Annotated in this window: 41 protein-coding genes (1 of these 41 running past the window's edge); 31 read left to right on the top strand and 10 right to left on the bottom strand. The window is 44.3% G+C overall.

Translation table 11 applies throughout. The features are described from left to right. From F7D73_RS02230 to F7D73_RS16130, 3 genes are all read right to left on the bottom strand, one after another. Positions 1 to 2,283: the 5' portion of a DNA/RNA helicase domain-containing protein gene (locus tag F7D73_RS02230; RefSeq protein ID WP_153122088.1), read on the bottom strand. 390 nt of this gene lie to the left of the window's left edge; the window shows 2,283 of its 2,673 coding nt (coding positions 1-2,283); the start codon lies at positions 2,281 to 2,283; its stop codon lies beyond the left edge, outside the window. 113 nt (positions 2,284 to 2,396) lie between these two features. Beyond that, positions 2,397 to 3,239 carry a DUF6261 family protein gene (locus tag F7D73_RS02225; RefSeq protein ID WP_194256819.1) on the bottom strand — a complete coding sequence of 281 codons (843 nt, stop codon included), beginning with the start codon at positions 3,237 to 3,239 and terminating at the stop codon, positions 2,397 to 2,399. Between the two features lie 592 nt (positions 3,240 to 3,831). Then, positions 3,832 to 4,209, bottom strand: a complete 378-nt coding sequence (locus F7D73_RS16130) for a hypothetical protein (RefSeq protein ID WP_228117607.1) — start codon at positions 4,207 to 4,209, stop codon at positions 3,832 to 3,834. A gap of 229 nt (positions 4,210 to 4,438) precedes the next feature. Between F7D73_RS16130 and F7D73_RS02215 the strand changes: the two genes are divergently transcribed. From F7D73_RS02215 to F7D73_RS02190, 6 genes are all read left to right on the top strand, one after another. After that, the gene (locus tag F7D73_RS02215; RefSeq protein WP_153122087.1) at positions 4,439 to 7,633 is read left to right on the top strand and encodes a SusC/RagA family TonB-linked outer membrane protein; all 3,195 of its coding nucleotides are present in this window, start codon (positions 4,439 to 4,441) and stop codon (positions 7,631 to 7,633) included. A gap of 32 nt (positions 7,634 to 7,665) precedes the next feature. After that, entirely contained in the window at positions 7,666 to 9,423 is a 1,758-nt protein-coding gene (locus F7D73_RS02210; protein ID WP_194256818.1) for a RagB/SusD family nutrient uptake outer membrane protein, read from the top strand. Between the two features lie 23 nt (positions 9,424 to 9,446). After that, complete coding sequence (locus F7D73_RS02205; protein ID WP_153122085.1) at positions 9,447 to 10,427, top strand: hypothetical protein; 981 nt, start codon at positions 9,447 to 9,449, stop codon at positions 10,425 to 10,427. Between the two features lie 25 nt (positions 10,428 to 10,452). After that, the gene (locus F7D73_RS02200) at positions 10,453 to 12,192 is read left to right on the top strand and encodes a C10 family peptidase (RefSeq protein WP_153122084.1); all 1,740 of its coding nucleotides are present in this window, start codon (positions 10,453 to 10,455) and stop codon (positions 12,190 to 12,192) included. A gap of 149 nt (positions 12,193 to 12,341) precedes the next feature. Further along, complete coding sequence (locus F7D73_RS02195) at positions 12,342 to 12,947, top strand: carboxypeptidase-like regulatory domain-containing protein (RefSeq protein WP_194256817.1); 606 nt, start codon at positions 12,342 to 12,344, stop codon at positions 12,945 to 12,947. A gap of 295 nt (positions 12,948 to 13,242) precedes the next feature. After that, the gene (locus tag F7D73_RS02190) at positions 13,243 to 13,560 is read left to right on the top strand and encodes a helix-turn-helix domain-containing protein (protein WP_089543833.1); all 318 of its coding nucleotides are present in this window, start codon (positions 13,243 to 13,245) and stop codon (positions 13,558 to 13,560) included. Positions 13,561 to 13,721: 161 nt separating this feature from the next. On the opposite strand, the gene F7D73_RS02185 is transcribed toward F7D73_RS02190, so the two are convergent. After that, entirely contained in the window at positions 13,722 to 14,855 is a 1,134-nt protein-coding gene (locus F7D73_RS02185; protein WP_153122082.1) for an AAA family ATPase, read from the bottom strand. A 124-nt stretch (positions 14,856 to 14,979) separates the two neighbouring features. Further along, entirely contained in the window at positions 14,980 to 15,897 is a 918-nt protein-coding gene (locus F7D73_RS02180; RefSeq protein ID WP_153122081.1) for a hypothetical protein, read from the bottom strand. Between the two features lie 238 nt (positions 15,898 to 16,135). Here F7D73_RS02180 and nhaD point away from each other — a divergent pair, with 238 nt between their 5' ends. Further along, positions 16,136 to 17,506, top strand: a complete 1,371-nt coding sequence (gene nhaD, locus F7D73_RS02175; protein ID WP_153122080.1) for a sodium:proton antiporter NhaD — start codon at positions 16,136 to 16,138, stop codon at positions 17,504 to 17,506. A gap of 175 nt (positions 17,507 to 17,681) precedes the next feature. Here the strand turns inward: nhaD and F7D73_RS02170 are convergent, their stop codons facing one another. Then, positions 17,682 to 19,568: a VapE domain-containing protein gene (locus F7D73_RS02170; RefSeq protein WP_153122079.1), complete on the bottom strand. Its 1,887-nt coding sequence runs from the start codon at positions 19,566 to 19,568 to the stop codon at positions 17,682 to 17,684. 260 nt (positions 19,569 to 19,828) lie between these two features. Further along, on the bottom strand, positions 19,829 to 20,284 hold the full coding sequence (locus tag F7D73_RS02165; RefSeq protein ID WP_153122078.1) for a DUF6078 family protein: 456 nt from the start codon (positions 20,282 to 20,284) through the stop codon (positions 19,829 to 19,831). A 1,046-nt stretch (positions 20,285 to 21,330) separates the two neighbouring features. Between F7D73_RS02165 and F7D73_RS02160 the strand changes: the two genes are divergently transcribed. The 13 genes from F7D73_RS02160 to F7D73_RS02105 all read left to right on the top strand — a co-directional run bounded on the left by F7D73_RS02160 (position 21,331) and on the right by F7D73_RS02105 (position 37,587). Next, on the top strand, positions 21,331 to 22,770 hold the full coding sequence (locus F7D73_RS02160; protein ID WP_153122077.1) for a hypothetical protein: 1,440 nt from the start codon (positions 21,331 to 21,333) through the stop codon (positions 22,768 to 22,770). 31 nt (positions 22,771 to 22,801) lie between these two features. After that, on the top strand, positions 22,802 to 23,143 hold the full coding sequence (locus F7D73_RS02155) for a hypothetical protein (protein WP_044080479.1): 342 nt from the start codon (positions 22,802 to 22,804) through the stop codon (positions 23,141 to 23,143). 15 nt (positions 23,144 to 23,158) lie between these two features. Continuing rightward, a complete protein-coding gene (locus F7D73_RS02150) occupies positions 23,159 to 24,832 on the top strand; it encodes a hypothetical protein (protein ID WP_153122076.1) in 1,674 nt (557 codons plus the stop codon). Positions 24,833 to 24,852: 20 nt separating this feature from the next. After that, entirely contained in the window at positions 24,853 to 28,722 is a 3,870-nt protein-coding gene (locus tag F7D73_RS02145; protein WP_153122075.1) for a hypothetical protein, read from the top strand. 82 nt (positions 28,723 to 28,804) lie between these two features. Then, positions 28,805 to 30,718 carry a hypothetical protein gene (locus F7D73_RS02140; RefSeq protein ID WP_153122074.1) on the top strand — a complete coding sequence of 638 codons (1,914 nt, stop codon included), beginning with the start codon at positions 28,805 to 28,807 and terminating at the stop codon, positions 30,716 to 30,718. 23 nt (positions 30,719 to 30,741) lie between these two features. Beyond that, complete coding sequence (locus tag F7D73_RS02135; protein ID WP_153122073.1) at positions 30,742 to 31,389, top strand: TerD family protein; 648 nt, start codon at positions 30,742 to 30,744, stop codon at positions 31,387 to 31,389. Between the two features lie 23 nt (positions 31,390 to 31,412). Further along, positions 31,413 to 32,018, top strand: coding sequence for a TerD family protein (locus F7D73_RS02130; RefSeq protein ID WP_006848411.1), 606 nt, complete (start codon positions 31,413 to 31,415; stop codon positions 32,016 to 32,018). A gap of 20 nt (positions 32,019 to 32,038) precedes the next feature. Further along, on the top strand, positions 32,039 to 32,644 hold the full coding sequence (locus F7D73_RS02125; RefSeq protein WP_153122072.1) for a hypothetical protein: 606 nt from the start codon (positions 32,039 to 32,041) through the stop codon (positions 32,642 to 32,644). Positions 32,645 to 32,662: 18 nt separating this feature from the next. Continuing rightward, positions 32,663 to 33,136, top strand: a complete 474-nt coding sequence (locus F7D73_RS02120) for a hypothetical protein (RefSeq protein WP_194256816.1) — start codon at positions 32,663 to 32,665, stop codon at positions 33,134 to 33,136. Between the two features lies 1 nt (position 33,137). Continuing rightward, the gene (locus F7D73_RS02115; protein ID WP_153122070.1) at positions 33,138 to 35,987 is read left to right on the top strand and encodes a cation-translocating P-type ATPase; all 2,850 of its coding nucleotides are present in this window, start codon (positions 33,138 to 33,140) and stop codon (positions 35,985 to 35,987) included. Positions 35,988 to 36,067: 80 nt separating this feature from the next. Further along, positions 36,068 to 36,232: a hypothetical protein gene (locus F7D73_RS16005; RefSeq protein ID WP_167639501.1), complete on the top strand. Its 165-nt coding sequence runs from the start codon at positions 36,068 to 36,070 to the stop codon at positions 36,230 to 36,232. Between the two features lies 1 nt (position 36,233). Further along, positions 36,234 to 36,782 carry a phosphatidylglycerophosphatase A family protein gene (locus F7D73_RS02110; RefSeq protein WP_153122069.1) on the top strand — a complete coding sequence of 183 codons (549 nt, stop codon included), beginning with the start codon at positions 36,234 to 36,236 and terminating at the stop codon, positions 36,780 to 36,782. Further along, positions 36,763 to 37,587 carry an ADP-ribosylglycohydrolase family protein gene (locus F7D73_RS02105; RefSeq protein ID WP_153122068.1) on the top strand — a complete coding sequence of 275 codons (825 nt, stop codon included), beginning with the start codon at positions 36,763 to 36,765 and terminating at the stop codon, positions 37,585 to 37,587. Before F7D73_RS02110 ends, F7D73_RS02105 begins: the two co-directional genes overlap by 20 nt. Positions 37,588 to 37,764: 177 nt before the next feature. Here the strand turns inward: F7D73_RS02105 and F7D73_RS02100 are convergent, their stop codons facing one another. Further along, complete coding sequence (locus F7D73_RS02100; protein WP_153122067.1) at positions 37,765 to 38,019, bottom strand: hypothetical protein; 255 nt, start codon at positions 38,017 to 38,019, stop codon at positions 37,765 to 37,767. Between the two features lie 334 nt (positions 38,020 to 38,353). Here F7D73_RS02100 and F7D73_RS02095 point away from each other — a divergent pair, with 334 nt between their 5' ends. Then, entirely contained in the window at positions 38,354 to 39,916 is a 1,563-nt protein-coding gene (locus F7D73_RS02095) for an ATP-binding protein (RefSeq protein WP_153122066.1), read from the top strand. Between the two features lie 78 nt (positions 39,917 to 39,994). On the opposite strand, the gene ftsZ is transcribed toward F7D73_RS02095, so the two are convergent. After that, positions 39,995 to 41,326 (bottom strand): cell division protein FtsZ, encoded by a 1,332-nt coding sequence (ftsZ, locus tag F7D73_RS02090; RefSeq protein ID WP_153122065.1) that lies wholly within the window; start codon positions 41,324 to 41,326, stop codon positions 39,995 to 39,997. A gap of 144 nt (positions 41,327 to 41,470) precedes the next feature. On the opposite strand from ftsZ, the gene F7D73_RS02085 reads away from it, so the two are divergent. The 3 genes from F7D73_RS02085 to F7D73_RS02075 all read left to right on the top strand — a co-directional run bounded on the left by F7D73_RS02085 (position 41,471) and on the right by F7D73_RS02075 (position 43,138). Continuing rightward, a complete protein-coding gene (locus F7D73_RS02085; protein ID WP_153122064.1) occupies positions 41,471 to 42,064 on the top strand; it encodes a hypothetical protein in 594 nt (197 codons plus the stop codon). A gap of 141 nt (positions 42,065 to 42,205) precedes the next feature. Continuing rightward, positions 42,206 to 42,700, top strand: coding sequence for a flavodoxin FldA (gene fldA, locus F7D73_RS02080; RefSeq protein ID WP_153122063.1), 495 nt, complete (start codon positions 42,206 to 42,208; stop codon positions 42,698 to 42,700). A gap of 84 nt (positions 42,701 to 42,784) precedes the next feature. Then, positions 42,785 to 43,138, top strand: a complete 354-nt coding sequence (locus F7D73_RS02075) for a DUF2023 family protein (RefSeq protein ID WP_153122062.1) — start codon at positions 42,785 to 42,787, stop codon at positions 43,136 to 43,138. Positions 43,139 to 43,301: 163 nt separating this feature from the next. On the opposite strand, the gene F7D73_RS02070 is transcribed toward F7D73_RS02075, so the two are convergent. Beyond that, complete coding sequence (locus F7D73_RS02070; protein WP_153122061.1) at positions 43,302 to 46,535, bottom strand: S41 family peptidase; 3,234 nt, start codon at positions 46,533 to 46,535, stop codon at positions 43,302 to 43,304. Between the two features lie 262 nt (positions 46,536 to 46,797). Here F7D73_RS02070 and F7D73_RS02065 point away from each other — a divergent pair, with 262 nt between their 5' ends. The 7 genes from F7D73_RS02065 (at position 46,798) to F7D73_RS02035 (ending at position 57,557) form a co-directional block, all read left to right on the top strand. Beyond that, positions 46,798 to 51,150, top strand: coding sequence for a cobaltochelatase subunit CobN (locus tag F7D73_RS02065; protein ID WP_437182283.1), 4,353 nt, complete (start codon positions 46,798 to 46,800; stop codon positions 51,148 to 51,150). Between the two features lie 126 nt (positions 51,151 to 51,276). Further along, positions 51,277 to 51,966, top strand: coding sequence for a hypothetical protein (locus F7D73_RS02060; protein WP_181976491.1), 690 nt, complete (start codon positions 51,277 to 51,279; stop codon positions 51,964 to 51,966). Beyond that, positions 51,966 to 52,556 (top strand): MotA/TolQ/ExbB proton channel family protein, encoded by a 591-nt coding sequence (locus tag F7D73_RS02055; RefSeq protein ID WP_153122059.1) that lies wholly within the window; start codon positions 51,966 to 51,968, stop codon positions 52,554 to 52,556. The genes F7D73_RS02060 and F7D73_RS02055 overlap by 1 nt, the downstream gene beginning before the upstream one ends. Positions 52,557 to 52,591: 35 nt before the next feature. Further along, a complete protein-coding gene (locus tag F7D73_RS02050; RefSeq protein ID WP_119228865.1) occupies positions 52,592 to 52,936 on the top strand; it encodes a DUF2149 domain-containing protein in 345 nt (114 codons plus the stop codon). A gap of 159 nt (positions 52,937 to 53,095) precedes the next feature. After that, positions 53,096 to 53,578 carry a calycin-like domain-containing protein gene (locus F7D73_RS02045; RefSeq protein ID WP_153122058.1) on the top strand — a complete coding sequence of 161 codons (483 nt, stop codon included), beginning with the start codon at positions 53,096 to 53,098 and terminating at the stop codon, positions 53,576 to 53,578. A 35-nt stretch (positions 53,579 to 53,613) separates the two neighbouring features. Further along, positions 53,614 to 55,788 (top strand): TonB-dependent receptor, encoded by a 2,175-nt coding sequence (locus F7D73_RS02040; RefSeq protein ID WP_153122057.1) that lies wholly within the window; start codon positions 53,614 to 53,616, stop codon positions 55,786 to 55,788. A 137-nt stretch (positions 55,789 to 55,925) separates the two neighbouring features. Further along, positions 55,926 to 57,557: a beta-N-acetylhexosaminidase gene (locus tag F7D73_RS02035; RefSeq protein WP_153122056.1), complete on the top strand. Its 1,632-nt coding sequence runs from the start codon at positions 55,926 to 55,928 to the stop codon at positions 57,555 to 57,557. The last annotated feature ends 114 nt before the right edge of the window (positions 57,558 to 57,671 follow it).

Below are 57,671 nucleotides of genomic sequence, written 5' to 3'. Positions count from 1 at the left end.
CACCTTATTTAGTAATCCTTGTTTTTCTTTGACCGTACAATCAATGATTGTTAGGTAGCCTGGAAGTTGTGTCTCTAAAGAACGTATAGAACTCGGTTCCTTAAATAGGATAGTATCATTTTTATCAATAAAGACATCCTTACTATCTGTTTTCTTATTGTATTTCATAAAATCACCTCCAGGAAAAAGAAACATCATATTTTCATAGTTACTACATCCATAGTCTTTGCCTCGTAGATAAAGCGTTTCTATTATATCTGCAGGTATTTCTCCTTTAGGAACATCACGGACATCAATTATAACATGACCTTGATTCTTTATAGAATCCGAAGCCTTTAATGATGTGCTAAGATTAAATTCTTTTGCAAATTCGTTTATGAAACTAACTATATTTGCTTTTTGCCTATGCACATAAGTCAAAGGTATTTTTTGGAAATCAAGTTGCTTACCAAATTGTACTGTCCAATTTGTTTCATGGGAAGTTCTTATCAATTGATCTTTTCCACCTGTAGCTACCACAAAATTATCAGAGCCATGCATTTCTAAGAGCAGGGCTTTTTCGTATGGGGTACAATCTTGTGCCTCATCTACCAGTATCAAGTCCGACCAATTTACTTTTCTTAAAATCTTCTTTATTTGCTCTTGAAATACTGTTCCAGCAGTTTCTTTTCCTTCGGCAATTTTTGCTTCCACAATATCTTGAATAGCGCGAGATTCTTCTTCAAAGAAATTGCCGATGTCATCGTCACTTATAAGATTATTCTCTTCAATGAACTTAGTTCTTGCGAAGTTCAAAAAGGTGTCGTATATTTTTTCGTATTTATTTTTAAACTCTTGTGTATTTCGTATTTCATACTCTGAATATACAGTGCGCATTCCATATTTCTCAATAAATTCATCTTTATTGTGAAACATAAAGTATAGTTCTTCCAAAATCTGATTATACCCATTGAGAAATTCATTATTTGCATAGAATTTATCAAACAGTTCTCTCTTGTCGGCTTCGTAGACCTTGGCATTTTCTTCCAAATTATCAAACTCAACCGTTTTGCTGAGTCTGTTGAGATAACGGCAAAATTCCTCGCATTCTTTTTGGTCTTCAATGCGAATTTGTCCATTCTTAACAAAATGGTTGAAGATGAACATGGCATCAATATTTTTATCCGTATTAATGGACTTATGGAAATATTCCATTAATACGACCATAATGCTTACTCTCAAATGACATTTTGAGAAAAGTCGATGAATTTGTGCTGCATCCATATGAAGAACACGGACGGGCGAATGTCTGTATATGTCTTGAAAAAACTTGTGTAAAGTAGAAATTGATGCATTGCAAGGCGTGAAATCTCCCATGCCTTTGATGGTTTGCTTAATGTCCATCACAAGCATATTATTATAGGTAAGAAATCTGCAACGATGGTTTCTTCTTTCTTCATCCTTTTGAACTTTATTGTACATTAGTTTCATTAAAACTAAGGATTTGCCTGTTCCTGCTTTTCCTGTAACAATACATAATTTATTTCCTGCTGTGTTTATTGCAGTATTGACCCCTATACTAGTTTTTGCTTTGGAAATTTCTTCTATTTTCTTTTTGGTCAAAATCCCTTGATTCGTCTTGGCATTGCTAATATTTATAAAATCGCAGATAAAGTTTTCCCAAGTGGTCACTTTTGATTTTGTAACGAGGCAATTTGTATTTTTCATATCATTGCCCCATGTTTCTTTTATAGCTTGACATACAATATTGTAAACCGATACAGAAATATTGAATATCAAGTTCCCGATGCTCCCTTTTTTACTACAAGAGGAAGATTTTATGGCATGAAAAATTGCTATATCAAAGTGTTTCACGTCTTTAAAAAAACTCGTTTCACTCTGATTCTCTCCATTTTTAACACTGTTATTATAGACGAAGTCTCTTAATGCCTTCTTTTCTTCGGCAATAGCTTTTCTGTAATCCCAGAATCCGTTGGAATTATAAATGTATTCTTCATCAAAATCCAAGATGGAGTTGTCTTCATAACTGCGTACTGCTATGGCTAAGTTGTGAAGATAAGTATGGGTATCTTGTGTCCTAAAAAAGTTGCCATTTTCATTAGGGATATCAATGAAGATGACATATTTGTAATTGCCAACAATGTTTATTGGTGACTTAAAGTTAAAAATAACATGTACATTTACTTTATTGGTATATCGAAAAACATAGTCAAATGCCTTTTTTACAGCATTTACATTTTCCCGATCTTCATTTGTTGTATTTAAATCAATAAATGTAACCATAGATGAATGTCTTTATAATGTGTACTTAGATTATAGAATTCTATTTTTATCAGATAGATGTGATTCATTCAATGCTGCTCCCCGCAAAAAGAGAGCAGCATTGAATTATAAAATTACAACCCAACGTCGCCGCCGTCTCCTTCAGAAGAAGATGAGCCTCCGCCGGTCGTTGAGCCTCCGCCGGTTGATGAAGAGTCTGAGCCGCTACCGCCCGGCTTGGCGCCTCCGTCTGTTGAGCCGCCCGAAGTGGAAGGGGAGGTAGACTTCTGGTTGAGCACCTCACGCTTGTAGTGAGTGATTTCCGTATTTACGTAGTCGATGAACGAGGTGTAGTCCTTCTCGCCAAAGACCAGGGCGAGGGCATTCACCATCTTCACCAATGCACGGTAAGCATCGTCGCTGGCTGTGCGGGCGGTCTTCAATGCTCCTACGGTTATGCCCATCTTCTCGTTGGTGCGCTGCAGGGTGAGGGTTCTTACTCGCTCGTTGGCTTCCTTCAGGTTGGTTACGAATGGCGTCAAGCCCAGCGTGATGACTTGTGCTGAAAACTTGCCTTCTAGGTCTGTGATGAAGTTGACCAGAAGACCTGTCTCCTTGTCGAGTTGCCCGGCGGTGTTGATCTTGTAGTCCTTGATGTGCTGTGATAGGACCTTTGCAGCCTGAGCCATGTCGGTAACCGGCATGGCGAGGAAGCCTTCAACGGCTTTCTTGTAGCCAGCGTATAGAGCATCACGGTCGTTGTCAGCCTTGGCTATATCATCAGTCAAGAGACTTTTCTGTGAAATTTTCAAGGCTTCGTCTTCTGCTGTAACTGCAGCCTTGAAATTACTGACTAGTTCCGAAGCCTTTTCCTTGACGGCAGAGTCTGCTTCGGCACGTGCAAGAATGTTACTTACAAACGTGAAATGCGCACCGTTATTCATGCGCTGGATGTTGATGTCTGAAATCTCTTTCATGATGTTAAAGATTTTAATTTGACAATTCGTTATGTGCGTTGTCGGATTCCTCCGATTGCAATGGCTAAAATATAAAAATTATCGAGAAAACCGCCACCTTATTACGAAAATTTTATCATATTGTGAGAAAAAGATAGTTTTTTCCTATAAAAAATGATTTTGATGCTAGTTTTTGGGATGTTTTGAAACAAAAAGTTGCTATAAACTGGAATCAGCAGGCATCTTTACATTTTGCGGGCATGGAATCAGGAATCAAAACATCCAACGGCAATTGAAAGTAGCCTTTGACTGCAATCAAAGGTCCCAACGACACATGAATGTAGGTATTGATTGCAGTCAATGGCTTCAATGAGGTTAAAAGTATCTGTTGATTACGATCAGCAGCCTCAACGACTCTAAAAGTGGCTGTTGATTGCAATCAAGACTTTCTGTTAACATCAAAAATAGAAATGTTTTCTAATCAATGCCCTCCATAACCCAACAAAAAAGCATGGCGCAAATCACTGCGCCATGCCCCAATAAAAGAAAACCTTATAGTCAAAATAGAAATTAGCGATTTCTAGTACTTCGCATTCTGAGGATCAAAGTTGGGTCAACCGCTCATCCTGTTGTTGCTGCCATCGAAGGCTCCGATGTAGGTTACGGTGTCGAAACCTGTCCAACCGGCGAAACTTGCGGCATCGAGCAATGGGCTTCCTACGATAGGAGTATAGCCATCTGCACCAAAGGCATCCATACCAGCAAAATATACATTCTGAAGCTTGAACTTGCCATCCTTGGCATTCTTCACGATGGTAAGGTTATCAATCTGCGAACTTGGGATGATATCGAAGGAGAATGCACTGGAATCAGCCTCAGAGCTAGGCACAGCTCCTCCGTTCATCCACACATTGTTATAACGCTGCGACAATGGTGTTACGGGCAGAAATCTGTTGCCTTTTTCGGGAATTTGAATCTTGAAAAATGGCATTAATACGTTGGTTTTGAGTGAAATGTATCTTTTTGCTATGCAAAACGGCAATTATTGTGATTTTTGTTTGGCTGTTAACGGATTTTATATTACCTTTGCATCTGAATACATATTTTATGTAAAACTTGTAATGGATAACGTAGCAATATATAAAATAGGTATATTCAAGATAAAGAGAGGAAAAGAGACGAGTATTATAAGAGATAATAATTATAAGAAGAGAAGATATATGAAAATGAAGGTTTTATTTGCTTCCCTGTTGCTGGCTGCTTCGGGGCAAGTGCTGGCACAGTCTTCCGGACAGGTTGGGGGACAGGTCTTCGATGAAAATGGAGACCCTGTAGTGGGTGCACAGATCATGGTGAAAGGTTCTAAAACCGGAACCGTGACCGACATTGATGGTAAGTTCAGCTTGCCGAGTGCTAAACAAGGAGAAACGATTGTAATCAGTTATCTTGGTATGGATTCACAGACCGTGAAGGCGGCATCGGGAATGAAGGTCAACATGCAGTCACAGGACCGTCAGCTCGATGAGGTCATCGTGGTGGCATACGGCGAGCAGAAGAAATCATCCTTCACGGGTTCTGCGGGTGTAGTGAAAGGCGACCTTCTGGAGAAAAAGCAGCTCACCAATGTGTTCAGCGGATTGCAGGGCGAGGTAGCCGGTGTGCAGATGACCAATACTTCCGGTTCGCCAACAGCCACTCCTTCTTTTGCCATCCGTGGCTTCAGTTCCATCAACGCCGGAACATCTCCGCTCATTATCGTGGATGGTGCTCCATACGATGGCGGATGGAACAACCTCAATCCTAACGATGTGGAGAGTGTCACCGTGTTGAAGGATGCGGCATCCAACGCCCTCTATGGTGCCCGTGGTGCCAATGGTGTTATCATGATTACCACCAAGAAGGGTAAGGCTGAGAAGGCTACCATCAGCTTCGAGGCTAAGTGGAGCGGCAACAGTCGTGCCACCATCGATTACGACCGCATCACCGACCCTGCCGAGTATTATGAAACCTATTACAAGGCTCTCTATAATTATAATGTACGCGATAAGGGCATGTCGGCTTTCGATGCGCATGTTGCTGCCAACGAAACCATGGGCAAGACAAGCGACAAGGGCGGATTGGGCTATGTGGTCTATGCCGTTCCTGAGGGACAGTATCTCATTGGAACCAACGGCCGCCTGAACCCGAATGCCACTCTGGGCAATCGTGTTTATAACAACGGCAAGTTCTATACCCTTACCCCTGACGACTGGGTGGATGAGGCTTTCCGTAATGCGCTGCGCCAGGAATACAACATGAGTATTACCGGTGGTAGCAACAAGATGACCTACTATGCTTCCCTGGGCTATCTGAAGAACGAGGGTATCGTATATAACTCTGATTTCGAGCGATATACAGCCCGTGTCAAGGCTGATTACCAGGCTAAGGACTGGCTGAAGGTTGGAGCGAATGTCAACTTTGCTCATACCGACCAGAACGATGTGAGCGATGGTAGCCAGACGGTTTTCGGTATCACCACCCGCTTTGCACCTATCTATCCGGTTTATCTGCGTGATGGCGAAGGCAACATCATGACCGATGAGAATGGCAAGATGTATGACTATGGTGATGGTGGAAATGGCGGTGCACACCGTCCTACGGGATTGGAACCTCTGAGAAACTTCCTGCAGACGGATAAACTCAACGCCAACAAGACCTTTACCAATGTGTTCACCCTCCATGGTTTTGCTGATATCACCCCTGTCGAGGGCTTGAAGCTGACACTGAACGGCACCGTGACCGACAATGAGTGGAAGAATACACAGACCACCCAGCCTTTCTATGGAAATACTGCAACGGTTTATCCGGGTGGATATGTATATAAGGCCGATTATCAGACCTATACTGTTAACTTCCAGCAGATAGCCAACTACAGCAGGCAGTTTGACAAGCACAGCTTTACCCTGATGCTGGGTCATGAGAACTATAAGTACATGTACAATTACCTGAGTGGCGACAAGGAGAAGATGTTCTCTTACTTCGGAGCACAGGAGCTGGATGGTGCCGTGAAGGTGATTTCCAACGGCAGCAACACCAGCAATTACAACACCGAGGGTTATTTCTCCCGACTGATGTACGATTACGATGGCAAGTATTTCCTGCAGGCATCTTACCGTAGAGACGCCTCATCCCGCTTCCATCCCGACCATCGCTGGGGTAACTTCTATTCCTTTGGCGGAGCCTGGATTCTGAGCAAGGAAAAATGGTTCCAGTCTTCCTGGATTAATATGCTGAAGCTGAAGGCTTCATGGGGTCAGCAGGGTAACGATGCTATCGGTGACTACCGATATACCGATACTTATTATCTCAGCAATTTCAATGGCGAGGTAAGTTTCGTGCAGAACACCGTGGGTAATCCGAATATTACCTGGGAGACCAACAGCAACTTCAATGCAGGTATCGAGTTTGAACTCCTCAAGAGCCGCATCACGGGTAGCATCGAGTACTTCAGTCGCAAGACCACCGATATGCTCTGCTTCGTATATGTGCCATTCTCTGGCGGTTATACCGGTTCTTATGACAATGTGGGTGATATGGTCAACCGCGGTGTGGAGGTAGATTTGCACTTTACGCCTATCCGCACCAAGGACCTCTCGTGGATGATCAACCTCAATGCCACCCACTACAAGAACAAGATTACGATGCTCAACGACGACAATAAGGGCAGTATGCTCGATGGACATCCAGGTTACGTAAGCGATCCTTACTTCTATGGCGAGGGTCTGCCTATGCACACCTTCCGCCTGAAGAAATATGCCGGAGTTACGGCAGATGGTGAGTCTTCCTGGTATGTGAAGGATGAGGCTACCGGCGAACTGACCACCACCACATCCAGCTCTACGGCATCCTATTTCAACTGTGGTACACCAGACCCAGACCTTTATGGAGGTTTCAGCAGCAACCTGGCATTCAAGGGCTTCGACTTCTCCATCACCTTCAACTACAGTCTGGGCGGCAAGGCCATCGACTACGGTTACAAGGCTTTGATGGGTAATCCATCTTCCGGCAACACCGGATTCTCCCTGCACAAGGATATCCTGAAGGCATGGTCAGAAACCAATACCAATTCTGATATCCCACGTTTCCAGTATGCCGTGAAGGATGTGGATACCAGTTCGGCCATCACTTCCGACCGCTTCCTGACGAATGCTTCCACGCTTACCCTGCAGAATATCAACCTGGGCTACACCTTCCCACGAAAATGGGTAAATAGTTTAGGATTGAGCAACCTGCGAGTATATGTATCGGGCGACAACCTCTACTATTGGAGCAAGCGCAAGGGCTTCGACCCTCGTGGCGGCTTCTGGGGTACTTCTTCTGAATCATCCTATGCGCAGGTTCGTTCCTTCACCGGAGGCATCTCTGTGCAGTTCTAAAGATACGACAAAAACAATAAGACATGAACAAAATGAAAAGAAATATCAATCATATCATCGCAGCGATGGGGATGGCACTGGGTGTGCTGAGCCTCAGCAGCTGTATAGAGGAAACCTATCCGAACAATCAGGCAGTGCCTGGGCAGATCAGTTCCTCAAGCAAGTCGTTGGAATATCTTGCCAACAGTCTTCCTTCTTTCCTCACCACCTGGAATACCTATGGCGGTAGCGACTATACCCAGGACTGGGGTTATCCTTGCCAGATGTACATGCGCGATTTGCTCTGCGAGGATTTCCCGATGAGCGACAATGGCTATAACTACTGGTCGTATACAGAGGATGGATCTTCTTTGCGCTACGCATATTATTATCCGTTCTACTATTACTATGCCTTCATCAAGAATGCCAATAATGTAATCTCCACCACCAAGAGTTCTGTGGAGGGTGGCAACAAGAGTGCATTGCCTTATCTGGGGCAGGGTTACGGCTATCGTGCCATGCTCTATCTCGACCTGTACCGACTCTATGAGTATCGCAAGACAGGTGTGGCTAGTCTGGATGATGCCGCTGACAAGGCTGGAGTATATGGACTCACGGTGCCTATCGTGAAGGAAACCACCAGCAAGACGGAACTGGGCAACAACCCAAGTGCGCCTTTCTACACCATGTACCGTTTCATTATGAACGACCTGAACCTGGCTGAGGAGGCTTTGAGCGATTACAGCCGAAGCAACAAGGCTTTCATGGACAAGAGTGTGATTTATGGTTTGAAGACCCGTCTGTGGCTTGCCATGGCATCCCGCTTTGAGCAGAGTGCCGACGACCTTGCCAAGCAGATTGAGGCCGATAAGAACGAAGATGGATATGGCAAGCTGGGCATCACTTCTGCCAACGACTGCTTTGCCAAGGCTGCTGAATATGCGCAGAAGGCCATCCATGCCGATACCTACAAGCCACTGACAGAAGCGGAGTGGTCGGATACCAATACGGGCTTCAACACTGCCAACGATTCCTGGATGTTCGGTACGCTGGTTAACAGCAAGGAGCAGATTAACACCTCAGAGTGGTACACCTTCTGGGGCTGGATGTGCTCGGAGGCAGCCTGGAGCATGGCTCAGTATAACTCATACCGCTGCATCAGCAAGGCACTCTACGACAAGATTTCCGTGAAAGACTGGCGCCGCCAGAGTTGGGTAAATCCTGCTGATGCCGGAGAGAAGATCAATGCGGCTGGCAAGGACAGTGTGCCTGCCGGCTATAAGACCAAGATGACCGGTGAGCAGTGGGCCAAGCTTCCTCAGTATGCCAATATCAAGTTCCGTGCAGGTAGCGGCGGTATCACCAAGAACGACCTGGAGACCGGTCAGATTGCTTCGCTGCCGCTGATGCGTGTAGAGGAGATGTACTTTGATTATTTCGAGGCCATCGCTCACACCCAGGGTGTAGAGGCAGCAGACCAGGCTTTGCAGGACTTCGTGAACACGTATCGTTACACCGACGGTTCCTACAAGTGCAAGGCAAAGACCATGGACGATTTTATTACAGCCCTGATGGTGCAGCGTCGCATCGAACTGTGGGGTGAGGGCCTGGTGTTCTTCGATTACAAGCGTCTCAATCTCCCTATCAAGCGCCATTATGCAGGCAGCAACTACGAGCCAAACTATCAGCTCAACTCTTATGCCGGCTATGTGGCACCTTGGATGAACTATATGATTCCTGAGGATGAGAAGGATAGAAACCCGGCAGTGGTGCTTGGTCCGAATCCATCTGGTGCCATCACGGCAGAGTAATTTATTTAAAAAGAACAAGAAAAATGAGAAAGTTACAACATTTATTATATATGCTGCTTGTGGGTATGGCTATCACTGCCTTCACTGCATGTAGCGACGATGATGATTATCAGCCTGCCCAGAAAGTGGCGGAGGATAATATGGGAGCCTACTTTGCTGCAGCCAATGCAGCCAGCGAGGTGCTTACTCCTGAGGAATATGCGGCTCGACCAACGGTTGATTTAAAGGTGAAGCGCCAGAACACAAAGGGCGATGTTTCCATCCCTGTGGTTGTGGATAAGGCTGATGCCGTGTTCAAGGTTCCTGCTGCTGTGGAGTTTAAGGATGGTGAAGCAGAGGCAACTCTTTCCGTAGCTTGTCCTGGTCTCCAGGCACTTCAGTCATATCAGTTTTCCATCCATCTGGATGAGGCTGCCACGAATCCTTATGTCAAGGTAGATGGTTCGCCGGTGTTTAGTTACACCGTGATGGTGGCCCGCTGGGTCAAGGTGGTGGAGAATGCCACCTTCATGTATCAGAGCGATATCTTCCCATCTGTCAAGTCAGATATCTATCAGTTGGAGGGTCAGAACAAGTTCTACATCGAGAACTATCTGGGTTCTGGCATCAACCTGAGCTTCTATATCATTCCGCAGGATGCCAACGGCACATGGACAGCTTCGGCATTCTCGGCTTCCGACAGAAGCACCTGGAAGGGTATCTTCATGCCAGCCGACCATTATATGAACGACCCTGATGGCGGTACTTACTGGTATCTGATGAAGAATGCTGATAACTATGAGTATGCCAGCTGGACACCAGAGGGAGCTGACAAGGGCATCAGCTACATCAACTTCTATCTGGATACCACAAGCGATGACTATGCATCCATCGACATGAGTGGTTCAACCACATCATACGCCGGTTTCCAGACTCCTTATATCTATTATTCAGACGGCAATGAATCGGGCTATACCTATATATATATGTATTGGGACAGCACCAATATTCCAGCCGCTGAGTAATGAAACTTTTTAAAGAAAGAAAACGATGAAAAAGAATCAATCAATAATATGCAAGATGGGAATGCTGCTGATGGCAGCATTCCTCCTTGCCACAACCTTCACTGCCTGCAGCAGTGACGATGTGGTGAAGACGCAGTTGGAGACTCCTGCTGTTACTGAAGGAAGCAAGACGGTAAGTTCGCTGGCTTTCAACTGGCAGCCTGTGGCTGGTGCTTCCCAGTATGCATACGAGCTTTACGATGCTGATGAAAAGGTAGTGCAGGGTGGTGTAACCGTAGCCACATCTGTGGTTACCACGGGCTTGAAGCCTAGCAGCACCTACACCCTGAAAGTATGGGCATATTCGCCTTTGAACAGCGACAAGACCACTTCGCCTATCGCAACCCTCAAGGCAACCACCAATGCCAAGACTCCGCTGGTTAAGCCTACTCCTACGGCAGAAACCGGAAATGGCGGTGTCACGATTTCATGGCCGGCAGTGGAGCATGCCGATTACTACAAGTACAGTTATACCGTAGATGGCGAGGTGAAGACGGGTAGTGTGGAAACTAACAGTGTGACCCTTACCGACCTGCCTGTCGGCGAATATACCATCCAGATTATCGCATCGAGCAACGATGCGAACTATGCCGATTCTGAGCCTATCTCGCTCACCTTCCAGCGCACCAAGAGTGAGCTTTGGCGAGCTGACGGTACTTATACATCCGTAGGTTTGGGCACCAGTTTCAAGGCAACCATCGTGTCATACGATGATGGAACCTATACCATCGATAAACCGTTTGGCGAGGAAGGCTATAGCATCAGCTTCACCGTTCCGGAGGGTTCTACCGAGATTACTCCTGTGGGTACGGCAAGCAATGGCTATTATGCTTTCTATGTAAGCAGCCAGTATTATGTAAGTCTTTATACATCTGGCGGTTATTCTGAGTTTGATGGCACCAAGGAAGAGGGTGATGTCTGGTTCTATTCTTACCTGAACGATTATGATGGCAACCAGGTAGGTGAAGGTGGTTACGATGAATTCACCTGGAGCGAGGGTGATGACATCCCTGAGGGCTGCAAGGAAGAAGTTCCTGCGCTTCTCACCACTACCTGGAATCAGTATGCACCTTATTATAATGCCACTCCATTAGATAATGGCCAACCATCGCTTACAGGCTGTGTGGCTACGGCTTTGGCTCAGATTATGAATTATTATCAGTATCCTGAAAAGTATGCCGATGGCACCAAGATTGATTGGAACCAGATGTTGCCTACTTACGAGGGTGTGGAATATACCGATGCCCAGGCTAATGCCGTAGCTCAGTTGATGGCTCATTGTGGTGAGGCTGTGAACACCACTTATGGTTCGGGTGTCAGCACCGCTTATCCGAAAGAAGCAGCAACGGGACTTCCTGCCAAGTTTGGCTACATAGTGAAGTATTACGGTTATCGTGATTATCCTAATGCGCAGGATGCCAAGCTTTGGAAGGAGGTTGTATTCCGCGAGTTGAGTGCCGGTCGCCCAGTGCTTTATGGTGGTACTTCTTATAAGAATGGTGAGGCAAACTATTTCTCTCATTCTTTCGTCATCGATGGTTATGACAAGCAGGGACGTGTGCATGTAAACTATGGCTATGGTGGCATGGGCGATGGCTATTTCCCTATCGATAAGTTGCCGATGAAGTTTGATGGTTGGGATGAGACCTTTGATACCTATCAGACTCTGGTTGTAATCCATCGTCCTCAGGATGGTGAGATTGATTATACCTTGCAGCCGCAGTAAAGCAAGTTTTTTGGAAAATGTATATATATATAATGGATTATCCCGATAGGCATGTTGTTGCCTATCGGGATTTACGCTACTATATTTAAATAACGATTCTGTACATATAAGCATAAAATAATTTCTAATAAAATTTTAAAGCTATGAATATGAGGAGATTTATTTTTTTTCTGATTGTCTGCGAGTTCTTTTCTTTGGCATGTATTGCTGCAAATAAGACTATAAAAGGACATATTGTAGATGAATTTGGTAAGAACGTTGAATTCGCTAGCGTATATGTAGATAGTATATATGCGGTATCTGACAAGGAAGGAAATTTCTCTCTGGTGGTGCCCGATGGTATGAAACAGGAACTTGTGATTAGTCATATCAGTTATCAGACCAGTAAAATACCTTATGATGTATATAGCAAAAAGACTTCGCTGCAACTTACGTTGAAGGAAAAGACCTGTGATTTGTCTGATGTAACTGTTGTTTCCAGTAAAAAGCAGGAAGGCATTCTGGGGAAAGGAGTTCGGGCACCAGGTGATGTTGCATTTCATAACGTTAGAAGCACGAAATATGAAACGGGACCCTTATTTGTTGTAAATAAAGACTATTATGTGAAAACAGCCAAATTGCGAGTGCAAAAATGTACTTTTGCTTCATGCACAATTCGTTTAATCATTTATGAAGTAAAGGGAACAAAATTTGTGCCTGTACAGCATCGACCTTTGTACGTCCGATTATCCGAAATTTCAGATAAGAAGAATTAATCTGTTTGGATAGAAGAACCGTTGAAGCTGGAGCGCAATCATAAATATTATATAGGTGTAGCTGTTATGGCAAGTAGCGGTAATGGCGAAATTCATTTTCCTGCTTATTTCAAGAAGGGCTGTGTAAGAAATCTGTGTACAGATAGGAAAAAGAATTTGCCAGTAACCTTGGGCGTTTCTCTTTATGGTATATCTGCAAAGCATCTTCAGTAACTTTTTTATTGCAATAACTAAAGATATTTAAATATTTAACCCTATATTTGGCGATAAATAAAGAAATAACTATATTTGCAGCATGATTACGGAATATGGTATAGAGGCAAAGTCTAATTCTGAGATTATATCTGAATTAGGAGGACGATTCAAGCAATATCGTCTGTTCAGCAATCTCACTCAGAAAGAGGTGGCTGTAAAGGCTGGTGTGAGCATTTTCACCATTAGCCAGTTTGAAAAAGGCGAAGCTAAGAACATAGGCTTTGGCACTATTCTTTCTCTGTTGAGGAGCATTGGATTCCTGCAGGAAGCTGAAAAACTCTTGCCGCCACTGCCAATTCTGCCTAGCCAAGTGAAGAAAATGAATGAAAAGAAGGAAAGGGTAAGACATGAAAGATAATGTTGTGCAGGTGAATCTCTGCCTGACCATTGGGGAAATGTGGTCTTCCAGAAATGGATGGAAGCCAATCATCTATTTTAAGGAAGAATAAGAAAAGAAAACGAAAAGATAATCCGAAACAGAAGCATTGGCAGCTATCTGTTTCGGATTTTTTGCAATGATTAATTTCCAACGCAGTTCTTCCTCAACCACATCCCGAAGAAGCGGTCGTAGATGATATAGCTGCCATTGTACTTGTAGATGAATTCTCTATTGATCAGCGTCTTGAGAGCAAGACTCACGCTGCTGGCAGCAGGCAAGTTGTGGCGGCTGATGAAATCCTGCGAAAGAATGGAGGTGACTGCCTTATCCTGGGCAATGGCAGATAGAAGGGCAGCCTGATTGTCTGTAAGGGAATCGTAGTAATTCACGAATGCCACTTCCTGCTCGTTCACTAATTCCAGGGTTACATCATCAATTTCTGCTGTCGTAATTTCCTTTCCGTTCTGATAGAGTCGGTTCAGAATATCCTGAATATACCAGGTTTGACCATCCACCTTATTATATAGATAGGCAAAGGTATCATGATCCATGGTCAGATTCCGGGTTCCCATCCATCTGTTGGCAAAACGATGATACTCATCCTGGTTGATGAGGGGAAGATTGAGAATTTGCGAACTCTGATAGAATGGTCGCTTTGCCGACAGGAACATATCGGTCATCATGTGCTGCTTGCTGCCTGCAAAGATGAAATATACATTCGGCAAAAACTGGATATAGGAGCGTAGCAGGGCCTCTGTGCCATCTTCGGGATATTCGGCTATCTGCTGGAACTCATCGATGGCAATATAGATTCGTTTCTCCGATTGTTTCAGATACTCGAAGATATGTGTAAGGGAATCTTCGCGCTGGCTTGGCGAAACCGTAATCGAGAACGTAGGGATTCCCGTCATCTCATCAAACGACATCGTAGGCTTGTAGCCGGCAAAGAAAGTGGTAATCTTGCGCATGGCAGTTTGCGAGAAAGTATCAACCTTCCCGATAACCGTCTTTGCCAATAATTGGATGAATTGGCTCAGATTTCTTGTGGCATTGATGTCGAGATAGAAACAATGCGTCTCAGGCTCCTGCTTGCTGATGTTCTCAAAGACATGGTGTATGAGTCCCGTCTTTCCGATGCGTCGAGGAGAGATGAGGACGATGTTGCGCTCATTCTGCAAAGCCTTCATGATGACTTCCGTCTCTTTCTTGCGGTCGCAGAAGTATTCTGCTCCCTTATATCCGTAGATAATAAATGGATTATTCAGCTGTTCCATAATGTTTTATATCTATTCCATGTTTTGTGTTACATGTTTTATGTAATGCAAAGATACGACTTTTTTATGTAACTATCGCCACTTCTTTTCCTAATAATTTTTAAAACTTGCATTTTGCCTGTTTTTACTCCTTTATTTCTTTCATGTTTGCAGGATTATAGGGAGTCAACTGCTGCATCTCCTGCTCTGTTGCTTCAGGCAAGGAAGGTATCTTGTTTCTGTTGCAGAAATCGGTAATGGCGGCAGCTGATTCTTTGGGAGTAGAAGAATCCGGTTTGATGGATTGCTTCTTTTCTACATACTCCTTTTCCGTGATATATAGTTCGGTAATCACATGGATGAGTTGCTGCTGCTTGTCTTTCTTGTGAGAGAAAAGATAGCTGTTGTCAGATTTCTGGAAGAGCAGGTCCTTGAAGGAATAGTAATCTTCAGGACTTATCTGATAGGCTTCCACCACATGGTCGTAGATATCTGTCTGGGTATAACCGAAAAGCTGGTGCGTCAGATTCTTGTAGGTAGGAAGCTGGTTGATTTCTATCTGACAGATATTCCGGCTGCTGTCCGTTTGAATACTACCTATTGTCTGCTGATTGAGCAGGACGAGTTGAGAGCCCAGTGAATCTTTCAGCTGATATTTCTTTCGATATTGCTCAATAAGTGTCTTCTCTTCCGGCCAAGGTCGGAAGGTTCCTTCATCGCTGACCATGAATGCTCGCTTTTTGTCTTCGGAAACGAGTCGGCTGTTGTGAAGATTTCTTTTGGAATAGGCATTGAGATCCGTCTTTCCATTCTTCAGGTTGATGTAATACTCCACGATGCCGTCGTTGAAGTATTTCATCACAGAGTCGTTGGTCTGGTAACTGCGATAATATCCCTTAAGTCTGATGAAGTGAGGACGGTTCCCTGTTACGTTCACATCCTCCAGTTTCTGTATTTTTGTGATATGTCCAGGCATCTTCTCTTCCTTGTTCTGCGCCATGAGGCAGGTAGGAAGGAAGAGGAGAAGCCAAAGCTGATATTTCAAATAATGATGTTGTTTCATATTGACGATGCTTTAAAAAACTACTTAATGATGTGCAAAAGTAAGAATAATCAGTTAGATGCGCAAAGAAAATCAGTTATTATTAGGTTAAAACTGTAAGTAAGTAAACGATTTCATACAATTATAATAAGGAATCGTGTGGTTATTGCTTTTCTTTTTGTATCTTTGCAGCCGTTTGGCAATTGTGGGTACCAAATCATACATAAAGGAAAAAATATCTAATAATAAATAAAAAGTAATGACTACACTTACAATTTCTATTATTGTCGTTTTCGTGCTCGGCTATGCACTCATAGCTACCGAAAGCTTGACTAAGGTAAACAAGGCTGCGATAGCCCTGTTGATGTTGGTAGGTTGTTGGACCCTCTACATGGTGGATCCAATGCAGTATCTCCAGTTGATGCACCCTGATTATACAGGCGGCGCTGCTGGAATGGTGGAGAAGGTGACTGGAATCATCCAGGAACATCTGGGCGATACTGCCACAACACTCTTCTTCCTGATGGGTGCAATGACCATCGTGGAAATCGTTGACCAGAACGGCGGATTCAACTGGGTTCGCAAGGTGATGAAGACCAAGTCGAAGCGTGCGCTCCTCTGGCGTATCGCTATCCTTACCTTCTTCCTCTCAGCTATCCTCGACAATCTGACCACCAGTATCGTGATGATCATGATTCTCCGAAAGCTCGTCACCGACCACAAGGACCGCATGGTTTATGCATCCCTCGTCATCATCGCTGCCAATTCGGGTGGTGCTTTCTCACCAATCGGCGACGTTACCACCATCATGCTCTGGAACAAGGGATTGATTACCGCAGCCGGTGTTATCGCCGAAATCTTCATCCCATCTGTAGTTTCCATGGTGATTCCTGCCCTCATCCTTCAGACCATGTTGAAGGGCGAACTCGTGATGCCTGAGGTTTCTGCCCAGCAGAATGCTGCGGTCAGCGATTTCACCGAAGGTCAGCGCAAGGCAGTGTTCTGGTTGGGAGTAGGCGGTTTGATCTTCGTTCCTATCTTCAAGAGTATCACCCACTTGCCTCCATTCGTAGGAATCCTCCTGGTATTGGGCGTTCTCTGGACTGCTACCGAAGTTTTCTATCGCGGTTTGCATCGTGGAGCTGATGCCGAGGGCACTCAGAAGCGAGTAACCAAGTTGCTTTCTCGTGTTGATATGAGTACCATTCTCTTCTTCCTCGGTATCCTGATGGCAGTATCCTGCCTGGCTGAGATTGGCGTGTTGACTGCTTTGGGTCAGGGCTTGAACGTCGTATTTGATGGCAACCACTACCTCGTAACCGGTATCATCGGTGTGCTTTCAAGTATTGTTGATAATGTGCCTCTGGTAGCCGGATGTATGGGAATGTATCCTGTGGCTGCCGCTGGCGATATGGCTGTGGATGGTGTCTTCTGGCAGTTGCTCGCCTACTGTGCCGGAGTAGGTGGTTCAATGCTGATTATCGGTAGTGCCGCTGGTGTGGTGGTAATGGGCTTGGAGAAGATTACCTTCGGCTGGTATATGAAGCATATCTCCTGGATTGCTTTTGTAGGTTACATCGCAGGTATCGTTTGCTACTGGTTCATCCGCACCTTCCTTTATGCAATCTAAAGGATAATAGTTTTCTCTTACGTGAAAAAGTTTTTTTGAGAAAAAAGTCTCAAAGTCTCATTTTCTATTGGAAATATCGACTTAAAGACTTGATAGATAATAAGATAAAGAGAATGAGACTTCTCGGTTTTGATGCCGAGAAGTCTCATTAAAGTCTCATAGAAGTATCATTATTTCACTTTTTCTTTACAAGATACTTCATTCCATCTGCAAATCTCTTATGTTTTAGCTCACTCATATTCGCCAGTTTTCTGCCGAATCCCATCAAACTGTTCACTTTGAGCGATGAACCAATCTGCTTTTTCAGATAGTCGAAAATTTCGGCGGCAGTAAGATATTCACCCTCTTTCTCATCATCAACCAACTCGAAATAGAGCAGGAAATACTGGTCTATCGGCTCAACCACCTCAAACTGGTAGTTGTTCTTCATGATCAACTTCACCTGTTCCGCATCAAAATAACTCTTCTCACCATTGCGCAAAGCGGTCAGCGCCTGGGCGAAAAGCTGCTGATAGTTCGGACGAACACTCACGTCGATAGGTCCCGTCAGTTCCACACCGATGAATCTTCGGTTGCCGGATGGATCGGTGAGAATATCCTTCATGTTGCTCGTGGCGATAAACGAGGCGAGACGAGGAAATTCCATGACATGACTGCCATACGGAGGCTTGTATTTCAGCGTAGGCAACTGGATGAGGTTCTTCAGGAATCCCTGCTGCACCTGTGGAGAAATCTGGTTGAACTCATCAAGATTGATGACCATAAACTGCGCCATCGCCTGATAAACCTGACGCTTTTCAGACAAAACCAGATTGTCACTATATCCCCATTGCAGTTCTGGCGGCAATAGCCGGCGACAGAAAGTACTCTTGTTGTAACCCTGCTTGGAAATCAGAAGCGGAGCCACCGAGTTGCCATACTGGCGATGGGTAAAGCCGCGCCACTGGTCAACCATGCCCAGAAACCAGGTGTAGAACCAGTCTGCCCAATAAGGATTGTTGGTAGGAACCGTACGAGCCAAGGCGCGGATATGGTCCTTTCCATCCCATTTGTCGTAGCATTGGAAGAGATATTCATCAATCGGATTATAATTCTTGATGTAGTCAGATTCCAGAAAATTCCTGACATCCTTGATGCTCACTCGGATATCAGCGAGCTGCACCTCCAGCGTCATGCGCTTCTGTACTCTCGGATCCACAGGTTGGAAACCATACCAACCTTTCTCCTTCGGCATGTATTCCACGAATTTCATCACCGTGTTGTATCTGAAATCATATCTGCTTTTCAGCAGTTGCATCATGCTCATGATATTCTCGCGAACGCTGTTCTTGTCAACTTTCTTTTCTTCTTCCGAAGTATCGGAACCAGGATTCATCTGCTGATTATCTTCCGTGTTGAAAGCCTGGTTCTGAGGGTGCATGTTGCTGTCAATTTTCATCGCTACCGCCTTACTGTTGAAATAAGGTTTCGCATCGAGCGTCATCATAAAACTGTTGTGCATCGAAGGCTCAAAAGAAAGGTTGGAGCCTGCTTCAATAGAAGGCTTCGGACCGTCTGTGAGCACCGAAGCCTTGGCTATCGCCTGATATACAGGCAGAATCTGCTGGTAAGCGATGCGGTAAAGACGTTCGGCATCCGCCTCCTCAGCAGGCAGTAAATCATCTTTATTGCTGAATTTCACCAATACGATAACCGACTTTCCGTCAGCACCTTCCAGCGCAGCAAAGGTAGAAGGCAGCATGGCAACCGAGCGTTTCACGCCCTTCATGCCGTCCACATCCGTTATGTTTCCGAATTTCAGCAGCAGGATACCGTTGCAAGCCTTCATCTTCAGGTTGTTGTTTTCGTCTTTGGCGAATTCAGCAGCGGGGTAGATGTGTTTCCAGGTTGGCATATCCTTGTAATATTCGTAGCCGCTTTCCATATAGGTCACGTATTCGCGGAAATGGGTAACAGTATTCTTGCTGTCATCCTTGGCGATGCGCTCCAGCAATTTCTCCATCGTCTTGTTGCTGACGAGGAGCTGCTTCTTATTGTTTGTATGAACAATAGTTATCTTCATTGAATATATTTATTAAGATGGTTAATTGTCAATCTATTAGCTATTAACTATAAACTCTTTCTTGTGTTGCCCAAAGTTCGGTTCGTAAATTGGGCACTTGTTGCCCACTGTGCGGGCAATGACTGCCCGTCACTTGTTCTCCAACAGCCCAGCACGTGTTCTCCGGTAGCCCGTCACGTGTTCACCATGGGACCGCTTAAATGGCATGGATAGACCGCTTAAATGGCATAGATAGAACATCTGGAGGGCTGAGAAAAAGATTAGCTTTTAGTGAAGTCAATCTCTTCAGAGAAATGGTCGAACTCAACATCTTTATATCCGTATCTGGCGAAAAGCTGTTTGATATATGCCTGTTGTTCCGGCAGGAGTTTCAGTTGTCCCAGTTTGTATCGGTAGTATTGTCCTTTGCTACCGAGGTAGTCTCTCATTTCGGCGCGCAGTGCAGGAGCGTCTTTCACTTTCATTTCGGCAAAGAGTTTGTCGAATCCCCATGCCATTTTCACGACACGCAGCGGTGCGAAGTACTTGCATTCTCCGTTTTTCAGGGCATTTGGGAAGATGGCATCCCCTCTATCAGTCTTCTCGTTTTTGTAGAGTGCAGATAGATAGTGGATACATTTGTTTTTCATCGGACATGGTTCGGTGAAACAGTAGGTGATGTTGCTAGGTACGTTTCCGTACTCAAAAGCCTTTTTCAGTAATTCCTTTTCATCCATGTTTCTTAAGTTTTAAGAATAAAACATTCTGTTTTTCTAAACGCAAAAACATCCTGTTTATTGCCTTAAAAATGCTATTATTATCACTTCATAAAGCATTTTTTTTCGATGCTAAGCAGCAAAATCATGATACTTCTCGCTAATTTATGATACTTAGATGATACTTCTCCCTTTATTTTTAGAGAAGTCTCATTTATGTTAAGATGTTGTGTATTAAAGATATAAGTCTTATTTTATACCCAAAAATGAGACTTTGATACTTTTTTCGAGGAAAAACTTTTTTGCGTACGATGTTTATCGGATTAAATTTGATAGCTTACGAAAATAATATGCAATGTCTGAATTTGGAGCAGTTTATCAAGCAAGTAAACTTCCTTTTCTTCATTGTGTACCCTAACACATTTTTTTTTGAAACTTTTTCGATAAAAGTTTTGTTGTTTCGATAATTTTCTATAATTTTGTAGGCAGTTAGCGGTTGAAATGTTTAAAAACATGAATTTCGCTGCGAAAGTCTCGAACCACGCCGAGCCTTTTCATATTTGCTTTAGCTTTATGATAGAGGAGAGTAGGGTGGGAAAGAGACACGACATATATAAGGCGCATACTTGGCGCTTTGTTCACGACTGATAGAAACTTCGCAACTTTCAGATACTGTCATGGACTTAGCAACGGTAGGTGTCTACGGGTGTGATTATATCACAGCCAATGGAGTATTGTATACCTATAATAATAGGTAAGATACTCCATGTGGTGGCGTATATCATATCGGCGTGGGCTCTAACGTTGTCTGTTCAGCAGTATCGGGCAATGCGAAGGCCTCTATCAGTGGGACAGACGACAGGCAGTTCCCACGCTTTTTTTATGTTCGTATGAAACTTTGATGTCTAATCGCACAGTGTTGATGGGGACGTATCTGCGCACATAAGAAAGCAAAAATGTTAAATAAATCTTTAAAACTACCTAGGATTGGTTCTTCTTTATTGATGTTTTTAGCCTCAATGAGTTTTGTTGATAGCTTATCAAGTTGTTGTGGAAATAAGGTTGATTTGAGTCCGAATCCACAAAACATCCAAGCTTACTACGAGAAGGATTCACAGAGAATGCCAAGTGAAGGGAAATGGGCTGCTTATTTTGATTTTTCTGGCGTTTATATCGCATACGATGACCCTTCCACAGCGCAAACTTTTAATGGAATCACCCAGAAAGTGACAGGGTCATTGAATAATTATGACCTTTACTCTTTGGCTAACGAGAAGATTGAAAAATTGAATGGAGAGGATTTGCATTCTGCTGCCAATATCTTTGCACAACTTCATAACCCAGCAGCCCAAGGGCAGTTGTATGCTCCTATCGAAAAGACTCTCAAGAAAATCGTAGATGAGAATAGAAGTGCCTTGTTGGTGACGGATTATGAGGAATATACTCCTGGGCATCAGATTTATCAGCAAGCTTATGCTACTCCTTATTTCGAGGAGTGGCTAAAGAGAGGCAAGGATATAACTTTCTTTGTGACAGATTACAAGGAAGGTGCGCTAGACAAACATCTATACTATACCGTTTTTGATGACGAGAATCATCGACTTCTGAAAGAGATAGAAGATGGCTTGCAGGGCAAAACCCAGAACTATAAGCGTTTTACTCTTTCTATGCATAACTACACCATTTCTCCAAAGAAAGGTGGAACAAGTGGAGCTTATGCTGGTCCTTGCATAGGTGGTACTTACCATGATGGAAATGGGGATGATGTGGTAACAGGCTCTGTAGAGAATGGAAAGGACGATGGCTTTAATTTCTTGCAGGGCTCACGTGCCGAACTATATACTTTTGATGAAGACTGGCAAGCAATTGTCGATAACGCTCGTGGACAGCAGGAAGAAGAGATTCCATTGCAATATCGTTTCCGCCATTTGTTCCAGAATCTGTTTGCTGATTTCTCGAATGCCGATTCTTATCAAATAAAAGGTTTGGCTGTAAGAATGACAGACATAGGTAAGGATTTTGAACTTTATATGAATTGGCTCACTGCTATGCAATATAAGCCAAAAACAACTGTAGTGGAAGGCGAAAAGGAAGTAGAGATTCCGTCAGAAAGCTCTGATTACTATGATGAGCAAGGTAATCTTCTGTCTGAGTTTGATTACGTGAAACAAGGCGGTAGCAGTATTGGCGATATTCAAGGGGTTGTTGCTTTTGATCAAGGTTTGTTTGCGCAGACTTTTGCTAAGACAAGAGGGCATGATGCGGAACTTGCCGTAGACTTGAATCCACAGTTTGGTGGAGTGATTGCTGGCAATGAAGAGACTTCTGGTCTTTATCGCATAGATATAGTTGTTGCTAAAGCAGAACCTAATCTTGGTGCACAGATAGATGAGTTGTTCACTTGGCCTGGCAATAATTGCCTCAGCTCTGCTATCAGAAACGTGTTGCAGCATTGCAATCCGCAAGGTAGCTGTGTATATAGCTACTTTATCAGAATGAATCAATAACAATCGTATAACCATATAATTAAGAAAAAGTATGTCAGAAATTATCGTTCCTGTTTATATTTGTGCCTTGGTGGCATCGGTATTGGCTTTAGTGTTGGCTATTATTTTGTCCAACAATGTTGCTTATCAGCCTAATCTGAGTGATGTAAGAAAACGTAAGGGGATATTCTGGTTCTCCAGTATTGTTGCACCTGTTGTTTCGGCGTTACTTGCGTTTTTGTTTGTATATATTGGTTTGAAGACAGGCTCTAAGAAAAGTACCTTTATGCTTCATATGTTTATCGGACTTTGTGTTTCGTGGGTGGTATATGTAGCACTTGGATTTGTGGTTTCTAAGGCAAACAAGCAAGGCAAGTTGGGTTCTTGGTTCTAATATGAGATTTCGATTATGAAAGATAATTTATTTGTTATAGCCATTGGTGGTACAGGGATGAGATGCTTGGAAGCATTTGTGCATCTCTGTGCAGTAGGTATGTTTGACAATGAAGAGATAAACATCCTTACCCTTGATACCGACCAAAGTAATGGCAATAAAGGTCGTGTGGAGCGATTGATAGAGTTATATAACAAGGTGAAGACTGATAATCCAGATTCTCCTGGTGGAAGTCCGAACTCCAATACTTTCTTCTCTTCCAAACTGAACCTTTATCGTTTCTATACAGATTATTCTATGGCAACCCGTAGTACTTATTCTAAATTGAGTGCTACACAGGGCGTAGGACAGGACATGGAAGAAGATGACCATGATTTGGCAGACTTGTTCTTGGAGCATGATACGGTGCAAAGCTTTAATCTGGTGCATGGCTATCGTGCGCAAACACATTTGGGTTCAATGCTGATGTACCATGGCATTGTGGAGGCAGCTTGTCATTATGTGGCAAACAAAGCTAAGGCGACGGAACCTGAGCTACAGTTGGCTGATTTTCTGACAGAATTGCAGAAGAGTGGAACAGGTGCTCGTGTCTTTGTGTTTGGTTCGGTATTTGGTGGAACTGGAGCATCTTCGATACCTGTGGTTCCAGAGGCTTTGAAAGAAGCAGGAAATATCATTTCCCAAAATACAATAGACTTCAATAAGGTGAAGTTTGGTGCCACTTTGCTTACGGAATATTTCAGTTTCCAATCTCCTTCGGATGCGCAACGTAAGCAAGAAAAGTTGATTGCTTCATCCGATTATTTTGCCATCAACTCACAAGCGGCTTTGCAGTTCTATCAGAACGACAAGACCGTGAAGGAGCGTTATAAGCGCCTCTATCATGTAGGTTGGCCAGCAAAAGATCTCAATGTGTCTGATAGTAATGGTGGTAATACTATTACTGGCGGTGCAGAACAGAAAAATGCTTGTCACGTGGTGGAATTGATGAGTGCTTGTGCTGCGTATGATTTCTTTACTATTGATGAGCAGAACTTACAGAATACATCTGCTCAATACCTATATCGTTCGGTAGAGTTGGATGATGCAAAGAACTTAACTTTCCGTGGTACGGATTTCGTAAGTCAATCCAAGGCCTCTGAGTTTATGCAAAAGTTGGGCTCGTTCTTGACGTTGGCGCATATCGTTCTATCTAAGCATGGTGGTGCTTTGTTGCAGAACAATGTGGAAGATAAAACGAGGGGTACTCGTGGCTTTATCGCTCGACTTGCGGAACAGGAAATTCCTGACTACAATGATATGAAAAAGGAACAGTCTAAGGAAATTGATGACTACATGAAGGAATTTGCTTATAGCACCGAGAATGGAACTATAAAGCGTGGATGGATTTATCAGGTATATAATTCTGTTCGTTTGGCAGGTGTAAGTCGTTTCTTGTTCCCTTCGAAAGTTTTTGAGGAAAATGTGATGTCTCTTGCTGCAATGGATCCATGTAAGGAGATTCAGGAAGAAAAGAAATCGGGCTTGTTTAAGACTGATAAGCGTACCGATTATGATGACTTCATCAAGAATCTTCCTAAGTGCCGTCCTGTAGATGAAAAGCAAAATGTAAGCACGATGAAGGAACGTTTCTTGGCACACATGTTTAATGCCATTAATATTACAATCCCTTTTAGTGCCAAATTATAAAAGTTTAAAAGATAAATCTTATGCCAGATATTAAAGCATTAGTAATCAATGTCAAATCTCGTAGCCAACAGCAAGGTGCTGCTGGCCAGTGGCAGGATTTGACCTCAAGCATACAGGCTTTTACACGAGATATAGAGACTCCATCCATTCAAGATGGGGTGGATGTTAGTGCTATCGTTTCGGGTGTGCCAACGGTCTTTGCTCGTGCCGACCTTTTCAATCATGCGCTTAATGAAATACAGACCATCCGCAAGGATGCTTCTGTAGGTCTTAACCAATATTATGTTAATCTTGTAGATGAATGGCGTGGTCTTATTGCTTGTATCGCCTTGAATAATACGGCAATAGAGATACGTCGTATCAACCTTGCCTATAGTGATGGCAAGGACATGAAAACTACGGAAAACATGTATGAGCCAAAAGGTGCTTTTGGCAACATGTTGATGAATGATCGTAGTCTTTGGACTGAGCAAGGTAAGGCTAAGAATGACCAAGTGCAGCCTTTCCTATACCTTATTAAATATAATAAGCAAGTGGTGGGTGCTACTTCGCCTCGCTCTCTGTTCTTTACTTCTGTGTCTTATGACATAGATAAGAATGCTGCGTTTGTTGACCCTACAACTCACCGTTTTACTGACCCTTTGCATAGTACGATTTCGGACGAACAGTTGCTCAACTTGTTTGCTTATGTAGATAAGTTGTTGCCTCGTATCAAGCAGTTGGAAGACTACTATAAGCAGGCTGGACTCACATACGAAGGAATCAAGGGCGAGTTGGGTACTTGGCGAAATGAGATTTTGAAACTTATACGTGACCGTAAGCTTGATGAGAATAAAGCAAGTTCCCTTCCTGTGCAAGGTTTTGGTTTGCCTTTTGGATTTCTCAATTACACTGAGGAACTTTATGGTTATAATGGTAATATAACCACGGCTCCTGATGCCGATGGTGTGTCAAAGGCATTCAAGCCAGAGGAACTTTTGTTGCCTAAAAATTCCAAGTTGCTTAGAGTTTGGCTCCCACGTGAGTATGAAAAAGGAGAAAAGGATATAGCGTCATTGCCTATCTTTTTGTTGAGGGCTCATAAGACAGGTAGCACGGATTATGCCTTCTTTGCCATTCCTTTGAGCCAAAAGGGATTGGTGGTGTTTGGCCGTAATGTGAGCACCTTGTTGGGTTATGCGCAAGTAGGCGTTAGTATCAATTCTCACATGGATGCTGAGTTTGATGAGGAAAAGTCTAATCTTTCAGTGCGATTGACCATTTCTGTAACCGATGAAAATGGCGACCGCAAGGAGAAGACAATTCCTATAGAGTACAAGATTAGTGGCATTTTTAAGAGAAACAAAGATGTCGTGCTGTGGCCTAATTTTATATCCGATAAGTGGAATCGTTATTTCTTGTATTCGGAGATGCCACATAATGCTCGTCAAGAGGACTGCCAATACAGTGCAATTCCTTTTGTTGGTGATGAAAAGCAAGATAATGAGATTATTACCGATTATGATGGTAATATACAATATCTTGCGGATAAAGGTGTCGTTTTAGGTGATGCCAAACTGTTGGTGACCAGTGATAGTCGTACTGCGACTCGCAAATATAAATATGAGATATTTGAGAGCAAGCATCCTTTCAGAGGTGTGCGCTTTACTCATATCACTGGTTGTGATAGTGGCTTTGTCTTGATACATTATAGCAGTACCTTGAATGCGAACGATGGCTTGCCAAAGGATATGCTTGATGTTAATCGAACATTGAGTGATGTTACCGTTGGTGTGGACTTTGGAAGTACTAATACTTCTGTAGCTTATCATGATGGGCAGATGCAATATGCAGAAGGCATACAGTTTACAGGACAGCGAGTTTCACTCTTTAAAGATTTGGGAGCTAATGCCAACCAAGCTCCAGCAGAGCGAAACGTACTCTTCTTCCAAAACGAAGAGTTGTATTCTAATGCCATTAAGAGTATTCTGGCTATCCATGATGACCAACGTTTGCCAAAGAATGAGATGGATGGTATCAATACCTTGCGCAGTGAGGCTGTGCAAGGAGGATTCCCATGCTTCTGTCGCCATTTGCCTGTAGACAATGTTACGGATGACACGATGACACTTGGTTTCCGAGAAGGTCAGAATATAGTGCAACTCATCCACAATATGAAGTGGAGCGATAGAGAGGAGGACAAGGCGCATAAGCAGGCATTCTTGTCTTCTCTGTTGTTGCATGTCTATGCGGAGTTGTTTGTCAAGGGATTTGTACCAAAGGTTCTTAGGTGGTCATATCCTTCGGCGATGGGCTATAATTTGATGTTGCAATATAATCAGATTTGGCAATCTTTGGAGCACGTTTCTCCTGTTGTTGATGCACAGGAAACTCCTGTTTCTTTGTCAGTTTCAACGGTTCCTGGTTTGAACATTAAGATGGGAGTAAGTGGATTTGGCATAAATGAAGGTACTTCAAACACAATGTCAAACGATGGTTTTGATAGTGATAATCCATTTGGGGCAGGAGATCCGTTTGGCGGTGATCCTTTTGGTTCTATGGATGCCTTGGAATCTTCACAGGACGAAACGAATTCTTTCTCAAATTCTGCAAGTGCGTTTGATGATAGTGATAATCCTTTTGATTCATCCTCGGCTAAGCAAACGAGAAAAGAGCAGAAACCACTTGTTCCTCATCGTGAGCCATTCAAGTTTGAGTTCAAGGATATTGACACTAGTAAAGCTATGACGGAAGCTTGCGCTGTGGCTAACTTCCTATCATACAACATCAATAGTACCAATGAGCTAACTTTCTGTTTTGATGTTGGTGGAAGCACGACGGATATATCGGTTATTTGCAAGGACAATGAGGCAAGTAAAATGCTGAAACAGAACTCCATTCGTTTTGCAGCCCAGAGAATATCTGCGGCAACGAAATCTATGGAGTCGCAGTTTGAGAAGGCTTTGACAAATGTCTGCCATCGCAACAACTTGAAATTGCTTGGATTTAATGATGGACCGAAACTCTATTCTGCAGCGACAGCTCCATATTATTTCGAGCAAGTGGTTGACCAATTGGATACAAAGCAACTTACGGAGTTCTATCAGATTCTATCAACAGAATGCCGTCCTTTGTTCTGTGTGGATATGTATGTAACAGGTCTTATTACCTACTATGCAGGACAGTTGGCTATAAAGTTGATAAAGGAAGCTCGTCAGTCAGACGAATTGTCTATGTTCAAGAATGATTGGAAACCCAAAGTGAAGATTATTTTTGCAGGTAAGGGCTCTCGTATCTTCGAGTGGTTATATACCATTAATAAGAATGTAGCGCAGAAATACTATATGGAGATGTTCTGTATGGGTATGGGTGGTGTGGAAACCGTCAAGTCAAATCTCGGTGGTTGGCCAAATATAGACATTCAGACGAAACAAGCAAATGATGTCAAGTTTGAGGTATCTAAGGGATTGGCAAAGACCATTGCAAGTCCATTGCAAATCTCGGATAAGGTTATCGAGATTGTAGGAGAAAATGGCTTCACTCTTTATAATAGTAGTACAGGCAAGGAAGAAGAGTTGACCTTTGCGGATAGTCTGTCTTCAGACTTTATGGAGAGTATAGGTGTTTGTTTCAAATCACCAGAAGCCTTGGATAAGAACAAGATGTGTTTCTACAATTTCTCTGGTATCTTCTATAAGTATGTGAATGGTCTTTTCGGAAAGGATATGGTGGATTTGTCCAAGATGATGAATGGCATCATGTCGATGGCGAATATCAATACTTATATCCAGAATCTTCCAGAAGTGCAGAAAGCTCGTCGTCAAGCAAAGTTTGACTATGTGGCTCCTATCATCATTCTCGAAGGTATGAAATTCTATGATGAGTTCTTGATGGACATATTTAAGAGTTGAAAACAGATAAAAACTGAAGAAAGTGAATTATTGCATATTGGTAACTATATCTCGTAATGGTATCTCCTTCCGCTATAACCGCATGGATGGCGACAATCGCTTTGTCGATTTTATGCAGGATGGCGGAGGCGAGATGCCTTTTGCCATAGAATGTGTAGGCAATGAGTTTGTGATAGGCAAGAGTGCATTGGAATCTGCAACCCAAAAACTTGCACCCAATGCTTTTGCTAACATTTTCGATACTTGCAAGGAAATGAGGACTTTCCGTTTTGCAGGTCGTGATGAGCAACTCAATAAATTGCCATTCTATGCCATCAAGCATTATATCAATAAAATCTTGCAAAACTGTTTTTATGGAGTGGTTGGGAATATAGATAGTAATGTGTCTAAGTTGCCGTTGGTGTTCCTTTTTGCTCCAGAACTGGATACGGATAAAAAACTCTTTATCAGTAGTCCATTTGAAAAAGGGGGCTTTCAGAATATGTGCTCAATAAGTTACCATCAGCTCTTGTTGCCAGTAGTCATGGGAACTATTCCTGAAAAACAAAGGGCAAAGGTTGCTATTATGGTTTCGGTAGATAAGAATGACTTGCTTTTGCAATTTTATGATGCTGAAACGAAGGAATCGCTGATGGATTCCATTAGAATAGAAGGGCAAGGAAGCGACCCAAGATTGAAACAGGCAAAGGATTTGATTTGGGCAGGACTTTATAGTTATAACTATCAGCCTCGTGAGCCGGAGGAAGATATATTGCGAGAAGCAGCATTGCGATTTCTCAATAGTAATGTGAGGATGGTTAATGAAGAATTGTGTATGAGCGATGGCTCAATGCAAGATTATTGTCTGTCTCGTGATGACTTGGATATGTCTGCTATAGGTGAGGCTACTAGATTGGTTTCTCATCATTTGAATGAGGCGTTGAATCATAATGGCTTGAATGTAAGTCAATGCCAAGTTATTTTGGTGGGAAAAGCTGCTACAGACTATTTTGAGAATATCTTTGGTCAGATGCCATTGGCTTATCCTGCTAAAAAGGTAACAGATAAAGAGAAGAACTTGATGCTAGACCGATTGCTCGGTTTGGTGAGAAAGGCAGATTATCAGGTAAGTAATTTGTTTGCTTCGACTCCTAAGGATATACCTGTAGATTCAAAAGCAACTACTGTAGATTCAGAATTACCTGTGGAAGATGTGCCAGTTCCAACTTCGGCTGACAAAAGAAAGGTTCGTGTTATGAAGGCTGATATAAACGCAAAACTTCGTGTAGATGACATGAAGGGTGCTTATGCAGTTTATGATCAACTGAAAGGATGGATCGCTCAAAAAGGCTTTATAGAATGGGATGAGGAACTGAGTCGGTTGGCAGAAACGATGGGTGGCCTGAAAAGGAATGAGAAAAAGACTTCTGAAAGGAAAGAAAAGATAACTTCTGTTCCCCAGTCTGTTTCTGATTCTCCAAAGAAAGTTCCAGTCGTTGATATGAAAAAAATACGGCGAGAATTTCATAGAGAGACAGCTGACATAAAAGCTTTAGCTCGAACAGGTAGAAAGGATGATGCTAGAATAGCATTAGATAAATTGGAAGCACGGTTGCATCGTGATGACATCCATGAGTTTGATACAGCTTTGGCAGACATAAGAAAGGAATATTGCTTGGAAAAAGATGTCGCAAAGAGAAAAGAGGTTGAACCTGTTAAAAAGAAAATGTCGGAAGCAGAGAAGCTACTACAAAAGGGATTATTTGCAGAAGCAAAGCGTAAATTTGCATCAGAGGAAGGTAATTCTGAGATGGCGCAGGCTTGTTCTAAATTGATAAGAGCAAAGCGCAATATTGCATCGTATGTTAGTGGAATCGATTCCGTTCGTCGTAGTCGTAATATGACAAGTAAGCAGAATGCTATCCGAGAGTTGGAAAATGGTATGGCTCTTTATCGTCAGTATGGCTTGTCCACGTTGGAGATAGAGCAATTAATAGAACAATATCAAACAATATAATTAACAATTAAAATCGTAAGATTATGGCTAGATTTCAAATTGAGAAAGGTGAGCGCTTTGCGCTTGACAAGAGTGAGGGATTAGAGAAGGTACAGATTGACCTTAACTGGAAGTCTGGCGCAGACTTGGATGCGTCTGCTTTCCTTGTTGGTGCCGATGGCATGATAATGGATGATGCCGACTTCGTTTTCTACAACTCTAATCGTCGTGCTAACCCTGAGACTGGTGAGGTAGAGCCTTTTAACAAGGCTGTTCATGGCAATAAAGTTCATTGGCGTACTGCTACAGTTCCTGTTTCTGCAGATGGTTCTGTCCTTGGCTCTCCAGATGACCTTGGCGATGATGAGGAAGGTGATGAGGCTGGTGAGACTATGCACGTGGATCTTTCTAAGGTGAGTCCAAAAGTTCAAGAAATCATCTTTTGTGTTACAATCTATCATGGGGACAAAGATGGAGTGACCTTTGGGGCAGTTCGTGAACCTTCTATTACCATTTCTAATGAGGAGACTGGTGAGGAGCTTTGTAAGTATAATCTTAAGGAAAATTTCTCCACAGAGACTGCAGTTGAAGCAGCTAAGCTAGTTTGTAATGATGAGGGTGAATGGGAATTTGAAGCCGTAGGTGAAGGCCACGATGGTGGCATGCAGACTCTCATTGATATTTATGCATAATAAATTTTCAAACGATTACGACTATGGGAAGATTTAATTTGTCAAAAGGAGAACGTTTTAAAATAGCCAAATCGGAAGGGTTGAGTAAAATCAAGGTGGTATTGGATTGGAATTCCGATGCCGACCTTGATGCTTCAACTTTTCTTTGTGGCGATGAGGGCGTGATACTTGATGATGCCGGCTTCGTGTTCTATAATTCAGAGAATCGAGAGCAACCATTTGACCGTGCGGTGTTTGGTAACAAGCGTAAGTGGATGGCTGAAACACGTCCAATGTCAAGTGATGGAGCAGTTCTAGGTTCTCTTGATGATCGTAATGGCGGTTCGGGGGAACAGATTGATGTGGATTTGGACAAAGTTGATCCAAATGTTTGTGAAATTGTCTTTGTTGTGTCAATACATGATGAAGGAATGACTTTTGGCGATGTTAAAGATGCTTTTATCAGTGTAGTTAATGCAGTGAACGATGAAGAGCTTTGCAGATACGAGCTAAATGAGGCTTTCACTGAAGAAACAGCATTGTCTGTTGCCAAACTTGTTGTAAATGAGGATGGTGATTGGGAGTTTGAAGCTGTTGGTGTTGGTCATGTTGGTGGCTTGGAAACTCTCATTGACATCTATGCTAGTTAATGAATTAAAAAGTTGTAGTTATGGCTGATAATAAAAAGCAAAGAAAATCGACACGTTCCTTTAATATGGAAAAACATGTTGAGCGACACTTCGATATAGAAAAGGAGCAAGTTCCTGTATTGGATACTCCTCAAAATAAAACTATAGATGTGCAAACGCAAGAAACAGATGGTGGCAATAATGGAAATGGTAGCAAGAACAAGATACTTGCTATTATTGCTGTTATAGTTTTGATTGTTGTTGCTTTTGTTGCTTACAGAAGTTGTGGAACAAATGAATCAAAGGTAGATGAGCTTACTAACACGATAGTTTCTGATTCTACAGAAAAAGAAAAAGCTGATACAACCTCAAATGAAGAGAAATCTGCAAGTCCTATAAGTGAGCAATCACAATCAACATCAAGTGAGGTAAGTTCAGAAACTGGAACAAACGCAGAATCAGATAATACATCTGCAGTACCAACTACCAAAAGTGAATCATCAGGAAAAAGTATAGAAGAAAAAGCTATGCAAGTTTGGGATGGTGTTTATGGCAATGGAACTGAAAGAAAGTCAAAATTGGGTTCTGATTATAAGGCTGTTCAGAAACGTGTGAATGAAATGTATCGTAACGGATACAGACATTAATATTTATAGTTTGGACAGATGGGTGGGTACTACTCTTTCTGTCCAAATTGTTTTTTATATACTATAAGAGTTTCAGAATTATGGAACAAAAACATCATTTTACAGATCGAAATTATTGTTAATGATGGCTCTATAAAATATGAAAATGAATTTGAGCAGAATAATATGAAGGTTAAAGATAGAATATACAAACTTTACACAGAAAAACCTGGTTTTTATAATCATCTAATAGAACAAACAGGTTATGGTGACTTGATAGATTTTCATGGCATGTGTATTGAGAATGTTCCCTTATGTTGGAAGGGACCAGATTATGATGGATGGTTAGATGAAACTTGGTTCTTGTTGGAAGGCTTTTGTATAGAAAATGACATTTTGTATGCTCAAGTCTCAAATTATCATTCTGGACCACCTGATTTTGAATGGCTGGATATAGAATGTGTGCCAAATGGTATTTTGGAATACGTATTGAAATTATTCAAAGAAAAATAATATGGAACAAAAACATCATTACACAGGCTTGACCGATGCCCAAGTGCTCGAAAGCCGTAGTAAACATGGTGCCAATATCTTGACACCACCAGAGAAAGAACCTTTATGGAAACAATTCCTAGAGAAGTTTGGCGACCCTCTGATTATCATTTTGCTGATAGCCGGAGTGTTGTCTATCGGCATTTCTTGCTATGAGTTCTGGGGATTGCATGAAGGTGCAGAGACATTCTTTGAGCCAGTTGGTATTTTTGTGGCTATCTTGCTTGCCACTGGTATCGCCTTTATCTTTGAGTTAAAGGCTGATAAGCAGTTCTCTGTCCTCAACCAAGTTAATGACGACGAAATGGTAGAGGTAATCCGAAATGGAAACACAACTTCTATCAAGAAGAAAGATGTCGTTGTTGGTGATATTGTCGTATTGAATACAGGTGAGGAGATTCCTGCTGACGGAGAACTTTTAGAGGCGGTTACCTTGAATGTTGATGAGTCTTCTTTGACTGGTGAGCCTATTTGCCATAAAACAATTCATGAACAGGAGTTTGATAAGGATGCAACATTCCCTTCTAACCATGTGATGCGTGGTACAAAGGTGATGGAAGGTCATGGTATTTTCAAAGTTTTGGCAGTTGGCGACAAAACGGAAAATGGTAAAGTCTTTGAGGCTGCACAGATAGATGATAGTGTTCGCACACCATTAAATGAACAGTTGGATGGATTGGCAGACTTGATAACCAAGTTGAGTTATATTTTCGCTGCGCTTATTATCGTTCTCAAACTGATGGTGTTCTTCGGTTGGAGTCCTATTGTTTTGACATTGGCGGTTCCTACAGGCATCTTCTTCTGGATGGTTATAAAAAAGTTTGACGACTGGAGTTGGAAAGCTGTTGTTCCATCAATTATTGGCTATTTTGTGATATTGATGGGTATGGTAGTTTATTTCCATGATACTTTGATGCCGAGTGAGCAAATAGCTAAGTTGATTACATATACGTTGGATACCTTGATGATTGCAGTAACACTTGTGGTTGTTGCGGTACCAGAAGGTTTGCCAATGGCTGTTACTCTGAGCTTGGCTTATAGTATGACTAGAATGATGAAGACCAACAACTTGGTTCGTAAAATGCATGCTTGTGAGACGATGGGTGCTACGACTGTTATCTGTACCGATAAAACTGGTACTTTGACTCAGAATCAGATGCAAGTGCATGATACTAATTTCTATGGTCTATCAGCTCAGACGTTGGGTAATGATAAGGATAGTCTGTTGATTGAGGAAGGTATCGCTGTCAATTCTACTGCTTCTTTGGATTATTCAGATGTTGAGGCTGTAAAAGTATTGGGTAATCCTACGGAGGGCGCTTTGCTTCTTTGGCTCAAGAAGGCTGGCGTTGATTATCTGAATCTACGTGAGTCTGCTGAGGTTTTGGAGGAGTTGCCTTTCTCTACGGAGCGTAAGTATATGGCAACAATTGTTAAGTCTTCCTTGTTTGAAGGCAAGACAATTCTCTATGTCAAGGGTGCTCCTGAAATTGTAAGTGGTTTGTGCAAGAACATCGAGAACAATGTTTCTAAAACTGATATTGAGAATCAGTTGGTTGAATATCAGAACCAAGCTATGCGTACCCTCGGCTTCGCTTATCAAATAATTAGTAGTAAGGCTGACGTATTCAAGGATGGTAAGGTTGTGGCTGATAATTTAACCTTTATGGGTGTTGTGGCTATCAGCGACCCTGTTCGTCTGGATGTTCCTGCAGCCGTTGCAGAATGTATGAATGCCGGTATCAATGTGAAGATTGTTACTGGTGATACTCCTGGTACAGCTAAGGAAATCGGTCGTCAAATTGGTCTGTGGACAGCAAAGGATGGTGATAAGAATATTATTACTGGTCCAGAGTTTGCTGCTCTTTCTGATGAAGAGTTGGATAAGAGAGTCTTGGATTTGAAGATAATCTCTCGTGCTCGTCCTATGGATAAGAAACGATTGGTTGAGGCTTTGCAAAGAAAGAACCAAGTCGTTGCTGTTACTGGTGACGGAACCAACGATGCCCCTGCTTTGAAGGCTGCTCATGTTGGTTTGTCTATGGGTGATGGTACTTCTGTAGCAAAGGAGGCATCTGATATTACCATTATCGATAACTCATTTAGTAGTATTGGTAAGGCGGTGATGTGGGGACGTTCACTCTATCAGAATATCCAACGTTTCTTACTCTTCCAGTTGACTGTGAATGTGGCTGCTTGCTTTATCGTTGTTTTTGGCGCATTTATGGGCGAGGAAAGTCCGCTTACTGTAACTCAGATGCTTTGGGTAAACTTGATTATGGATACTTTTGCTGCAATGGCATTGGCATCTTTGCCTCCATCAGAGAGCGTGATGAAAGATAAGCCAAGAGATAGAAATGCCTTTATCCTGAATAAGGCGATGTATCAGAACATCTTGGGCGTTGGCGGATTCTTCTTTGTGTTGCTGCTTGTATTACTTTATGTCTTTGAGCATTCGAATATTACGCAGTTAACAGATTTACTCAACGTTCAGTTAGGTGCATCTGATGGTCTTACTCCTTACGAGTTGACCTTATTCTTCACCATCTTCGTGATGACTCACTTCTTCTATCTCTTCTGTGCAAGAGCATTTGAGACAGGTAAGAGTGCGCTTCATTTCAAGGGATGCAAGGGCTTGTTGATTATTGCAACTATCATTTTAGCTGGTCAGATTGCTATGGTAGAGATTCCTGGTTTGCAGAATTTCTTCAATGTAACTGGTTTGAAGTTTGAGGATTGGGTAATCATCATCGTTGGTTCTTCACTTGTGCTTTGGATTCGTGAAATTTGGAGTTTGCTAAAGAAAATCTAAAATAAAATAGAAGGAGTTGCGTTATTCTTTAAGAAAGAAGGCGCAACTCTTTTTTATCAATTTCTAAAATTTATAAAGATATGTCTAAGTTTAAAATACCAGGGGTGTCATTCTCCTTAAATCGGGCTTTAGGTATCACACAAGCAAAACAAAAGTTTGCTCGTGAGACAGGTATTCCAACCTCAAAGGCAGGATTGGAAAGAAAAATTGGTAAGATGGTTCTGAAGGCATTGTTTGGAAAATAATATGAGTAATAACAATAATAAACAGTTAGGTGAAGCTCCTTGGCTTCATGTAATTATTTCCACAGGATTAGGCACAGGTTTTGTACCTAAAGCACCTGGTACTGCAGGTGCTTTTCTGGCTTTGCTCATTTGGATAGGTCTTTATTATGTCCTTTCTCCGATAGGGTTGATGGTGGCTACAATTTTATTGGTTGTTAGTTCTTTGTTGATTGGAGTCTGGACTGATAATGTGATGGAGAAATATTGGGGTGAAGACCCAAGGGCTGTCGTAATTGATGAGTTCTTTGGAACGTGGGTTGCTGCTTTAGCAGCTGTTTGTGTAGATGGTCCAGCTTATGTCTCAATATCCCTTGCTATAATAGGTTTTGTGTTGTTTCGAGTAATAGATATAACTAAACCGCTTGGTTGCAGATGGATAGACCGGAATATTCATGGTGGATGGGGCTGTATGCTTGACGATGCATTGGCTGGCTTCTATGCATTTATTGTAACATTAATAATCAGATATTTCCATCTAGTAGAATATATTCATGGGACATTCAACTTGTAAAATAGTACCTACAACTGGTATCATTGGAGCAATCGCTGGCGATTGCTTCGGGGCTGCGTATGAATTTCATCCAGTAAAGCATGGGGACTTCGATATATACAAAGAGCCTCGTTTTACGGATGATACGGTTATGACCTTGGCTGTAGCAAAATGGCTGACGATTGATCCTGAACATACTCATGAGAAGCTCGTGGAGTGCATGAAAGAATTGGGACGGAAGTATATGTTTGCCGGCTATGGGCAGAAGTTTTTACGGTGGATTATTAGTAGGAAAACGGAACCTTACAACAGCTATGGTAACGGTTCTGCCATGCGAGTAAGTCCATGTGGCTTTTATGCCAAATCATTGGATGAGGCTTTGCTACTTGCTAAGATTTCTGCAGAGGTGACTCATAACCATCCTGAGGGAATAAAGGGTGCGCAGGCTATTGCTGCTTGTATCTTCCTGGCTCGTCAAGGAAAAGACAAGAAGCAAATATGCGATTACGTTGAGGCTCATTTTGAAGGGTACAATCTTCACCGTACTCTTGCAGAAATACGTCCAGATTATGGATTTACGGATACTTGCCAGACAAGTGTTCCTGAATCTATCATCTCATATCTAGAAGCTGATAGTTATACTTCGGCTATCCGTAATGCCATCTCGCTTGGCGGTGATGCTGATACCATGGCGTGCATGGCTGGAGGAATAGCTGTTGCAACAAGAGGGATGGAAATACCAAAAGAACTGGCTTGTTGTGTATATAATAATGTGCTTGATGATAATCTTCGTCAGATACTTGATGAGTTTAACAGGGGCTATTAAGCAAGAATCCTGCTGGCAACACTGCCAGCAGGATTCACTTTCAAAAACCGAACCTAAAATTCTACTTTGTAATTTCTATCTATGCAATATCTATTGTAACCTGAATAAGTCTAATTACCTTTAAAAACTAAATCCTATTATATGAATAACGCTGCAAAATGAACTGTTCTTTATCTTTTACTCGGCAGTTGTCTGCTGCTCTGTAGCATTCTCTGTTGTAGCCTCAGTAGCATTCTCCTGCTTTGTAGAATCCTCAACACTTGCCTGTGGCTGGATAGAAGTACCTGTTGCCAATGTATCTGAAGGTGCTTCTGGAGCTACGGTATCAACTGGTGCTACCTCTGCGTTACCTACCATTCTGCTTGATGCAAAAACGTTGCTTACTGAAACCATTACCATAGCTGCGATAGCTGCAAACATAAACTTCTTCATAATCTTATCTTTTTTAAATTGTTACTATTTAATGTTACTTACTTACTTTCTTTGTGGATTCGTTGTCGAACCCGCTATTCATAGTCGCAATCTGCGTGCCAAATCGATGAGTAAAAATAATATGTCTTGATTATCAGGTGTTTATATTGAATATGCCAGAAATAGATGGTGTGGAAAATGAGGAAAGTATGTGGAAATATTCCCCAAAAAGTTGGGGAATGTAAGCATTGTTTTATTAGTAAGATAGCTCGTAACTATTGTTAATAATAAGAAAAACGCTTGCTTTCTGAAATATTATCTGTATCTTTGTACCTGAATTATTAAGAGTAAGATTATGGCTTCAAAGAGATATCCTTTGGGAATACAAACGTTCTCCGAAATCGTGAAGGGAAATTACTTCTATGCTGACAAGACGGCTATCGTCTATCAGTTGGCTCATTATGCCAAATTTCATTTTCTGAGTCGCCCACGTCGATTCGGAAAATCCTTGTTTGTATCTACTCTCAAGGCCTACTTTGAAGGTAAGAAAGAACTGTTCAAGGGACTTGCTATCGAACAGATGGAGAAGGAGTGGACGGCATATCCTGTCATCCACCTGGATCTGAGCTGTGGTAAGTATTATAGCTTGGAGAATACATATTCAATTCTAAACGGAATACTAGAAATAGAAGAGAAAAAATATGGTTTAAAAGTTAATCCAATAGATGAGAAGTCTTTTGGAGGTCGTCTTAAGAACATCTTGCTTGCTGCAGCTGCTCAGACAGGTAAGCAAGTTGTCGTTCTCATCGACGAATATGACGCACCTATGCATGATTCTGTCAGTGACGAAGACTTACAGAAGACCATCCGCAACATCATGCGAGATTTCTTCAGTCCATTGAAGCAGCAAGAGGGAAACATTCGCTTTGTATTCATCACAGGCATCTCTAAGTTTAGTCAGCTCAGCATCTTCAGCGAGTTGAATAATCTCAAGATTCTCACGTTGAAGGATGAATACAGTAGCTGTTGTGGTATAACCAAGAGTGAATTGACTCAGTATTTCCGTGAGGGTATCGAGGAGATGGCTGAGCATAATGGACTCACTTATGAGGAGACCTTGCAGCAACTCAAGCAGCATTATGATGGCTACCATTTCAGTATCAATAGCGAGGATATATTCAATCCTTACAGCATCATCAATGCTTTGGACGATAAGGAGTTTAATAGCTATTGGTTTACATCTGGAACGCCTACGTTCTTAATAGAACTGATGCAGCAGAAGAATTTGGATATGATGGACTTAAATGATATCTGGGCTAGAGCAAAACGCTTCGATGTTCCTACTGAGACTATTACTGACCCTGTGCCAGTCCTTTTCCAAAGTGGCTATCTTACGATTAAAGGATATGACAAGCTGTTGGGTATGTATTACCTCAGTTTTCCTAATCAAGAAGTTAGACAAGGCTTTTCGGAAAGCCTTTGCCAATATTATACCCCTTCAGAGGTAGGCGAACTTGATGCAATCGTATATGCTTATAAAAAGAATGTGCTCATCAATGACGATATGGGAGCCTTTATGCCTCACTTGAAGGCATTCTATGATAAGTTCCCATATACGATTATCAACAATAATGAGCGTCACTATCAAGCCGTGATGTTCACCATCTTCACCATGCTTGGCGAAGATGTGAAGGTGGAGCATACCACTTCGGATGGAAGAATAGACCTTGTGCTCAAGACGGATAAGAGTATCTTTATTTTTGAGTTGAAATATAAGAAGTCTGCTGATACCGCCATGACGCAAATCAGCGACAAGGACTATGCTAAGGCTTTTGCTGATGATGGACGGAAGGTAGTGAAAGTGGGTGTTAACTTCTCGGAAGACCAGCGAAGCATAGAGGATTGGGTGATAAAATAAATGACATCTTGAGGTTGATAAAACGCAAAAAATCCTGCCGGCATCGTTGCCAGCAGGATTTTTTTGTATCAGCAAAGGCTACTCATCTTCCGTAATGATTTCTAAATCTTCAGCTATTTTCTTCAGTCTGTCTCTTATCCTCTTCGCCAAGGTTGGTGACTTTTGCTGAATGACAGGCTTTGGGGGCTCTTCTTCTACGACTGGAGATTCTTCTGTCGGAGCATCGGGGATGAGTGGGGGCTGCTCATCATCTGGGATGTCTGTAGATTCTATGTTTGATGGCTCTATAGGAATATCCTCTTCTGGGGGATCTGCCTTCTTTGGAGATTGGAAGTCGTCACGTATCGGATGATAAAGCTTGTCGATAATTCTCTGGTAATCATCTTCATCCTTGGTGGTTGTGACTGGATTGTCCTGAATTTCATCTGCCAGCTCGTTGTTGAGACCTGTTGCCAGGATGGTTACTTTGGCATCCTCATCCAGACTGTCATCATCTGAAAGGCCCCAGATAACCTTGATGTCTGGATTCAATTCATCGAAAAAGGCATCAATCTCTCGCATTTCCCTAACGAAGATAGGGTGCTTGCTGGAGGTATAGATGTTGAAGAGGATGCGCTGTGCATTGCTGATGTCGCTGCCGTAGAGCAATGGGGAATCCAAGGCATTGAGAATGGCATTCTGAACTCTGCCTTCTCCGCTGGCCCTGCCCATCGCCATGATGGCACCGCCGCCACTCTTGATGGTGGTCTCGATGTCACGGAAGTCGAGATTGATGGTTCCTTCTACGGTAATCAGCTCAGAGATGCTCTTGGTGGCATCGCTCAGCACCTTGTCTGCCAGTTTGAAGGCATCCTTTACGGTAATTTCTGAATCGGCATATACATCGCAAAGTCGCTCGTTGTTGACAATGAGCAGGGCATCTACGTTTTTGCGCATCTCTTCTACACCCTGCAGGGCCTTCACGATTTTCTTTCGCTTTTCAAAATAAAATGGGATGGTGATGATGCCCACCGTCAGGATGCCCATGCTTTTGGCGATGCCGGCGATGACAGGTGCTGCTCCTGTTCCGGTACCGCCACCCATGCCGGCTGTAACGAATGCCATCTTGGTTCCGTCATTCAGCAGTCGTTGGATGTCTTCCTGGGTGTTCTGCGCTTCACTTCGTCCAACTTCAGGGTTAGCACCTGCTCCCAAACCGCTCTTTCCGAGCATGATTTTTACAGGCACTGGTGATTTGGATAGCGACTGGCTATCCGTATTGCAAACGGCAAAGCTCACATTTACAATACCTTCTGAGTACATATTTTTAACGGCATTACATCCGCCACCACCCACACCTATCACCTTGATGATATTCTTGGTGGTGTCTTCTGTCTGTCCGAAATCTATAGGGGTCCATTCTTCTGTCATCTTATCTATATTTCTATTTTGGGCACAAAGATAATAAAAAAGGAGTAATCATACAATAATAAATGAAACGCAAGGCTTGCGAAAGAAGATTTTTCGATGCAGAGAAACGTTTTTTCCTATTCTTTTTGTATTTTTGCATCCAGTATGCAAGATGAACTGAGAAATATGGGTGCAGAGGAGAAAGCTGCTATTATACAAACGCTTTCCTCCCAACTTTTGGCAGAAGGAAGAACTGACCTTTTGCTGAAAGCTATCAGTGTGCCCGTATTAGAGCAGCTTCGCATTGAGGCAGCAAGGGCTACCCTCAGTCCTTTGGTCATAACGGCGGATTATCGTTTCCTGTTGCCTGAGTTTGGTAATAAAGAGGTACAGCTCAGTCCTATCCACAAGGCACTCTATCTGCTCTTCCTGAACCATCCGGAAGGTATTGAATTCAAGAATCTGGTAGATTATCGGGAAGAATTGTTTCTGCTTTACCAAAAGATAGGGAATAGAATAGATATGGATAAGATTACCGAGACCGTGAACCGTCTGGTGAATCCGCTTGATAATGCGATAAACGAGAAGTGTTCTCGTATCAAGGCTGCCTTTTCTGATTTGATGGATGAGTATCAGGCTGACTATTATATCATCAACAGTCATGTGAAGCGACATCAGGGAAGTTCTATGAAATTGTGGTTTGAGAGGTTGAAAATCATCAACCTCCCAAGAGAATTGGTTGTTTATCAATGTTCTTGATATTTGCTCTTACCTTATTTGAAATCTATCCCCATATTTAGGTATTTCTGCGAAACCATCATTTTTAGGTATTGCAGATGATGGAAAAAGGATGTATCTTTGCACCCGAAAATAAATGTAACTAAAAGAGATTAAGGACAAATGAAAACAACAATCGTAATTTATGGCTCTTCTACTGGCTCATGCCAGTCGATTGCCGAAACCATCGCCTCTAAGTTGGGCGTGGAAGCTGTAGATGTAGCTAACATCGATGATGCTACTATCACAAGTCATGAGAATCTGATTCTCGGTACTTCTACCTGGGGTGCCGGAGAGATGCAGGATGACTGGTATGATGGCGTGAAGACGCTGAAGAGTGCCGGCTTGGCTGGCAAGACCGTGGCCCTGTTTGGTTGTGGCGACAGCGAGTCTTACCCTGATACATTCTGCGGTGGCATGAAGGAACTCTATGATGCTGCTGTTGAGGCTGGTGCTACCGTATTGCCTGGTGTTTCTACAGATGGATACACCTATGATGACAGTGAGGCGATTGATGGCGACAAGTTCCTGGGACTCGCACTCGATGAGGTGAACGAGGACGACAAGACAGAGGAGCGCATCGATGCATGGCTCGAGGCCATCAAACCAGCGCTATAATTTTTTCTAAAATATATCTTTCAAGAATTAGAGAATGATGGAATTCTCTGATTCTTGGTTTAAAAACAGATTAATTCGGATAGTATGCAGCAGGAAATCGCAACACCAGTAGATTTGAAGGTTCTGATGAATCATATATATGAATATAAGAAGGGCGTGCGCCGCCTGGTGCTCTACACCTTCAACAAGAAATATGAGTCTTTTGCCATAACAAGATTAGAACGTCAGAACATTGATTACATCATCCAGCCGGTTGGCAACGACCGTCTGAATCTCTTCTTTGGTAAGAAGGAATGCCTGGATGCTATCCGCATGATAGTCACCAAACCATTATGCCAGCTTACGCCGGAAGAGGATTTCATCCTGGGTGCCATGCTGGGATATGACATCTGTGCCCAATGCGAACGCTATTGTGAGCGAAAGAAAAAAGTTTGCTAAGTTTTTCTTTTATCTTCGGAATATTATAATGTTAATAAAGAAAGAGCGTGATTGCCTCATTTGGCGACCACGCTCTTTTCATATAATCAATCGATTGATTCAATCGAAATCTCGGAATAATTCCTGTTTTTAATACCTATTTCGACGGAATAATTCCTCTTTCTTACTTCTTCATCATTTCCTCTACGGCTCTGATGAGCTGGGTATCATGTCCGGTGATGTAATCCTCTGGAGAATTATACACCTCGACATCTGGATAGAGGGTGGTGTTCTCGCCGAAGGTACCACGCATGTCGCGGCAACCTACCTGTGGAATACCGAATACCAGGCTGCGGTCCATCAAGGTCTCCCACCATACGGCAGTCATTGTTCCTGCCACCGGTGCACCAATCAGCTTACCGATGCCCAACTCCTTATATACCCATGGGAAACCATGGCCGTTACTGTAGTCGTCCTCGCAGATCAGAACGCAGGATGGCTTGGTCCACTTGTTGAATGGATCCTTGCCCACTACCTTGCCGTGAGGTACAAATTCCTGATACTGCTTGCCGCTGAGCAGGGTGCAGAGGTCGTCGTGCAACCAGCCACCACCATTGTGGCGCTCATCCACGATTACGGCATCCTTGTTGCGGTTCTTGTCGCTCAAGAGTTCGCTATATACGGTGCGGAAGCTCTCGCTGTTCATCGCCTTGACGTGAACGTATGCGATTCTGCCCTTTGAAACGCTATCCACGATGGCACGGTTTCTATCCACCCAGCGCTTGTAGAGAAGTTCCTGCTGATAACCCTGCGAAATTGCCTTGATGGTCAGGTCGAAAGTCTTGCCCTTGGTGTTCTTGATGGTGAGGCGCACGTTCTTGCCAGCCTTTCCATCGAGCAATGCGTTGTAATCCTTACCCGCCTTGATAGCCTCGCCATCAATCTTCTCGATGATGCAGCCGGCAGTAACCTCGTTCTTCTTCACTGCGAAAGGACCACGCTTGATGACTTCCTGAATCTTCAAGCCGTCACCCTCGTAGTTAGGGTCGAAGAAGGCGCCGAGAGCTGCGGTAGAAAGAGAAGCGCCACTGGTATAATAACGGCAACCGGTATGGCTGGCATTCAGCTCACCCAGCATCTCGCTCAACATCTCAGCGAAGTCGAAGTTATTATTAATATAAGGTAAGAACTTCTCATATACCTTGCGATAGTACTCCCAGTCCACACCCTGCATCTTTGGATCGTAGAACTTGTCAGCCACCTGGCGCCATACATGGTCGAAGAGATACTGGCGCTCCTCGGCAGGCTTGTAGTTGAATGGAGCCTCAAAGTCGATGTTGGTAGTAGCCTTGCTGCCCAGGTCAATCTTCTTGATGCTGCTGCCATTGCAGAGGAAGAGGTTCTTGATATCCTTGTCGGCAACGAAGCCACCGCCACCGATACCCTTCATCATCAGGGTAGTGCTGCCTTCCTTCAGGTCATGGCACCAGAGGTCGTAGCCACCTTCAAAGGCTGCCTGGTAATAAACCTTCTCTCCCTTGCTGTCGATGATAGCATCACCCATATTGGATGAGTTGACGGTAAGACGGACCACACGGTCACGGCAGTTCTCGAAGTCGAGTTCGAGAGGTTTCACCTTATCCACCTCAATCTTTCCGGTCTTCTCCTCTTTCTTCTTCTTGTTTTCCTTCTTCTTCTCCTCCTTCTCGTCAGCCTTCTTCTCCTTCTCGTCCTTGTTGGCCTCGGCTAATTCGAGTTCCTCCTTAGACATGCGGAAGCGGTCGTAGGCTTCGAGGTCGAGGAACATGAGATAGGCATCATATTCTGCACCCCATGAACCGTGACTGCGATAACCGGAACGGTCGCTCTCGAAGAGGATAGCCTTTCCGTCGAGCACCCACTTACCGTTGCTGTCGCTGTAGCCGCTGTCGGTAATATTGTGAACTTCCTTTCCGTCAGCCTTCACCACGGCGATATCAGTATTGTTCCATCCGCCATTGCCGATGTAGCTGCACATGAGCCACTTGCTGTCTGGGCTCCACTCAAACCAGATGTCGCCATCAGAGTAAGAGAAGTTGTACTTGCCGTCGAGCACGGTGCGCACTTCCTTCGACTTCAGGTTGATGATGCGGAGGGTAGCACGATCCTCATAGAAAGCCACCTCCTTGCCGTCAGGACTGTAGGCAGGATACTGAGAAGTAATATTGGTCTTGGTAAGCTGCTCCTCTTCTATCTCAGAGCAGTAAGTAAAGTTCTTCTCTTTCTCATTCTTGATCTTAGCCTGGAAAATCTGCCATACACCATTGCGCTCAGAAGCATAGACCAGACTTCTGCCATCAGGAGCAAAGCTCAGGTTGCGCTCCTGCTGAGGAGTATCGGTGATTCGCTTGGTAGTCTTGTATTCTGTAGAGGTAACATATACATCGCCGTGCATCACGAAAGCCACCTCCTTGGCATCTGGAGAAAGCGCAATCTCGGTAGCACCCCAAGACTGAACCTTGCGGATGAGGCTTGGTTCATCGTTATCTGTTGTGATGGAGATGTTGACCTTCTGCGGCTGTCCACCTTCCTTTACGGTATAGATTTCGCCATCGAAACCATAGCAGAGCAAACCATTATCGGAAGAGGTGAGGAATCGTATAGGATTCTTCTTCTGCTGCGTAATCTGTGTATCCTTTCCGCTTGCGATGTTGCGGCGGTAGATATTGAAGGAACCGTCCTGCTCGCTGAGATAGTAGAAGCTCTGGTTGTCGGCAGCCCATACCGGGTTGCGGTCCTCGCCCTTGAAGGTAGTAAGCTTCTGATATTTTCCATTGTCGAGCATCCAGATATCTCGGGTGATAGGAGAGGTATGGTGCTTGCGCCATGCATCCTCGTAACCCTTCTTGTCGTGATAGAGCACCTGACCGTTCTTGTTGATGCTGATGTTCTCCATTGGAAGAACGGAATACAACTTAGGACGACCGCCCTCTGTGCTTACCTCGTAAACCTGCGAAAACTCGTTAGATGCAAAGAGGTTGCTCTGGGCTGTAGGCATGATGTTGGCAGAGAAGAGTACATGGTCGTTGTCCTTGAAGGCGATAGGAGTCTCCTTGCCGCTGTTGGTGGTGAGTCGGGTTGGCGCACCACCCTTGGTAGAGATGACGTAAACATCCAGGCTACCTTCGCGGTTGGAAGTGAAGGCAATCTTCTTGCCGTCAGGGCTCCAGATAGGCTGAGAGTCATAAGCTGCGTTGGTTGTCAACTGGCGTGCCTCGCCACCATTGGCAGGAACGCAATAGAGATCGCCCTTATAGGCAAAAGCGATGGTAGAGCCATCAGGCGAGATGGCTGGGTAGCGCATCCACAACGGACCTTGCTGGGCCTGGGATGCCAGAGATGCTGCCAGAAGAGCAGCGCTAAGAATCAGTTTCTTCATTATTATAAAGTTTCTGTTTGATTTATGTTGCAAAGTTACAGTTTTTATGCGAAACTACCAAACTTAATTCCGTAAAACCGTGAACTAGCTACTCATTTATTAGGAGATTGTAAGCAGAACCTTTCACTCTGATACCTACTTGTAAGTATAAAAAATGTGAAAATCACAATTTCTAGGTATTGTACGATTTCTAAATAAGCCTTATCTTTGCAGCCCGAAAAAAGGAATAGATATGAAAAAAGGATTAGGAAAAATCAGAAAGATTAAAAAGAAACACATCTTCCTGGCCTTATTGGTCGTGATCGTTCTGGGAGGTCTGGCGAAGGCTTACTCTGCCTGGGTGGGTACTACCCGCATCGCTTTCCTTAACTATCAGGCTATTGCGCTGGGACAGATTTCGCATGCCAACGACAATGCGATGATTAAACTGAGTGAAATCACGACCGATGATTTCGGTCATCTGGATGATTACGATATGATTATCGTGAATGGTATGGGTCTCCGAATCGACGAGAACCAGCGCAAGCAGTTGGAAGAGGCTTCCTACAAGGTGCCGACCCTGACTCATGCTGCTACCAACCCAGCCAACAATATCGTATCGGTGGATAACTTCGATGCCGATTATCTGATGCAGTACATCGAGAACGGCGGTAAGAAGAATTATCACAGCATGCTCGCTTACATCCGTAAGTTTATCGACGGTAAGAAGTTCATGGCTCCAGAGCCGGAACGTGTGAATGAGCGACCAGACTATCTCCTGACTCATTTCGATCCGAAGGATGAAAAGGGTGATGAGCTGGGCTTCAACAGCATCCGCGAATATAATGCCTTCCTGGCAAAGAACGGTTTATATAAAGAAGGTGCTCCTACCATCTTGCTTACCGGTTTTATGGGTGCGGCTCCAGATATGGAGAAGGCTTTCGAGAAGAAGGGATTCATGGTGTATCGCATCAACCAGCTGCAGAGCTTTATCGCCGGTCATCATGCCGACAGTATCCAGGCGAATGCCGTTGTGAATATGGCGCATGGCAGACTGGGCGATTACTTCGTTGAGTTCCTGAAGCAGAAGAATATTCCTTTGTTCTCACCTCTTAATATCAACCGCTTGACCACCGAGTGGGAGAACGACAAGCAGGGAATGAACGGCGGCTTCATGTCGCAGAGCATCGTGACTCCGGAGATTGATGGTGCCATCCGTCCATACGTGGTTTTCGGTCAGCGCATCAACAAGGAGGGCTTGCAGGAGGTTTACGGCATCCCAGACAGAATGGAGAGTTTCGTGGAGAGCGTGCAGGGCTATGTGAATCTGAAGAACAAGAAGAACAGCAGCAAACGTATCGCCATCTTCTACTTCAAGGGTCCTGGTCAGAATGCACTTACCGCTTCGGGAATGGAAGTGGTTCCATCGCTCTACAATCTCCTGGTTCGCTTGAAGAATGAGGGATACAATGTAGGCAAGTTGCCTGCCAATCCTCAGGAACTGGCAAAGATGATTCAGGCTCAGGGTGCCGTCTTCGGAACCTATGCCGAAGGTGCCTATACCCAATTCCTCCAGTCTGGACATCCTGCCCTGGTTACCGCCCAGCAGTTTGCAGGTTGGACCCAGAAGGCTTTGTCTAAGAAGATGATCAAGGAGATGAACCAGCTCTATGGTTCCTTCCCTGGCAAATATATGGCTACCGATGATGGTAAGTTGGCGGTGGCAAGACTGCAGTTTGGCAATGTGGCTCTGCTTCCACAGGTGATGGCAGGCGTGGGAGGCGATTCCTTCAAGATTGTGCATGGCACCGACCAGGCACCACCTTACACTTATGTTGCCTCTTATCTCTGGGCACGTTATGGTTTCAGTGCCGATGCACTCATCCATTTCGGAACCCACGGTTCGCTGGAATATACTCCGAGAAAGCAGGTGGCACTCGGCAGCAACGACTGGAGTGACCGATTGATTGGTGTGGTTCCACATCTTTATATATATACCATCGGCAATGTGGGCGAGGCAATGATTGCCAAGCGCCGCACCTATGCCCAGACCCAGAGCTATCTCACTCCTCCTTTCAAGGAGAGCGAGTTGCGACAGACCTATAAGCAGTTGAGCGATGCCATCCAGTCATACGAGAAGAAGGCATCTGCCGAACAGTCGCTCAAGGTGAAGGCGCTGACCGTGAAGATGGGAATCGCCCGTGAACTGGGGCTCGATGCCAAGCAGATGAACAAGCCTTATACTGCCGATGAAATTGCGAGAGTAGAGAACTTTGCGGAAGAGTTGGCAAACGAGAAGATTACCGGCAAGCTCTATACTCTGGGTGTGCCATACGATAACGATGATGTCCGCACCAGTGTCTATGCGATGGCTACAGATCCTATTGCCTACGGAATGCTGGCAGTAGATAAGCTGAAAGGTCGTGCCCAGGAGGGTGTGGAGAAGCACAAGCAGCTTTTCGACCGTCTCTATCTGAGCAAGGCACGTAATACCGTGACCCAGCTTCTGGGTTCAGCCTCGGTTTCTGATGAATACATCTGCCGTTATGTAGGAATCACTCCTGCCGAACTCCAGATGGCCCGTAAGGTAGAGGCGATGCAGGCTGCTCCGGATCCTATCCAGATGATGATGCAGATGGCAGACCAGATGGGTGGAGCGAAGGAGGCGAAGCCGAAGAGAGTGGACCACCGTACGGTAAGCGAACTCCGTGCTGCCAAGGTTTCTCATAAGAAGAAGGTTCCGCAGATGAGTCGTGAGGCTTTTGAGAAGATGGAACAGACCGGTCGCTTCCCAGACAAGATGATGGAAGCCATCAAAAAGGGTCAGAAATGGTATCAGGAGGATTTGAAGAAGGCAAAGATGGCGAAAGCCGGCAAGGCGTCTCAAAAATCTTCTAAAGATAAGGGTATGATGATGTCGAAAGCACCAAAATATACCCGTCAGCAGATTCATCTGGCTCAGGCGATTACTACCGTAGAGCATGCCTTGCAAAATGTGGGCAAGTATTCGGAGGCGCTCCGTCAGAGTCCGCTCAACGAGATGTCTTCTCTGATGAATGCCCTGAATGGCGGCTTTACCGCTCCATCTCCTGGTGGTGATCTGATTGTGAATCCGAACACTCTGCCTACCGGTAGAAATCTATTCTCCATCAATGTGGAGAATACACCTTCGGAGGATGCCTGGGAGAAGGCGAAGGAACTTTGCGACAATACCATCAAGATGTATTGCGAACGACATAAGGGTGAATATCCTCGTAAGGTGAGCTATACGCTCTGGAGTAGCGAGTTTATCGAAACAGAGGGTGCTACCATCGCCCAGATTCTCTATATGCTCGGTGTTGAACCGGTAAGAGATGCCTTTGGTCGTGTTACCGATCTGCGTCTTATCCCATCCAAGCAGTTGGGCCGTCCTCGCATCGATGTCGTGGTTCAGACTTCCGGTCAGCTCCGCGACCTGGCAGCATCCCGTCTCTTCCTCATCAACAAGGCGATAGAGATGGCGGCAAATGCCAAGGGGGATAAGTATGACAACCTGGTGAAAGCCGGTGTTACCGAATCCGAAAGAGTGCTCGTAGAGAAGGGTATGTCGCCAAAGGAGGCACGCGAGGTTAGTATGTATCGTGTCTTTGGTGGCGTAAACGGCAACTATGGCACCGGTATCCAGGAGATGGTAACCGCAGGCGACCGCTGGGATAAGGAGAGTCAGATTGCCGAGGTTTATATGAACAATATGGGTGCCTTCTACGGTGATGAGAAGAACTGGGAGACCGTTCGCAAGGCTGCTTTCGAGGCAGCGCTGACCCGTACCGATGTGGTGGTTCAGCCACGACAGAGCAACACTTGGGGCGCCTTGAGTCTCGACCATGTATATGAATTCATGGGAGGTATGAACCTCGCAGTGCGCAACGTAACCGGTAAGGATCCGGATGCTTATCTCGCCGACTATCGCAACCATAGCAATATGAGAATGCAGGAGGTGAAGGAGGCTATCGGTATCGAGGGCAGAACCACCATCTTCAATCCAGCCTATATCAAGGAGAAGATGAAGGGTGGAGCCAGCAGTGCCAGCACATTCGCCGAAATCGTAACCAATACCTACGGTTGGAATGTGATGAAGCCAAAGGCTATCGACAAGGAGATGTGGGACGAGATCTATAATGTATATGTCAAGGACAAGTACAATCTCGGAACCAAGGAGTTCTTCGACAAGCAGAATCCGGCAGCGTTGATGGAGATGACCGCCGTGATGATGGAGAGTGCCCGCAAGGGAATGTGGAAGGCTACTCCTCAGCAGCTCAAGGACATCGCCAAGCTTCATACCGAGACCGTGAACAAGTATAAGCCTTCATGCTCCGGTTTTGTCTGCGACAATGCCAAGCTCCGCAACTATATCGCCAGCAAGACCGATGCTGCTTCTGCCAAGGAATATCAGCAGAATGTAGAGCAGATCCGTGATGCTGAGGCTGCGAAGAACAGCAGTGACAAGGGTATGGTAATGAAGAAGGAGACGCTGAGTGAGGATGCTCAGAAGACCACCACTGTGGTGAGCGGCATTGTTGTAGGTGTCATCGTCATCGTAGCATTCGTGATGTTGGCTATCCTGATTCGACGGAGACGGAGTCAGAGTGAAGAGTGAAGAACGAAGAGTGAAGAATTCAATAGTAATAATAAATAAAAAAAAGGTGAGGAAATATTGAGGTAGATGAAGAATAAAGACAATTGAATTCTTCACTCTTCCCTCTTCGTTCTTCACTTTCAAGAAATGGAGACATTAGTTTTAGTAATGATGATATTGGTTTGCTTCAGTTTTGTGCTGAAGCAGACCTTCCACGGAGTGAAGGAGATTATGATTATCTCGGTGCTCGTAGCCTTCTTCGTGGGAATGACCTGGCCATTCGCCATCGAGCAGTCGAAGACGCAGATTGCGGCCTGGATAGCTGACCAGAAGCTGATGCTCGATATGGCGGTGCTGCTGAGTATCGACGTGGCACTCACGATGCTTTTCTGTGTGCACCACGTAGATCTGAAGACTTCAGAACATGTGAGCCGCCGCAAATGGGTGTTCTTCATCTTCCTGAAGTACTTCCCAGGGTTGCTGGTTTTCCCAGTGCTGTTCAGTGTTCTGGTGATGACCATCTTCCTGCTTCCCGGCGTATCGTTCCAGGTAGTGGCATGGGTGCTTGCCGTAGTGCTGCTGGTCTTGACTCCGGTATTCACCTACGGTTTGAGATGGCTCTTGCCGGAGCGGCCAATCCGCTTGGAACTGCTTTTCCTGGTAGAGGTGCTGCTCGGATTGATGGGCATCATCGGTACGGTGAATGGCAGGACAGCCGTGGCAGGTTTCAACAGTTTCGATGCCCTCTCGCTTCTCGGTGTCATCGCCATCGTCATCGTAGGAATGGCTATCGGATGGGCAATTTACAATTATCAAATTAAAAAATATAGAGTATAATGAATTACATATCAGACGTATTGTTTTGGATTTCCACAGGCATGCTGGTTCCTGTGATTATTTTGTTGATTTTCTTCTTCCTCAGAGCCTTGCTGCTCCTCGGAGGTTTCTTCGGACAGTATCTTGTAAAGCGCAAGTCGGGTGCGGAGATTCGTGAACAGATGAACACTCTGACGCTCGAAAACATCGATACCCTGGGCGATCGCTTGCCAAAGAACAAGCAGGCTGTCATCGTTTCCTATATGAAGAAACTCGTGGACAACCGCCAGAGCAAGGCGCAGGTGAACCGCATCCTCGACCAGTATGCCCAGTTTGTTGAGAAGGATCTTTCTCTTCCTTCTACACTCCTGAAGATGGGTCCGATGCTCGGTTTGATGGGTACCTTGATTCCGATGGGTCCAGCCCTGGTTGGTCTTTCTACCGGCGATATTGCTTCGATGGCTTACAATATGCAGGTGGCTTTCGCTACCACCGTTGTGGGATTGTTCTCTGCAGCCATCGGTTTTGTAACCAAGCAGACCAAGAACCGCTGGTACACCGAGGATATGAGCAACCTCGAGTTTATGGCAGACCTTGTAAGTGAAGAGTGAATAACGAAGAGTGAAGAATTCAATAGTAATAATTTATGAGACAAAGACGTAGAAGTCGTCTCTCGCATGATGGCGAGGATGATGATCCGATGAGCGTAGTGAGCAACCTCTTCGATGTGGCGATGGTATTTGCCCTCGCCCTGATGGTAGCCCTTGTTTCGCGCTATAATATGACGGAAATGTTCAGCAAGGATAACTTCACGATGGTGAAGAACCCTGGTAAGGAGAATATGGAAATCATTACCAAGGATGGACAGAAGATCAATCGCTATACTCCTTCGGAAGACCAGAGCAATAAATCTGGCAACAAGGGAAAGAAGGTGGGCATCGCTTACCAGCTGGAGAATGGCGAAATCATCTATGTTCCGGAAGATAAATAAACGGGGATTGCAAATCCCCTTAAACTGGGAAGCGGGGATTACAAATCCCCTTGAACTGGCGGGGATTGCAAATCCCCTCAAACAGGGAACGGGGATTGCAAATCCCCTTAAACAGAACTAGAATAAATAATATTGTAACTAAAAGAAAAATAAAGAAAAATGAAAAAGTTTAAGACAATGATGGCCATGATGTTGGCTTTGGTTTCTATGTGTGTAGCATTCAACTCTTGCAGCAGTGATGATGATAATGATACTGTGGTAGCTGCCAAGGAGATTGCCGGTTCATACACCAGCTCTCTGGATATGACCGTAATGGGTCAGGCTTCTACATACGATAATGTTACTTTGAAGATTGAGGCTGTTGATGATGCTACCGTCAAGGTTACATTGCCAGCTTGCGGCGAGGGCATGATGGCTCTTCCTGCTCTGGAGGTTCCTGCTGTGAAGGTTTCCGGTTCTAACGGTGCTTATGCTTTCTCTCAGGAAAGCTATGCCGGTACAGTTACCGTGAATGGTGCAGAGAAGAACTACACTGCAACCTTGCAGGGTACTTTGAAGGACAAAACGCTGACTGTCAACTATTCTGTGCAGTATGGCAAGATGCCTATGCCAATGATTGGTAAGTTTGTTTGTACAAAATAAAAGGATTGTTTCAGGATAAACTTTGATATAATTCGATGAAACAAAAGATATTCGCACTATTCCTGATCCTTTGCGGATTGTGCCTGAATCTGAAAGCTGAAACCCAGGGAGATATCGTGGGTAAAGTGCTCGATGATTCGGGCGCACCTCTGGTGGGTGCTACCGTCCAGATGGTGAATGCCAAGGGAGGAGTAACCACTGATGAAGACGGATATTTCCGCATTCCTTACAGCAAGGAGGGAGCGGTGAGAGTGAAGGTGAGCTTTGTGGGCTATCAGACTCAGACTTTCGTACTGAAAGCGGATGAGAGAAAAGGCGATCAGCATGTCCTTCGTCTTCAACCGGATGCTACAGCCCTCGATCAGGTGGTGGTTACCGCTACCCGAACTCCGAAGGCTTTGAAGGATGCTCCTGTGGTAACCCGTCTGATTACTGCCAATGATATCAAGATAGCTGATGCTACCAATATCCAGGACCTCCTCACCGAGCAGATGCCGGGTCTGGAATTCGGCTATGCCATGAATCAGGAGACTTCTCTCAATATGAATGGTTTCGGTGGAAACGCCGTACTCTTCCTCGTAGATGGCGAGCGATTGGCTGGTGAAACCATGGATAACGTAGATTACAGCAGATTGAACTTGGATAATGTGGGTCGTATCGAGATTGTGAAAGGTGCTGCTTCGGCACTCTATGGCGCCAGTGCCGTAGCCGGAGTCATCAACATCATCTCCCGTGAAAACAGTGAGCCTTGGACTGCCAATGTCAACACCCGCTACAACGACTTCAACAAGGAGTGGCGCCACGGCGGAAGCTTCAGCTTCAATGCCGGAAAGTGGAATTCGCAGACCAGCATCCAGCGCACCACATCGGATGAGGTTCAGCTTACCAGTCCTTTCGATACAGAATCCAACATCCTCCATATCTATGGTGGCGAGACCTTCAATGTGAAGGAGCGACTTACCTACAAGCTCTCTAACAAGGTGAAGCTGATAGGTCGTGGCGGCTATTTCGACCGTATTAGCAATCGAAACAACTACGATGACCACTATAAGGATTATTCTGCCGGACTGAAGACGGTGATGAATCTCTCGGAGAATGATAATCTGGAGATTTCATACGGCTTCGACCAGTATGACAAGACCCGATTTGTGAATAATGAGCGCACTCACGATCACGATTATACCAACCGTCAGAACACCGTCCGTGCCCTCTATTCCCATATCTTCGGCAAGAACACATTGACGGCAGGTGCTGATTTCCTGAACGATTATCTCACCACCTATCAGTTTGCCAACAATGGTTCCAAGACTCAGAACTCATACGATGCCTTTGCCCAGTTCGATTACAATCCTTTGCAGTGGTTGAACATCGTGGCAAGTTTTCGTCATGATTACTTCTCTGCATCCAGCCAGCATGCCACTACCGGTCGTCTGGCTCTGATGACCAAGTGGAAGGGCTTTTCCATCCGTGCCAACTATGCCGGCGGATTCCGTGCCCCAACCTTGAAGGAGATGTATATGAACTTTGATATGGCGGGCATGCAGATGATTTACGGCAATCCGGATCTGAAGCCAGAGAAGAGCGACAACTTCAACCTGGCGCTGGAGCATACCGGCAGGGTGAAGAATGCAGGTTTCTTGACCGGTCAGTATAGTCTTACCCTCATGGGCTATTATAATAAGTATGATAAGCGCATCACTACCGAGGATTATGCCGATTATACCCCGGGAACCGGTCAGCCGGATGTGGCTTCCCGTTATTGCAACGAGGATGGAGTAGAGGTGAGCGGCATCGACTTCAGTGCCCAGTACCGTTCGGATATGGGTTTAGGTGTGAAACTCGACTACAGCTATCTCCATGTGGGTGGCAGAAGTGTAGATTCCCAGTTCTCCCAGCCTCGTCCTCATACCGCCACCTGGCGTCTCGACTACGATCGCCAGCTCTGTTCGTTCTATCGCATCAATGCCGCTCTGTCAGGCAGATACCTGTCCTCTCCAGATACGAACATCGAGAAGCATGACAGCAGTTATCAGTTGTGGAAGTTCACGCTTCAGCAGCGATTCCTGGATGCCGTCAATCTGAACTTCACGGTAGATAATCTCTTCGATTATACACCAGAGAAGTATTATTGGAGTTCGGCGATGACCACCGGTCGCACCTTCTCAGTGGGACTTTCGGTTGACATCGACCGCATCGTGAATCTCTTCTAGAAACCGCCATCTGGCAGTTTCCAGACCCAAAATAGGTTAAAAAAGCCATAGTGAAGGATGCTTTTCTTCAAATTATGCCGTACTTTCGGTATAAAATCGTAATTTTGCAGTGATTTAAAACCTATTCATTCAAAATTATGATACGAAGAATCATTCTAACTATGGCTTTTTTGGCTAGCCTTTCATTATCAGCCAAGGATGTGAACATGGGCAGTTGGCAGATTGTTCCATTGCCTCAGCAAGTCAAGGAGATGAGTAGCGCTCCTTTCCGCATCACAGCCAAAACTACAATCTATTATGCTGCTGGAGATGAGAAGCAGAAGAAGGATGCCGAGTTTCTGGCATCTCATATCAAGGAGGTAACCGGTATCGAGGTAAAGACTACCGACAAGCAGGCGAAGGGCCAGATCCGTCTGGCGCTGAATGCTGGCGATACTAAATCTGAAGCTTATTCTCTAGTGGTCAACAAGAATGGCATCACCATTTCAGCCACCTCTCATGTAGGTATCTTCTATGGCATCCAGAGTGTGATGAAGGCATTGCCTATCACCAGGAATGTGAAGAGCGTTTCTCTTCCTGCTGCCGAGGTTACCGATGCTCCCCGCTTTGCTTATCGTGCATTCATGATTGATGTGGGCCGTCATTATTTCAGCGTACCTTATCTTAAGAAGTTGATTGATGTCTTTGCGATGCACAACATCAATTATTTCCACTGGCATCTTACCGAGGATCAGGGCTGGCGTCTTGAAATCAAGAAGTATCCGATGCTTACCCAGATCGGTTCCAAGCGCAAGGAGACCATCCTGCCAACCAACAAGAACGAGTTTGATGGCGTTCCCGTATCTGGTTATTATACCCAGGAGGAAGCTCGCGAAATCGTGAAGTATGCTGCCGACCGATACATCACCGTGATTCCGGAGGTGGATATGCCGGGTCACATGCTGGCAGCCCTGGCATCTTATCCGGAGTTGGGCTGTACCGGTGGTCCTTACGAGGTAGCTACCCGTTTTGGTGTTTTCGAGGATGTATTGTGTGCCGGCAAGGCTCAGACCCTCCAGTTTGCCAAGGACGTGATGGATGAAATCATGGATATTTTCCCTTCAGAGTATATTCATATTGGTGGCGACGAGTGCCCAAAGAACCGTTGGAAGGTTTGCGAGAACTGCCAGAAGAAGATTGCAGAGCTCGGCATCCAGGAACTTCCTAAGCACTGCAAGGAGGAGCAGCTCCAGACCTGGTTTATGGGTGAGATAGAGAAGCAGATCAGAAACCGTGGCAGAAAGATGATGGGTTGGGATGAGATTCTGGAAGGAACTCCATCCAAGGACATCACCGTTTGCGGTTGGACCAGTGTGAATGCCAGCATCCGTTCTGCCCGTGAAGGTCATCTAACCATCGTGGCTTCTATTTCGAATTTCTATTTCAGCAATCCTCGCATCAACAAGATAGAGGGTATTCCTAGCATCCAGCGGGTATATGATCTGGATCCTTGCTCTGATAAGTTGACTCCTGCCGAGCAGCAGAACATCATCGGTGCCGAGGGTTGTATCTGGACCGAGTGGGTAAAGGATGCCGAGAAGATGGAGTGGGAGCTGTTGCCAAGACTTGCCGCCCTTTCAGAGGTTCAGTGGACTGCCAAGGATAAGCGCAACCTGGAGAACTTCTTCCCAAGAATGCTCCACATGCAGGATCTCTACCGTCTCTACGGCTTGAATTACAAGGCTGATATCGAGGATGCCGTGAAGAAGCATCTGGAAGAGAAAAAGTGATATATGTAGATAGCTCCGCCCTAACTCCCCTTTTCAAGGTTGTTTAGGGCGGAGTTCTTGTATTTTAATGTCCGTTTTCAAAACTGATACTGCCCCCATGAGATAGGGGGCAGG

This window comes from Segatella copri, from assembly GCF_009494395.1.
In the GTDB taxonomy this organism is placed as follows: Bacteria; Bacteroidota; Bacteroidia; order Bacteroidales; family Bacteroidaceae; genus Prevotella.
Note: the sequence above shows the minus strand (reverse complement) of the source record. Positions and strands in the feature narration are given on the sequence as shown.

Bases quoted from the DNA above. Each gene is read 5' to 3' on its own strand.
- F7D73_RS02225 (WP_194256819.1), bottom strand. From the start codon at position 3,239: ATGAAAGAGATTTCAGACATCAACATCCAGCGCATGAATAACGGTGCG.
- F7D73_RS16130 (WP_228117607.1), bottom strand. From the start codon at position 4,209: ATGCCATTTTTCAAGATTCAAATTCCCGAAAAAGGCAACAGATTTCTG.
- F7D73_RS02215 (WP_153122087.1), top strand. From the start codon at position 4,439: ATGAAAATGAAGGTTTTATTTGCTTCCCTGTTGCTGGCTGCTTCGGGG.
- F7D73_RS02210 (WP_194256818.1), top strand. From the start codon at position 7,666: ATGAAAAGAAATATCAATCATATCATCGCAGCGATGGGGATGGCACTG.
- F7D73_RS02205 (WP_153122085.1), top strand. From the start codon at position 9,447: ATGAGAAAGTTACAACATTTATTATATATGCTGCTTGTGGGTATGGCT.
- F7D73_RS02200 (WP_153122084.1), top strand. From the start codon at position 10,453: ATGAAAAAGAATCAATCAATAATATGCAAGATGGGAATGCTGCTGATG.
- F7D73_RS02195 (WP_194256817.1), top strand. From the start codon at position 12,342: ATGAGGAGATTTATTTTTTTTCTGATTGTCTGCGAGTTCTTTTCTTTG.
- F7D73_RS02190 (WP_089543833.1), top strand. From the start codon at position 13,243: ATGATTACGGAATATGGTATAGAGGCAAAGTCTAATTCTGAGATTATA.
- F7D73_RS02185 (WP_153122082.1), bottom strand. From the start codon at position 14,855: ATGGAACAGCTGAATAATCCATTTATTATCTACGGATATAAGGGAGCA.
- F7D73_RS02180 (WP_153122081.1), bottom strand. From the start codon at position 15,897: ATGAAACAACATCATTATTTGAAATATCAGCTTTGGCTTCTCCTCTTC.
- nhaD (WP_153122080.1), top strand. From the start codon at position 16,136: ATGACTACACTTACAATTTCTATTATTGTCGTTTTCGTGCTCGGCTAT.
- F7D73_RS02170 (WP_153122079.1), bottom strand. From the start codon at position 19,568: ATGAAGATAACTATTGTTCATACAAACAATAAGAAGCAGCTCCTCGTC.
- F7D73_RS02165 (WP_153122078.1), bottom strand. From the start codon at position 20,284: ATGGATGAAAAGGAATTACTGAAAAAGGCTTTTGAGTACGGAAACGTA.
- F7D73_RS02155 (WP_044080479.1), top strand. From the start codon at position 22,802: ATGTCAGAAATTATCGTTCCTGTTTATATTTGTGCCTTGGTGGCATCG.
- F7D73_RS02150 (WP_153122076.1), top strand. From the start codon at position 23,159: ATGAAAGATAATTTATTTGTTATAGCCATTGGTGGTACAGGGATGAGA.
- F7D73_RS02145 (WP_153122075.1), top strand. From the start codon at position 24,853: ATGCCAGATATTAAAGCATTAGTAATCAATGTCAAATCTCGTAGCCAA.
- F7D73_RS02140 (WP_153122074.1), top strand. From the start codon at position 28,805: ATGGATGGCGACAATCGCTTTGTCGATTTTATGCAGGATGGCGGAGGC.
- F7D73_RS02135 (WP_153122073.1), top strand. From the start codon at position 30,742: ATGGCTAGATTTCAAATTGAGAAAGGTGAGCGCTTTGCGCTTGACAAG.
- F7D73_RS02130 (WP_006848411.1), top strand. From the start codon at position 31,413: ATGGGAAGATTTAATTTGTCAAAAGGAGAACGTTTTAAAATAGCCAAA.
- F7D73_RS02125 (WP_153122072.1), top strand. From the start codon at position 32,039: ATGGCTGATAATAAAAAGCAAAGAAAATCGACACGTTCCTTTAATATG.
- F7D73_RS02120 (WP_194256816.1), top strand. From the start codon at position 32,663: ATGGGTGGGTACTACTCTTTCTGTCCAAATTGTTTTTTATATACTATA.
- F7D73_RS02115 (WP_153122070.1), top strand. From the start codon at position 33,138: ATGGAACAAAAACATCATTACACAGGCTTGACCGATGCCCAAGTGCTC.
- F7D73_RS16005 (WP_167639501.1), top strand. From the start codon at position 36,068: ATGTCTAAGTTTAAAATACCAGGGGTGTCATTCTCCTTAAATCGGGCT.
- F7D73_RS02110 (WP_153122069.1), top strand. From the start codon at position 36,234: ATGAGTAATAACAATAATAAACAGTTAGGTGAAGCTCCTTGGCTTCAT.
- F7D73_RS02105 (WP_153122068.1), top strand. From the start codon at position 36,763: ATGGGACATTCAACTTGTAAAATAGTACCTACAACTGGTATCATTGGA.
- F7D73_RS02100 (WP_153122067.1), bottom strand. From the start codon at position 38,019: ATGAAGAAGTTTATGTTTGCAGCTATCGCAGCTATGGTAATGGTTTCA.
- F7D73_RS02095 (WP_153122066.1), top strand. From the start codon at position 38,354: ATGGCTTCAAAGAGATATCCTTTGGGAATACAAACGTTCTCCGAAATC.
- ftsZ (WP_153122065.1), bottom strand. From the start codon at position 41,326: ATGACAGAAGAATGGACCCCTATAGATTTCGGACAGACAGAAGACACC.
- F7D73_RS02085 (WP_153122064.1), top strand. From the start codon at position 41,471: ATGCAAGATGAACTGAGAAATATGGGTGCAGAGGAGAAAGCTGCTATT.
- fldA (WP_153122063.1), top strand. From the start codon at position 42,206: ATGAAAACAACAATCGTAATTTATGGCTCTTCTACTGGCTCATGCCAG.
- F7D73_RS02075 (WP_153122062.1), top strand. From the start codon at position 42,785: ATGCAGCAGGAAATCGCAACACCAGTAGATTTGAAGGTTCTGATGAAT.
- F7D73_RS02070 (WP_153122061.1), bottom strand. From the start codon at position 46,535: ATGAAGAAACTGATTCTTAGCGCTGCTCTTCTGGCAGCATCTCTGGCA.
- F7D73_RS02060 (WP_181976491.1), top strand. From the start codon at position 51,277: ATGGAGACATTAGTTTTAGTAATGATGATATTGGTTTGCTTCAGTTTT.
- F7D73_RS02055 (WP_153122059.1), top strand. From the start codon at position 51,966: ATGAATTACATATCAGACGTATTGTTTTGGATTTCCACAGGCATGCTG.
- F7D73_RS02050 (WP_119228865.1), top strand. From the start codon at position 52,592: ATGAGACAAAGACGTAGAAGTCGTCTCTCGCATGATGGCGAGGATGAT.
- F7D73_RS02045 (WP_153122058.1), top strand. From the start codon at position 53,096: ATGAAAAAGTTTAAGACAATGATGGCCATGATGTTGGCTTTGGTTTCT.
- F7D73_RS02040 (WP_153122057.1), top strand. From the start codon at position 53,614: ATGAAACAAAAGATATTCGCACTATTCCTGATCCTTTGCGGATTGTGC.
- F7D73_RS02035 (WP_153122056.1), top strand. From the start codon at position 55,926: ATGATACGAAGAATCATTCTAACTATGGCTTTTTTGGCTAGCCTTTCA.